Origin of the sequence: Streptococcus sp. 2020WUSS084, from assembly GCF_044427445.1 — a bacterium.
GTDB classification, from domain to species: domain Bacteria; phylum Bacillota; class Bacilli; order Lactobacillales; family Streptococcaceae; genus Streptococcus; species Streptococcus suis.
The window spans coordinates 1-52,337 of sequence record NZ_JAOTGC010000015.1 but is presented as its reverse complement, the minus strand read 5'-3'; the positions used below and the strand labels follow the sequence as shown (position 1 = coordinate 52,337).

42 protein-coding genes are annotated in these 52,337 nt (G+C 41.1%); all 42 read right to left on the bottom strand.

The window, feature by feature from the left end; translation table 11 throughout:
• Positions 1 to 195: 195 nt before the first annotated feature.
• Complete coding sequence (gene galE / locus ODU50_RS08495) at positions 196 to 1,209, bottom strand: UDP-glucose 4-epimerase GalE (RefSeq protein ID WP_044755311.1); 1,014 nt, start codon at positions 1,207 to 1,209, stop codon at positions 196 to 198.
• A 103-nt stretch (positions 1,210 to 1,312) separates the two neighbouring features.
• Entirely contained in the window at positions 1,313 to 1,489 is a 177-nt protein-coding gene (gene rpsU, locus ODU50_RS08490) for a 30S ribosomal protein S21 (protein ID WP_000048054.1), read from the bottom strand.
• Between the two features lie 387 nt (positions 1,490 to 1,876).
• Positions 1,877 to 3,220, bottom strand: coding sequence for an ISLre2 family transposase (locus ODU50_RS08485; protein WP_024418055.1), 1,344 nt, complete (start codon positions 3,218 to 3,220; stop codon positions 1,877 to 1,879).
• Positions 3,221 to 3,334: 114 nt separating this feature from the next.
• Complete coding sequence (locus tag ODU50_RS08480) at positions 3,335 to 3,571, bottom strand: hypothetical protein (protein WP_024418056.1); 237 nt, start codon at positions 3,569 to 3,571, stop codon at positions 3,335 to 3,337.
• 53 nt (positions 3,572 to 3,624) lie between these two features.
• On the bottom strand, positions 3,625 to 4,416 hold the full coding sequence (locus ODU50_RS08475) for a ParA family protein (RefSeq protein ID WP_105122051.1): 792 nt from the start codon (positions 4,414 to 4,416) through the stop codon (positions 3,625 to 3,627).
• 109 nt (positions 4,417 to 4,525) lie between these two features.
• The gene (locus tag ODU50_RS08470; protein WP_105122050.1) at positions 4,526 to 6,190 is read right to left on the bottom strand and encodes a helical hairpin domain-containing protein; all 1,665 of its coding nucleotides are present in this window, start codon (positions 6,188 to 6,190) and stop codon (positions 4,526 to 4,528) included.
• 4 nt (positions 6,191 to 6,194) lie between these two features.
• Positions 6,195 to 6,545, bottom strand: a complete 351-nt coding sequence (locus tag ODU50_RS08465) for a plasmid mobilization protein (RefSeq protein WP_024412555.1) — start codon at positions 6,543 to 6,545, stop codon at positions 6,195 to 6,197.
• Positions 6,546 to 6,770: 225 nt separating this feature from the next.
• Entirely contained in the window at positions 6,771 to 7,046 is a 276-nt protein-coding gene (locus tag ODU50_RS08460; protein WP_024412554.1) for a hypothetical protein, read from the bottom strand.
• 39 nt (positions 7,047 to 7,085) lie between these two features.
• On the bottom strand, positions 7,086 to 12,881 hold the full coding sequence (locus ODU50_RS08455; RefSeq protein ID WP_238600019.1) for a PBECR4 domain-containing protein: 5,796 nt from the start codon (positions 12,879 to 12,881) through the stop codon (positions 7,086 to 7,088).
• A gap of 10 nt (positions 12,882 to 12,891) precedes the next feature.
• Positions 12,892 to 14,199: a hypothetical protein gene (locus ODU50_RS08450; RefSeq protein WP_105153418.1), complete on the bottom strand. Its 1,308-nt coding sequence runs from the start codon at positions 14,197 to 14,199 to the stop codon at positions 12,892 to 12,894.
• A 63-nt stretch (positions 14,200 to 14,262) separates the two neighbouring features.
• Positions 14,263 to 16,068: a VirD4-like conjugal transfer protein, CD1115 family gene (locus ODU50_RS08445; protein ID WP_105122048.1), complete on the bottom strand. Its 1,806-nt coding sequence runs from the start codon at positions 16,066 to 16,068 to the stop codon at positions 14,263 to 14,265.
• On the bottom strand, positions 16,065 to 16,592 hold the full coding sequence (locus ODU50_RS08440; RefSeq protein WP_024418062.1) for a DUF3801 domain-containing protein: 528 nt from the start codon (positions 16,590 to 16,592) through the stop codon (positions 16,065 to 16,067). Before ODU50_RS08440 ends, ODU50_RS08445 begins: the two co-directional genes overlap by 4 nt.
• 33 nt (positions 16,593 to 16,625) lie before the next feature.
• A complete protein-coding gene (locus tag ODU50_RS08435) occupies positions 16,626 to 17,420 on the bottom strand; it encodes a hypothetical protein (RefSeq protein ID WP_024418063.1) in 795 nt (264 codons plus the stop codon).
• Complete coding sequence (locus ODU50_RS08430; RefSeq protein WP_398581394.1) at positions 17,408 to 17,665, bottom strand: hypothetical protein; 258 nt, start codon at positions 17,663 to 17,665, stop codon at positions 17,408 to 17,410. Before ODU50_RS08430 ends, ODU50_RS08435 begins: the two co-directional genes overlap by 13 nt.
• Positions 17,662 to 18,351, bottom strand: a complete 690-nt coding sequence (locus tag ODU50_RS08425) for a hypothetical protein (protein WP_105153419.1) — start codon at positions 18,349 to 18,351, stop codon at positions 17,662 to 17,664. The genes ODU50_RS08430 and ODU50_RS08425 overlap by 4 nt, the downstream gene beginning before the upstream one ends.
• 16 nt (positions 18,352 to 18,367) lie before the next feature.
• Positions 18,368 to 21,136, bottom strand: coding sequence for a phage tail tip lysozyme (locus ODU50_RS08420; RefSeq protein ID WP_105153420.1), 2,769 nt, complete (start codon positions 21,134 to 21,136; stop codon positions 18,368 to 18,370).
• 10 nt (positions 21,137 to 21,146) lie between these two features.
• Positions 21,147 to 23,513 (bottom strand): VirB4-like conjugal transfer ATPase, CD1110 family, encoded by a 2,367-nt coding sequence (locus ODU50_RS08415; protein ID WP_024418067.1) that lies wholly within the window; start codon positions 23,511 to 23,513, stop codon positions 21,147 to 21,149.
• Complete coding sequence (locus ODU50_RS08410; protein ID WP_153046206.1) at positions 23,467 to 23,826, bottom strand: PrgI family protein; 360 nt, start codon at positions 23,824 to 23,826, stop codon at positions 23,467 to 23,469. The genes ODU50_RS08415 and ODU50_RS08410 overlap by 47 nt, the downstream gene beginning before the upstream one ends.
• Positions 23,823 to 24,572, bottom strand: coding sequence for a hypothetical protein (locus tag ODU50_RS08405; protein ID WP_024418069.1), 750 nt, complete (start codon positions 24,570 to 24,572; stop codon positions 23,823 to 23,825). The genes ODU50_RS08410 and ODU50_RS08405 overlap by 4 nt, the downstream gene beginning before the upstream one ends.
• A gap of 14 nt (positions 24,573 to 24,586) precedes the next feature.
• Entirely contained in the window at positions 24,587 to 24,814 is a 228-nt protein-coding gene (locus ODU50_RS08400) for a hypothetical protein (RefSeq protein ID WP_024418070.1), read from the bottom strand.
• A gap of 104 nt (positions 24,815 to 24,918) precedes the next feature.
• Positions 24,919 to 25,404 carry a hypothetical protein gene (locus ODU50_RS08395; protein ID WP_024418071.1) on the bottom strand — a complete coding sequence of 162 codons (486 nt, stop codon included), beginning with the start codon at positions 25,402 to 25,404 and terminating at the stop codon, positions 24,919 to 24,921.
• Positions 25,405 to 25,570: 166 nt separating this feature from the next.
• On the bottom strand, positions 25,571 to 29,020 hold the full coding sequence (locus tag ODU50_RS08390) for a GbpC/Spa domain-containing protein (protein ID WP_105095660.1): 3,450 nt from the start codon (positions 29,018 to 29,020) through the stop codon (positions 25,571 to 25,573).
• Positions 29,021 to 29,131: 111 nt separating this feature from the next.
• Positions 29,132 to 31,603: an SEC10/PgrA surface exclusion domain-containing protein gene (locus ODU50_RS08385; RefSeq protein WP_105153442.1), complete on the bottom strand. Its 2,472-nt coding sequence runs from the start codon at positions 31,601 to 31,603 to the stop codon at positions 29,132 to 29,134.
• 35 nt (positions 31,604 to 31,638) lie between these two features.
• Positions 31,639 to 31,959 (bottom strand): hypothetical protein, encoded by a 321-nt coding sequence (locus tag ODU50_RS08380; RefSeq protein WP_024418074.1) that lies wholly within the window; start codon positions 31,957 to 31,959, stop codon positions 31,639 to 31,641.
• A gap of 464 nt (positions 31,960 to 32,423) precedes the next feature.
• Positions 32,424 to 33,299: a replication initiator protein A gene (locus ODU50_RS08375; RefSeq protein ID WP_029681471.1), complete on the bottom strand. Its 876-nt coding sequence runs from the start codon at positions 33,297 to 33,299 to the stop codon at positions 32,424 to 32,426.
• A 2-nt stretch (positions 33,300 to 33,301) separates the two neighbouring features.
• Positions 33,302 to 33,472, bottom strand: a complete 171-nt coding sequence (locus tag ODU50_RS08370; RefSeq protein ID WP_153309119.1) for a hypothetical protein — start codon at positions 33,470 to 33,472, stop codon at positions 33,302 to 33,304.
• A gap of 10 nt (positions 33,473 to 33,482) precedes the next feature.
• Positions 33,483 to 33,944, bottom strand: a complete 462-nt coding sequence (locus tag ODU50_RS08365) for a hypothetical protein (protein WP_105095658.1) — start codon at positions 33,942 to 33,944, stop codon at positions 33,483 to 33,485.
• Between the two features lie 488 nt (positions 33,945 to 34,432).
• Positions 34,433 to 35,062 carry a TIGR01906 family membrane protein gene (locus ODU50_RS08360; RefSeq protein WP_105153422.1) on the bottom strand — a complete coding sequence of 210 codons (630 nt, stop codon included), beginning with the start codon at positions 35,060 to 35,062 and terminating at the stop codon, positions 34,433 to 34,435.
• Positions 35,052 to 35,825 carry a TIGR01457 family HAD-type hydrolase gene (locus tag ODU50_RS08355; protein ID WP_015647053.1) on the bottom strand — a complete coding sequence of 258 codons (774 nt, stop codon included), beginning with the start codon at positions 35,823 to 35,825 and terminating at the stop codon, positions 35,052 to 35,054. Before ODU50_RS08355 ends, ODU50_RS08360 begins: the two co-directional genes overlap by 11 nt.
• Positions 35,826 to 35,834: 9 nt before the next feature.
• Positions 35,835 to 36,452 carry an NUDIX hydrolase gene (locus ODU50_RS08350; protein WP_105153423.1) on the bottom strand — a complete coding sequence of 206 codons (618 nt, stop codon included), beginning with the start codon at positions 36,450 to 36,452 and terminating at the stop codon, positions 35,835 to 35,837.
• The gene (locus ODU50_RS08345; RefSeq protein ID WP_044755317.1) at positions 36,439 to 37,179 is read right to left on the bottom strand and encodes an acyl-ACP thioesterase domain-containing protein; all 741 of its coding nucleotides are present in this window, start codon (positions 37,177 to 37,179) and stop codon (positions 36,439 to 36,441) included. Before ODU50_RS08345 ends, ODU50_RS08350 begins: the two co-directional genes overlap by 14 nt.
• 12 nt (positions 37,180 to 37,191) lie before the next feature.
• Positions 37,192 to 38,328: a radical SAM family heme chaperone HemW gene (hemW, locus tag ODU50_RS08340; protein ID WP_044755319.1), complete on the bottom strand. Its 1,137-nt coding sequence runs from the start codon at positions 38,326 to 38,328 to the stop codon at positions 37,192 to 37,194.
• 825 nt (positions 38,329 to 39,153) lie between these two features.
• Positions 39,154 to 41,421: a glycogen/starch/alpha-glucan family phosphorylase gene (gene glgP, locus ODU50_RS08335; RefSeq protein WP_024396081.1), complete on the bottom strand. Its 2,268-nt coding sequence runs from the start codon at positions 41,419 to 41,421 to the stop codon at positions 39,154 to 39,156.
• A gap of 175 nt (positions 41,422 to 41,596) precedes the next feature.
• Entirely contained in the window at positions 41,597 to 42,310 is a 714-nt protein-coding gene (gene deoD, locus ODU50_RS08330) for a purine-nucleoside phosphorylase (protein WP_014638302.1), read from the bottom strand.
• Positions 42,311 to 42,342: 32 nt separating this feature from the next.
• Positions 42,343 to 43,152, bottom strand: a complete 810-nt coding sequence (locus ODU50_RS08325) for a purine-nucleoside phosphorylase (RefSeq protein ID WP_024385982.1) — start codon at positions 43,150 to 43,152, stop codon at positions 42,343 to 42,345.
• Positions 43,153 to 43,163: 11 nt separating this feature from the next.
• A complete protein-coding gene (locus ODU50_RS08320; RefSeq protein ID WP_105105912.1) occupies positions 43,164 to 43,520 on the bottom strand; it encodes an ArsC/Spx/MgsR family protein in 357 nt (118 codons plus the stop codon).
• Complete coding sequence (locus ODU50_RS08315) at positions 43,520 to 44,731, bottom strand: phosphopentomutase (RefSeq protein ID WP_105105911.1); 1,212 nt, start codon at positions 44,729 to 44,731, stop codon at positions 43,520 to 43,522. The genes ODU50_RS08320 and ODU50_RS08315 overlap by 1 nt, the downstream gene beginning before the upstream one ends.
• 328 nt (positions 44,732 to 45,059) lie before the next feature.
• Positions 45,060 to 45,734: a ribose-5-phosphate isomerase RpiA gene (gene rpiA, locus ODU50_RS08310; protein WP_053866981.1), complete on the bottom strand. Its 675-nt coding sequence runs from the start codon at positions 45,732 to 45,734 to the stop codon at positions 45,060 to 45,062.
• 119 nt (positions 45,735 to 45,853) lie between these two features.
• The gene (locus ODU50_RS08305; RefSeq protein ID WP_053866982.1) at positions 45,854 to 47,176 is read right to left on the bottom strand and encodes a nucleotidyltransferase; all 1,323 of its coding nucleotides are present in this window, start codon (positions 47,174 to 47,176) and stop codon (positions 45,854 to 45,856) included.
• A gap of 1 nt (position 47,177) precedes the next feature.
• Positions 47,178 to 47,741: an SLATT domain-containing protein gene (locus tag ODU50_RS08300; RefSeq protein WP_029172178.1), complete on the bottom strand. Its 564-nt coding sequence runs from the start codon at positions 47,739 to 47,741 to the stop codon at positions 47,178 to 47,180.
• Between the two features lie 5 nt (positions 47,742 to 47,746).
• Positions 47,747 to 50,383, bottom strand: a complete 2,637-nt coding sequence (locus ODU50_RS08295) for a DEAD/DEAH box helicase family protein (RefSeq protein ID WP_029172179.1) — start codon at positions 50,381 to 50,383, stop codon at positions 47,747 to 47,749.
• A gap of 3 nt (positions 50,384 to 50,386) precedes the next feature.
• A complete protein-coding gene (locus ODU50_RS08290) occupies positions 50,387 to 52,126 on the bottom strand; it encodes a site-specific DNA-methyltransferase (protein ID WP_029744527.1) in 1,740 nt (579 codons plus the stop codon).
• Between the last annotated feature and the right edge of the window lie 211 nt (positions 52,127 to 52,337).

Sequence of the window (52,337 nt, the reverse complement as noted above, 5' to 3'; positions counted from 1 at the left end):
AGAGTAGAACAATTTCTAGTTTCTCAGAGACAGACTTTGGACTTCTTTTGGACATAATAAAACTCCCTTTATAGTTTCTAGTGAAAATTTTTGTTTTTTCACTGTCCACTATAAGGGGAGTATATCAGTCTCCATACCTGTTTTTCTTTTCCATAATTACAAAAATAAGATGTGAGCCTCCACTCACATCTTTTATTATCCTTCGTATCCATTTGGATTTTTCGATTGCCAGTTCCACGTATCTTGACACATGTCTTCAATTGTTTTTTCTGTTTTCCAATTTAACTCTTTCCAAGCCTTGTCTGCGTTGGCGTAACAGGTTGCCACATCACCTGGACGACGGTCAACAAGTTTATAGTGTACTGGAACGCCATTTACCTTTTCAAAGGCTTTGACCAACTCCAATACACTTGTTCCTTGACCTGAACCAAGATTGTAAGTATGTACACCTGTAGTAGTTGAAATTTTTTCAAGCGCCTTAATATGACCAAGTGCCAAATCAATCACATGGATATAATCACGCACTCCAGTACCATCAACTGTATCATAATCGTTACCAAAAACGCTGAGCTCCTCACGTTTACCAACGGCTACCTGTGCAATAAACGGCATCAAATTATTAGGAATACCAGCCGGATCTTCCCCAATCAAGCCAGATTCATGGGCACCAATTGGATTGAAATAACGGAGCAATGCAATACTCCACTCCTTATCTGCTACTTCCACATCACGCAAGATTTGTTCCAACATAACTTTGGTATAGCCGTACGGATTCGTTGCGCTAGTTGGCATAGTTTCAACCAAAGGTGATGGATTATTGAGACCATAAACAGTTGCACTTGAGGAGAAGACAATTTTCTTAACACCAAATTCTGCCATGACTTCTACCAAAGCTAGGGTTGACATGATATTGTTTTCATAGTACATAATTGGCTTAGCTACGGACTCACCGACTGCCTTGTAGCCAGCAAAGTGAATGGCTGCCTCAATGTTTTCATTTTCAAAAACTTGGCGCAAGGCTTCCTTATCTGCCACATCCAACTCATAGAAAGTTGGGCGCTTGCCAGTGATGGTTTCAATGCGGTCTAAAACCAAAATACTTGAGTTTGAAAGATTATCCACGATAACCACTTCTTTACCTAAATTTAACAATTCGACAACCGTATGACTACCAATATAACCTGCACCACCAGTAACTAAGATACTCATCTCTTTACTCCTTTTCACCTGGACAAAATTCTATATCCCTATTATATGTCACCTGTTGTAAAAAGTAAACAAAAAACAGCCTTTCGGCCATTTTCAAATTCAATTAGAATTTTTTACGCTTGCGAGCTGCTTCTGATTTACGTTTACGTTTTACAGATGGTTTTTCGTAGAATTCGCGTTTGCGTGTTTCTTGAAGAGTACCAGCTTTAGTAACCGCACGTTTGAAACGACGAAGAGCATCATCAAGTGATTCGTTCTTGCGTACTACTGTTTTTGACATTTTTTTCACTCCCCTCAATTTCAAAGTCTTTATCATTTTACTATGATTCAACTCATTTGTCAATATTTTTTCATTCTAAGTATGTGTCTAAATTTTTGAGATTTGCCAATACCTCTTATAATACAAGCGTTGACAGAGATTTCTCACTACCAATTTTTTTCAAAAAAAGCCGATACAAGTGTTTTTTCCTTGTATCAGCCTTGACGATATTGTTTTCTTTATGCTACAATAAGCTATGGCTGATTAAGCAAGGCCCACTTGTCTTAATCGGTGGTGTAGGAATTCCCGTTCCTACACCTTTTTTGATTTTTGATACAATCATTATAGCACATTATTAATGATAATGCAATCGAGAATATGCCAAAAAACACTAAAAATGCTCTACTTTTAGCGTGTTCGGTTTAACTTCATAAGCCCTCGTAGTTGACCTTTTTTCGGTTGCTTAAAAATTTTTAATAAACTATGATCTGTTTCATTAGGCAGTAATTTTTTTACCTCTCCACCCGACATCCCTCTACCATAACTATAGTTCTGCCACTCTCCAAAAAATAAGTCACGTAAATCCTCTAGTCGATCTAGTAGTATCATTCGAGCCATAGTACAAGCTCCGTTTTCTGACCAGTACATCCCCCTCTTCTTCATCCGGTAGGTTAGTTTCCTATGCTGTGATTCCATAATACCTAAAGAATGTGTTGGTAGTCCTCTTAATGCAGCAGACTTAGTCTGACTAAATCTCTTCAAAAACTTATACTTAAAATGCAGAAGTTTAGCCACTTCCTCCTCATTCTCAGCCATAGCTTCACACGTATCAAATACAACTTCTGCATCTGACTTGTTATGAGAGTATTTGGCAGCCAGTAGCCTATCCGTCAATTCTTCAGGATAATTTTTAAGGATAGTCCTAATTTTCTCGTCCACATGGTAAGCATCCCAAAAGTGTTCATGCCTTTTTATTCCAAGAGCCTTGGCTATCTCAAGGAAGATGCGTCTTGTATAGCCTTTACCATTATCCGAGTTTGTAATTAGAACAGTTTCTGGTGTTATTTCAAAATGATTATAGAGATAGTCCAACAAGTCATCCTTAGCTTGATTGTAATTGATATGGACAATCTCTTTTTTGTTTTCGAGCATATACCTGTTGGGACTAATCTGCTTTCGACCTGTATGGACTACAAAATGGGATAATTCCCGATTCCTACGCTCGTCTGCCTTTTCTGTGCATTTAACCATAACCCCGTCACCCTCAACATAGATGAACTTACTCTTTATCTTTTGAAGTTCGTTACTTGGCTTATTTATATGACATTCTTCTCTTTGTTTGAGCAATTCTCCTGCTTCCTTGATAGCCTTAAGTACAGTGTCTTTAGTCACGTGGAATCCAAGGCAGGTTTCAATCACTATTCCTACTTGTCGATAGGATAACATAGTTGACAACTTTGAAACATAATAAAGCAACTCTTTGGAAAATCGGATATGCTTTTTTAAACCCAGTTTCTCATCAAGTGGTATTCGAGTACGTTTGCCATTGGTCCAACGGCTTCTGGAGAAGGTAACCTCCCCAAAGGTGAATAAGACTGTCCGTTCTGCTTGGTTAATCCGCCGATAGCCGTTAGCCCTCATGATTGGTGCTATATAAGCTTCGTACTGCTCAATATATTTCAGGAATTGCTCCTGGGTATTCACCCGAAATTCTGCTACTAATTCTCGTTCATCAATCACAAAAGTATTCATCATACTATTTTATTCGTTTTTGAAAAAAAGAAAAAGCCCTAGGAAGCCTTCGTAGCTTCCTAGGACATAGTCTTTTATAATATGTTTTAAATATATTATAAATATATCTATAATTTATTCTTTAACGCTTGCGATCCAATCATTTAGAAATGCAGATGTTGATTTCCCATACCCTTGACGTTCAGCCATACGTATCAGTTTCTCTTTATTTTCTCTATCAATCGAGGCATTCAATGAAACTTTTTCGTGTTCCGTACGTGTAGGTAATTGTACATCTGGAAAAGTCCCTTGTTGATTGCCAAAGTCCAAAGCCTTGTAGATATTTTCTCGATTTCCTTCATCAAATGCCATGATATTCTCCCTTGACTTAATATTGTTATGTTTTTGTTATCATCTTAACATGATTATATTATATCAGAAATATTTTGGAATGTCATTTCAATATCTTCAAAAAATTTCTTGTGTGCTTGGAAAATATCTGGAACTTGTTTCATATCTGAGATAGGTTTCTTCTCCAGTGTTGACTTATTGAAGAGTTCTTTGTTGGGAACGCTGGCAATCCAGCGACTATCTCCCTCTAGTTTCTCAAGTAAATCCCTAGATGAGTTTTTATTATGTGCTATCATATTGGCCACGAAATAGAGTTTGGCCGTAATGTAGCTCTCTCTGGTTGTATAGTCAAACACTTCATCACGGAATGCTTCTAAACGTTCCTCAATGTTGAACTTTGCATTGTAGCCGTGCTCGCTTGGAGTTAATGGACTGATAATTGAGTGACTGACAGCTACCGCATTCCTTGTAGCCGTTGCAAAGTCAGGGTGACAATCAATAATGACATAATCAAACGTGTTCAGCGACAAGGTTGTGTAGTTATCACTGAACCACATATACAGCAACATATCCTTATTGGCCTTGTTTTCCAAATCCCGTTCAACCACATCCAATTGCATATAGCCTGGAATAATACTGATGCCTGGTTTCACGTTGATAATCTGGGCAGCCCCTGTTCTTCTGAAAATATCAGCCACTGTCCCACGTGTTTCAAATATATTGTAAGTCTGAGTTAGGTTACATTGGTGATCCAAGTCAATAAACAGGATATTTTTCCCCTGTCTTGCTAGCCATTCCCCGTAATTAAATGCTAAGGTTGTCTTTCCAACACCGCCCTTTATCGCTGAAAAACTAATAATTCTCATTACATCCTCCTTTGTTATATAAAACATGACAATAATTTATTTTTATCACAATATAATTATAACATTATTTTATTACGCTGTAAAGAAATATATTATTTTTTTGTTATTTTTATAATATCTTTTTTGGGTTGCTTTCACGTATTTTAATATTATCCTGTATCTTCTCAAGTTGCTGGCTGTTAGAGACGATTGAGTCAAAACGTTCACGCAAGCCTGTACGTTCGATTGTCACTTCTTTGATCAGCTTATCAATCTCTGACTTCTTAGTAGTCGGATCTAGCTTCAAATCTTTTAGAATTTGATGTGCTAGTTCGTGGTAGTGCAGCTGACCTCCCTCCAGGGCAAGCAATGCCCCCTGGAGCTTGTTCAAATCTGCCAACCGTGTATCTAACTTGTCTAGCTCTGATTGAGTAGCTTGGACTTGTTCACGGAATGAGTTGGATAGATTTTCAAACTGCGTACCGTCTGTAACACCATGAGCAGACAGAAAATTAAACTCTCTGACCAGCTGGTCAATTCTGCTGATGTACGGATTTTTGTTGACGACAATTTCACCATTATCATAAGACAGTTGCTTGGCAATTATCTCCCCTCGCATCGCCTTGTTCTTAGTCGCATCGTTGGCATTGGTAAAATAAAACCAGTCATTCTTTCGGATAAAGATTTCATAGTCACCGTTCTCCAGCTTATCGACATAACGTGACGGAATAAGGACGGTGCCTTTATTAGCTAGACCATGTTCTAACTCTAGATAAATCCCTTTGGAAGTTTCTTCCATGACCTGCCAATTATGGACCTGAATTCTCATTTCAAAATCAGCTTCCTGACTTTTCTTATACTCTTGATAAGCTGTGTTGATTTTATCTATGCTGTAAGTTGGCTGATTGCCTTCGAGTGAGTGAGCAATTCCTTCCAAAGAGTAATTTCCTCGCTTGGATAAGGTACGATCACGAACAGCACGTTGCTGGTCTTTGTCTAGCAATTTGTACCGCACTTCCTTCCCTGAAGTATCCAGCATCAAGTCCAGCTCCTTTGCTTTTAACTTAAAATCATCAAGCGATGTTGAGTGCTTGAGCAAAAAGTCCAGGCGATCTTTAATTTCGTAACGAAAGACATTTTTCTTGCGATAAGCGATGTACTCACGACGACTGTTTTTCATCTTCTCATCTATGATTTTGGCTCCAGCAATGCTAGCGTGTTTGTCTGAAATATTTTGAAGGCTCCTTCTTGTCCCTTTTTGCCAACGAAATTTTTTCATGGTCACTGAGTTAGTATTATTAAAAATGATATGGTTATGGATATGGTTCTTATCGATGTGGGTTGCGATGACAAATTCATGTTGTCCACCTGTCAACTCTAAGACCGTTTTACGACCAATCTCATGGATCTCTTGTGGGGTCAAATCATCTTCAGGGCTAAACGATTGAATGATGTGATGAGCGAGTACATCCACACCATTACCACGTTTACCGAATCGAGTTTCGGCATTCATCCTTGTCAAATCAAATTCATCTGCCGCTGATACCACGTCGGTCACACCGTAACTAGATACCAACTGCAATTCCTGTTTCCCGTTAACCGTTACCAGCGGAAAATCTCGTAGTTCATTATCCGATTGCAGAATCGTTTTGGCATCATTCTGAATATACTTCATGGCACGGGCTACATCTTGGAGTTTGCTCTCTTCAATTGTCTTAGCCTCGTCTTTGATATACTTCACGCTACGCCCGAGAGATTGACTAGATTTTATCTGGACAATTTTCAAAACCACCATTTAGTTACACCCCCCTTTTCAGTTGGTCTTTAATCAGACGATTTGTCTGTTCTTTCAATTCTTGCAAGAGTGCCAAACATTCTGCAACGTCTCCACTATCGGCATCTCCATTTTCGTTCACTCGCTTCGCAATCTGGTTGACATTGACACCAACCCGATTTATCTCTAATCTCAGTTGTTTGAGTTTGTCAAAGTCAATCTTTTTCACCTCTCCAAATATCAACATCTCACGTGCAAACTGAGAAAAATTTACAATACCAACTTCCTCCATTTTCTGTTTTATAAAGCGATTCTCTTGCTCATCCACAAAAAATTCCTTCTTTATTGGCCTGCTTCGCTTCGCTTCTTGTTCCATGATTTTTCCTCCTAGCATCTCTGCATTTTCACATAGGGCTCCACCCTACCTTTTCTTCTGGCAAGCGTAGCATTTGTCCTGACAAATGCTCAAAATTAAAAAGTCAGTCAAGGTCAACCTATGCAGGTCAACCTCCGACTTCTTTTTAAGATTTTGGGGAGTTCCCCAATCCCCCAGTAAAAAATGTTGACACATTTTTTACCCTCTCTTCGAGAGAGTTTTTTATCACGAGGAGAGTTCTAGTGAGAGAATTTCCAGTCGCAGAACTTCAAAGTCTGCATCTGTCATCTCTTCAATTTCCATGTAGGCTTCGTGGTAATCATGAGCTAACTCCAGGGTAATTTTCTTGACTTGTTCACCCTCTGCTCGCAATCTTGCGAGGCAATATTTTCGAGTCAATTCCTGATTTTCACGACGGATAATTGGTTGACCTGTTTCAAGGTTCATCCAAAAAATATCCGTCAAGGCATTGACTGTTTCTTGACTAATCTTCTCTATCATGTGTTTGTTCTCCTTTCGGTTTGCGAGTAAAAAGTTGGCTTACAATTCCTTCGCTGCTGGTTGCTTTTTTGTATGTTCCTGTCTGACCTCGCTTGCCTTCTGCTCTTTTTGTTGCTCTGATTTTTCCTTTGCTTGAGCAATTTTTGATTGCAGTTTATTGGTAGTCAGTGTTTTATTTTTGACTAATTCAAGTGATGCATCAATGCGATTGATAAGACTTTTTGATTCTGCTTGGACCACCTTCAACTGATTCTCTAAGTCTTCGTAGCCTTGCTTATCTTGCGACCAGTTATGGAGGTAGCCAAATGAGTAGTCACTTGTATCTATTCCATAATGATTTGCGACTACGTAAGCTATACTCTCTGCCTGCAACTCTCGCTCGCTCCGACTATAGCCGTCGTTATGATGATGCAATTCCGAGTGAGCCATTTCATGAAAGAGGGTCTTGAGAATTTGTGCTTCAGACATTTTTTTATCCGCAATGACTATCTCATTATTCTCAATGTGATAGTAGCCATTGGCTCCAGAATCAATCGGATGAAAGGAAATTTTGACACCATTTTCTTGCGATACGTGACGTGCCGCACGGTAGATATTTTGATAATCTGGAACAGCACTTTCCAAGTTATAAACTGGCTTTGGTATCTCCTTTCCAGCTGTCTGTGATACATCGAATACTGTACCTAACTTAAAGCGAGTAATGGTCTTTTCTTGACCATCTGCATCTAAGACTGGTTGTCCATTTTTGTCTTTTTCCTTGAAGGTCATTGGCACCCAAATCTTAATTCCTTTCTCACCCTTTTGGACCTGTCTATCAAAATCAGTCTTCCATTTTCGATAGGAAGCTACAAGGCTAATATCTGGTTTTTGACTAAGCATCATATGAACATTGTAGATAGAATAGTCATGGAATTTACTTATAGCTTGCAGGAATTGCTTGTACTTGTCGGAGTTAACATATTCCTTCATCCCCTCTTTCAAATGATTGAAAAGGGCTTGGCTGTCATTGGAATCAAGAAGTGACTGAAGGGCTACATCTGTTGTTGGAGTTGGCTGAATATCGGTCGAAGCAGCTATGGTTTTTGCTTCCAATTTTTCCTCTTTGACCACTGCCTTTATCGGTTCAAGTTGACGATTTTGAAGAATAGTCAGAAACTCTTTCCCTCCGTCCTTGACGTATTCTTTGTTGATAGAAAGTTGATCAATTATCCCAGAACGCTCACGATAAATGCCGAGTATAACTTTCTCATCTACAGCTGCGACTTTGGTTTTCAAGTCACCCTTTATCTTCATAAGCGAGGCTGGTATCCTCTCTTCCCCAGCATCCTTAAAGAGTAAAAGAAAGTCTTCATCTTTAGATTTTAGAGCCTCACTCATGTCTAACTTATGTAACTTTTCAACGCTAGTCAGATTATCAAGAATAAATGATTTGGGATCTAAAATATCGGATAGCATTGGCAAAGCCTGGAGCTTATGTTTGAGTGAATTACTCACAAGTATTGAATCATAGTGCCCTCTGCCACTTACAAAATCATCTAAGAAGTCCGCAGCTCCTTTTCCCTCCTCAAATGGACGAATACCCGTCAGATGGACGAAATTCTCTTTGCGAAAATTCACCGATAATACTTCTTGTTGCCCTTGGCTCGCATAAACAAAGTAGACAAAACTGCCTGCCAATTCATTGGAATACCATTGAGCAGTATTCTGAATGGAGGGAGCATACTGATTCAGTCGTTTGATATCTGCTTCAGTAACAGGATGATAATTCCCTACTCTTCTTTGAATTTCTGAAAAATTTGTGCTAAAATGGAGTAAAGGATAGGATGATGTCGGGTGACTGGTAACAGTTTGCTCAAAGGTATCATTTGATACAGGTTTGACACTGCCTTCAGCTTCGAGCTGTAAAGAATCCGTGCCAATACTGGTCCTATCTATCAAGTGCTTCTGAGCTTGCTCAGGGGCTTTTTCTTTTTCCATATGGTCTTTTTGATTAACTAGCTTACCATCTCGAAGATCCATCAGAATTCTAGGAAATTCTTTCTTCCAAATCCCATTATCCTGCTTATGTGTTAATGTAAATCCTTTTGTTTGAATTAGCGCTTCTCTAAATTCAGCATCTTGCAAGAAACGTTCCGTCAAAAGTTTTTCCATTAAAGTGATGCTTGTTAACTTATTTGTAGGGCCTAACTGGTATGCCGACTGAACTTTTCTTCCTTGCTTAAATGCTTGTCTGTTTGACTCTGCCCATGTAAGAGCTTCGGATGTAAAACCGTTTGATTTGAGCGTCTGGTATGCATGTTCAACACTTTCAAATCTAAAGTTTCTTATCCAAATTGGACTAACTGCCAAATTGGATAAAATAGCATTCTCATTTGTAGAGGACCAGATATTTAATTTCGGTAAATCCTCGCTTGTACTCTCAGCGCTTTTTTCATATCCTTGACTCTGCTCGAGGGCTTTTTCTTTTTCCATATGATCTTTTTGATTAACTAGCTTACCATTTACATCTAACAAGCCTTTTTCATGAGAGAGATCTGCTAAATCTTGGAAAGAAAGACTAGCCAGCGGACTATCCTCAAATCCATGGCTCAAATAGAGACTAGGGTCAATATACCTTTCGACGAAATCTTTAAGCGGTTGTAAAGATATATCTCTAAGGTCCGAATTAAGGGCTTCTAAGCGAGCTTCATCTCCACCAGACCATATATCAATACCCTCCATGACTTCCTGAAGAGAATACTTTTGTACCAGTTCTAGTGATTTGGCAAACATCGTCTTATCAAAAGTAGAACGGAAGGCTTCTTCTTCCTTCTCAGCAATTCGATCCATATTCTGAGCGCTATCACGATAAACAGCCAACGGCAATTTGGGGTTATAACCAAATTTTTCTTGCAGTAGTTCAATCCCCATCACAGTTTGATCGCTTGGCAACGGGAATGGTTTCCCATAGTGTTTATCAAAAAACTTAAGTAGAGACTGATACTGTTCCTCAGGGGATAACTCTCGTAATTCTGGGTGGCTGGAAGCAAACTCCATATTCCTAATCCGATAAGAAAGATACTCTACTCCTTCTTCAGTAAATTCATAGCTCGTCGTTACATTGGGTATTAGGGTTTTAAAAAATTCGCTAATATGGGTTCTTTCGTTTTCTGTTAAAGCACGAAAAATATCTGGACGAGTAGACTGACTAAGGCTTGTTAGTTGCTCTGTCAGGAATTGTTTTAATTCATCTTTTTCTTTACCAAGTTCAATAATCTGATCCAGCAATGCAGTAAGCTGGGACTGATTTAAGCGTTTATCTAGAATTTCAATAGTAAATTCTTCCGGATAGGACGAGAGCGAGGTGTGACCTAGTTCATTGGCCATTTCTTCAATGTTAGGGTGATTAATCAAGTCATTAAAATCTAGCGTATCTATGTGCTCTTTATCTCTATAAAGCTTCACTTCGATACCAAGTTCTTTATTTTTATCTTCGACATAAGACGGAATATCAAAATTTGTATCAATCTGTCTTATCTGCTCTAAATGTGCTGGTGAAAGGATTCTGTTAAGTCGATCAGATATAGACTCCCCTTCCAATCCTACATCATAACGGAAACGCTCAACTAACATCTGCCCATCTGCAGTTCTAAGTCCGAACCAAGTACCTCCATCGTTCGAAAGGGAAACAGTTGGTCCTGTGCGAGGGTTCTCATTAAAGAGTTTGGCATTTTTAGGATAAAGAATGCTAACAAACTCTGTGTATGGGATAATTTCTCCTGAGGAGTATCGGGATAGTAGTGGTTCGTCAGAACTATGGAAAATAACTTCTATCTGCTCCTGAGACTGCTTAGGGGCTTGCAAATGAATATATCCATTATCAACCAGATAATCACGAATATGCTCTCGTCTTGGGTTGAAATCACTTTGGCCGTGGCCTACATCAAAGCGGATTTGCGAAGCGACCTCCTGCCCTTGCTCGTCCAATGAATAGACCTGTAAATAGGTCTTGAAATAGCCTTCTCCAACAAAAACTGAGTTGAATTGCTGCAACATCCACGTTTGCAATTCATCAAAGTTAGTGAGTGGCTGCTCAAGTCTTCCCAATTCTGAGAACTCCAGCTCAAACCTAGGTTCATGTTCTAATTCCATGCTTTGCTCCTTTTCATTGTTTATAGTAGTTTGTTGTTCCAGGAGTTCATTAACTCTTGCAACTGCAGCTGTGTCTCTAGCAAGATACTTTTGGGTTGTCTGAAACTCCCCATTCTCTGTCAACTCCAGTGCTACCTTACGCAATCCTTTGACAAAATATAGAGTCGGTTGCTTTTGCCATTGAGTAACTAGCCCCTCATCAATTAGATGCTGAGCTCCTGGACTTATCCTTGTAGCCTCTAGTCGCTCCTTCATTGCTTCTAGCTTGACAAGTTCTTTACGATAACGGTTGATGGTAGCCCTCGTGAAACCAGGCTCCCCCTTCTCAAACGCTTCAATAGCATCTTTAATACGAGGTATATTATCAACACTCATTACCAAACCACTGCCTTGTTTATTGAATCCTCGTTCTTTTAAGTCCTGTTGGTAACGTAGTTTCTCAACTCGCTCTTCTTGTTTCTTAATCTCATCAAGTTTGGTAAATACTGCTCCCTCTAGTTGGTCTTGCTTACGGAAAAAGGATGCTCCACCACGCTTATCATTCATAGGCTGCCCATTGGCTTGTCTTGTATGAGCATATACTCTATCTGCTTTCTCGACTAATTCACCATTCAACCGCTCTAGCTTTCTTTCTGCTTGAGCCAAGCGACTATTGTCACGTGAGATGTTATCCTCTAATACCATATCTGCTTTTCGGCCTTTCAAATAGTCATTCCAATCCATTTTGGTAGCTCCTTCTGGAAGAGGTGGTATATCTGTCTGCACTGGGATACCTTTTTCTTGCAACCGCTCAATAAAGTCACGACCTGCCTTATCGTTATCGACGGCCAGAGTGATTAGGTCGCTATTCTTTCCATCCTGAAAGAAAGTAGTGACCTTAGCCAATTTCTCCAGAGCTTCTCCCACTTTGTTCAAGTCTGGTTTGTAGTCAGTCTTACCTTGAAGTTCGGCTAGGAGTTCCATGGTATAACGTGAAACCGTACCTGCTTTCAACCCGTCCATAGCAACCAGCCTCACATCACTCAGATTGTCCTTATTTGCCTCGTAATAGCTCATAAGATCAATAGGGGCCTCCGCCAAAACAAGCCGTTTAGGCGTACCAATATCAACTCTCATGCCACTTAAACCGTCTGAGTTATTGGCTATCTGTTTAAGGTAACCTTTCCCTTCGTATCGCTCTTTATTCGCCACTATCCCTTGGAGACTTGCCCCTATGACCTTTCTTTGTTTGTCTAGGCTCTTAAACACAATAACAGGCTCCAGATAGTCATCTACAGCCTTTTTGTTAGCTTGTGCCAAAACTCCTGCTTGTTCAAAGAAATTGATTGTGTCATCAGATAGCCCTCTGACTTCCTTCAGATAATCACGTGCTTCTATGAAGGGTTGCTCAAAATGCCCTAAGACATAGCGAAACGGCTCTTTGACTGACTGGGTCATTTCTGCTTTCGGAAATTCACCTGTACGGAGATAATGCATAGCTTGTTTGTAATCAACCTCTTTGATAGTCTCAACCAGCTTGATTGCATCACCACCCAAGCCTTTTGCATTCCAGAAAAATATATTTTTTCTTGTGTCAATAACAAAAGAATCATGCTCCACCCAGTACCATTGTTGAGTGCTCCTTTGTTTCAATTCCATGCCTAGAGATTGAGCTACATCAAGTATAGACATAGCTTTGGCATCTTCTTTTGTAAACTTAGCCATAGTCTCCTCCTTACATCATCCGCCCTGGGCTTTCCTTGGTTGCTTCCTTGTCTAGTTCTTGTTGCTTCTGGGCAACTTCAGGGGAGACAAACCGCTGCAACTCTGGATAACGGGCTTGGGTCCGCTTTAGTTTATCCTGATATAGCTCGTCTGCATCAATACGATAGACTGCCTCTTGCTGCCCATTAAAGCCTTTTTCTATGTCAATATTCTCAAACTTGATGACTGCTAATTCAGACAGGCTACCACGATAATAGGCTCCTACGGTATGTTCCAAATAATCAAATACCTGGGGGAGTGTTTCCTTGTCCTTCTCGCGAATATAGGCCAAGCCATAGCTTTCTCCCTGCGAGTAGCCTATTGCAGTATGGAGGACCAACTCCTTGCCCTCCTGGGAGAGTAGGTTGTTGAAATCATCAATACGACTTTGGAGAATGGACTGGCTATAGAAGTCCAGGCCAAAATTCGTTGGATAGTCACGCTCGTAGGTCAGGTCAACATATTCAGCATAGCTGTTCCCATACTCTTCCCTGAAGGAGGCGAACTGCTTAGCATACTGATAGAATTGTCTGTGTGTTCGGAAGTCAGGAATGGTCGCTGGAGCTACTTCTGTAATCACATCCTTATCCACCTGGACAAAACCGTCAATAGCATCTCGATTCAGCACGTCGCTTCGGATAAGGGTCTTAAATTCTTGATTGTCTAGCCCTACCAAGTAGTTTAGGGTCTGTGTTTCAGATGATTGTGTACTACGATAGTCTGTAATCAAACCTTCTGTTATGACTTCCCAATCATCAATGTGGGCCGTGTCTGGTGCTCTCAGCAACAAGACTTCTTCCTGTTGCATATCCAAGCCAATCACCAGGTCGCCATTTGGCAGACGGTCCGTTTCAAGCTCTTCAATTTTCTTGTCAATCGATTGATTCAATCTCTCCACATCCTGCTTAATCGCAAATAGCTCTTCCGCATTGGTCTTTAATTCCTCGAAGTAAGCTCTTGATACTTCCACTGGAGCCACCAACAAATCCAAATCACGCTGCTCACGTGGGTAGGAGAATAGGTAAGGTGCTACATCCTTGAAGTCCTGATAATTCAAATTCTTAATAGATTCTGTAACCAGTATATTTTGTAAGGTACTATCTTCTGTATTAACGGTCAGCCAACCATCCAGAGCGATTGTGCGAATCGCGTCCATTAGAGCATAGTCTGGCAGTGCCTGCATAATACCATGAAAATAGCCGACATTCACAGCCGACTCTTCCACCACTTCCTTTTTAAGATTTTTCCAGTCACGTTGACTGAGTTGTTTTTGATTCATAGGTCATCCTTTCTTGTAAATTAAAAGCACCTGTCCTATTTCTGACAAGTGCTATGCAATAGATTATATATCGTCTTCTGTCACTTCAATTTGGTTACTTGGCCTAACACCGTCCAAAAACTCATCGATATCGCTCATGTGGCGCACATAACGGTACCAGTTTTTATCCTTGGGAGATTCAGCCAACTCAGTCGCACGTCGATGCTTGAGCAAGTCGAATTTCTTATCTCTGTAGACATTATGCTTGGCAATAAAGACCAAGGCTTCATCAGGAGCAATCGTCGCAACTTCGTGTGGGGTCAACAATTCACGTCCAAGCTTGGCATTTTGAAGGGTGCTGGATCCATTCCTTCCTCTATTCTCACTCACATTCCAATCATTGATTGTCATTTTTCCTGAGCGTTCGGACAACCACTTCAAAGTATCGGAATCATTTGAGCCCAAATAGACAACTGTACCGCAGTTATTGAGTATGGTCTTAGTATTTTTTTCTCCATACAATTCCTGAAGTTGACTGAGTGATTGTATCATGAGCTTCAGAGATATTTCTCTGGAGCGAATAACGGATATGACTGGAGGGAGGTTAGGGATTTTACCAACCTGGGCAATCTCGTCTCCTTCGATTTGTAAATGCAGGGGATAAGAAACATCGTTGCGACGACCTAATAGGATATCATCCGCTGTCTTAAAGGTCACTTCAAAGATAGTCGAAAATAGTAACGACGTTAGGAACTGATAAGCTGGATTGACTTCAGGTATATTGATAAATACAGCTGTCTTCTTTATATTCCAGGTTTCAATCTCCATATTATCATCTTCCACTAACCGTCGAACATCGTCATGGTCGAATACAGATACAATGGCTGCCACCATTGCATAGACACTATTTCGAGTCTCACCATTAAATAGCTCATTAAAAAGACTCCACTGCTTACAAGCATAGTTATCTGGTAATTCATTCTCCAACTCTTGAAACAGAATAGTAACAACACTCTCCGCACCATCTTTTTCCTTCAAATTACGAACTAGGTCGGCCATCATTGGCAAGCTAGCAACATACCCTGATAGGGAACTGTCAAAGTACAGATAACCTATTAAAGCTCTCATCAATAAGGTTTGAGCTTGAATCCAGAAATCTTCACCGCTATGGTCGCTCTTCTTGGTAGCTGTCACAATCGCTTCAGATACACGGTCTATATCTAATTCTGTGCGCATATAATGAAAGACATTGAAACGATTGGAATTCATAAAGGTAATGACATCAAACACCTTAATCTGATAATTGTCACTTTCAAAAGAACTGCCTAACTCGTGTATTAACACCCCTTTTGTATCGGTAAAGATATAACTGGAGTTACGCTGGAGAGCGTTCGGTTTCACGAACGAACGAGTCTTCCAGTCCCCTGTCCCCCCAATTACTAGGACATTTTTATTTATCTGCTTATCAAACGGAAGCCGCTTATTAAAGAGTCCCATGCCTGATCGCTGGGAGAACAACATATTGTTGTCCTCTTTTTCATCTTTTAGAGAATCTATCTCCTCCTGGGTTGCGTAGCGAGCAGACCCGTGTTCCTCACCGTAGCGATAAACACCTGGGGTCTGTCTGCGCATATAAACCAATATAACTGCAAGAAAACCAAAGAATCCTGCTAACATTGAATTTTCACTAAAGTCCAGATTGACCCAGGGGAATGAAGACCAATTTTGTCCCACCCAATCTAGGCGTGTCAGACCAAATGGATCGGTCACCGAATCGGCAACTGGGGAATGCTCATACACTCTAAAAAACCAATGACAAGCATAGGCAACGATGACACTAATAAGGGCATAGGGCCAAAACTTCCTGCGCTCAACTTTTGTAATACTCATTTGCTCCTTCCTTTCCCTTGTGTGAGTTGCTGTGATGCCACAATTTCACGACTTCGTTCCATGTGACGTTGCATCTTATCGCCATAGTATTTGATTTTCTCATCGGGAGTCATCTGCTTCACCGTTTTCTTCAGTCGCTGGGCTGTCGCTTCAGGCTGCTGCATGATGCGATTGACTACTTTAGATAGAGCTGACTCAACAATTTGCTTATTCTTAAATTCATATAATAGTTGGACTGTTCCATCAGGATTTTTCCGAGTCGCAAAGCCAACTCCAGTATGCTTCAATTCTTCCTTGAAAGCCTTCAAATTGACTTCATTGTCAAACAGTTCCTGGATTTCCTTTCGACCTCTAGTAGCCATAAGTTTGTTCCAGTCAGTGTGACCTGTAAATTGTCGTAAGCTAACTTTATCAGTATGTATCTCATAGGCTCGACAAGTGGCTAAGTACAGTAATTTCAATAAAAATTCTCCTGTCACCATACTAGCTCGCCCTACCAGACAAACGACACGTTCTTGTTCCATAATACCTCCTTGGATACAAAGAAAGCACCTGTCCTAATCGACAAGTGCTTGATAAGGGTTAAAGTTCTCAATATGCTCTAATAAGGCAAGGTGACCCTGTTTTTGTTTCTGAAGGCGGTCAATCAACTCGTCCATACGATCAACTTCTCCTTGGAGCTGCGCAACGTACTGTTGTTGTAAGAAGGTAGGCGAAAGTGTTTCGACGTCGGAAACACTGGTTACCTTTAATATTGGCTCGGATTGTAGAATTTGAGTTGGAAGTACTTCTTCATCCTGCTCCTCTTCGATAACCTGGCTTTCAACTTCTTGCGAGCCCTTATCTACCTCAGGAAGGTGCTCATCTGCGACGTGGTCCGTGATATCCTCATGCTCCTCTTCCTCTTCGATAACCTGCTTTTCTTCAGGAGAGAGGGAAGTGGACTCAAGGATCTGATCCAGAGTAGCAGTGCTTGTTTCATCTGGAGTAGCCTCAACAGCTTCAGATGAAACAGGGATTTTTTCATCCATTTCTTCAATAAGGACTTCCGAGGGTTTCTCCGACTCTTTCTTCTTGGAGCCAAACAGACCTTTGAAAAATTGTAAGGGATCCGCCTTCGACTTTTCATAGCCGAAACCCATCAGCTGCTCGTCAATCGTCCCATTGAAAGGGACTTTAAGGACAGTCGAAGCAAGAGCTACGCCCTCTGCAGAATAATGAGTGATTTCAAGGTCATCAACAGGGTCTAATGCCTGTTTCCGAGCTTTTAATACTTCCAATTCTGAGAGCAATTCATCGCGAGTATCTACCTGCCACTCTCTAAAGGTTAGTAAATTTCTTACCTTATACATTCTGACCTCCATCTGACTGACCATGCGGACGTGCGTGCCTTCATAATGATCTGCTTCAGTTCCTCAAAGTCCTTCAAGCCGCTTTCAACCTGTAAAGCCATAAGCAGCTCACTATGGGCTAAGGCTACCTTGTAATCAGCCTGTTGTAGCCTTTCTTGGAGTTCATCCACTTTCTTCTTCAGCTCATCACGACTATGTACTTCTTTTTTATACCTGGCTTCTGCAGCCTCTAGTTTTCTCGTCATCTTTTCCTCCTTTCTTCACCACTAATCGCACTGACATCGCTTGACGATGTTTCGGTGCTCGTTGATGCAGTAGCATCCGAACTCGTTGAAACAGTTGTGTCACTATAGGTTGTCACTGGAACTCCTGTCCCATCGGACAGCACAATATTGTCAATAGTATTGACTAACAACTTACCTTTTTCCTGGATATAATTCAGCTGCAATGTCGCTGTCCCCTGTTGGGAGATTGACTGGCCGGAACGGTTATCTTTCTCTTGCAAGAGTTTGTTGGAATACTGCACTTGTACGATTGCAATATTTTTTTCTTGGTTTAGATAGATTTGAGCCGATTCAAAAACCTGGTCTACCACATAGCCCTTATAGGCTTGGTTGATTGGCAATTCCTCTTCAGACACAGTTGCAGTATAGAGACCTTCCGTCATAAAAGGTTTGTATCGGCTTTGATTTTCGCCCAAGTCCTTTCGGGTATAATAGGCAATCAAGAATTCTTTCACCTGTTCTTCTGTCAGATTTGCTTGCGTATATTGACTGTTTTTTTGCTCCTCTTGGCTTTCTTGAATCGTAGCCGTTTGAGGTCCGAGTTTTTGTTGCACCAGGGCGGCACCATAACCAACCGCAACAAATGTAGCAGCCAATACTAGCGCCAGCCCTATTTTTGTCATTTTTATTAAACGTTGATTAAACATTATTTTCCTTTCTTTCTTATTTAGGATTGATAAAGTATATCCCCTGTTGAGGCGATAGAACACGCCAGGTCATACTGTATTCTCCCTTCATATTCATTTCAGATACCAGGAAGGTACCATCCGCATTGACATACTCACAGAAAGCCACATGTCCGTATGTGGTATGCGAGCCAGCTACGCCTGGGGCAAAGACTACCGCTGTTCCTACTTGTGGTTTACTTGACACCGTATAGCCTTGTCCTGGAGCTGTATAGACCCAGTTAGCTGCATCGCCCAGATACGGATAGATAGAAACACCAATTTGTGCGAAACGGTTGTAAACATACCAGGTACAATTTCCCAGAGCATAAGCATTTCCAGGATATCCCTGTCCTTTTAGTACCGCTTGGTCGCTAGGAAGCCCATAAGGAAGCTTATCTTTATATTCTGCTGGAACTGTTGCGCTAGAGGCCCCTGTTGAACCGCTCCCTGATTTTATGAAAGTCAACCATTGCTTGGCAGCGTTTTGTCGTTCCAGTAACTTGTTTCCAGGAACGCCCAACCAGGCGACAAGGAAGCGCTCAGTCAATGTTTCGACCTTATCGTTACTCGTGACAATTTGTCGAAAGATTGTCCGATAATACGGGCTATCTCCGTCCAACAAGAAGCCTATCTGAGCTTCGGCAGACCAAATGTCGAGATTTTGAGCCTTAGCATACTCATACAAAGCTAAGGACCTTCCGCCAGTCCACTGGCCAATACCGATACCGATGTAGTGTAGGCCATTCACAAGATAGCCTGATTCTAAAAGAGGCAGGTTTGGATAGAGGGCTTGAAAAGTAGGCCAGGAACCTACCAGGTTTTCTGCAGTAGGATTTTGAGCAACTTTATCGAATTGGTTTCCTGTTAGATAGTCTGTCTCATATCGCTTGTAAGTGATAGAGCTTTCTATATCCCAGGCACCAAGTATCGATGCAAGTCCGTTTTCTGTCGCCTTTGGCTCTCGCTTCTTAATCTCGTTAATCAGCGCCCTTGCTCGACTCTGCTTTTCTCCCGATAACTCAATATCCGAAACAACAGAAGTCGCTTGAGTATACTCTACCGCTGGCAAGTAAAACCCTGGGTTGACTGCTACCCACTCCTTCTTAGGCTTTGGAAACAAGTCTAGTGCACTTGAGCGAGGTTGGTATTGTAAGTATTTCTCATAGTCGACATCCTGATTTCCTTCAGATTTGGTCTTCCCAATTAACTCCTCAGCCTTTACCATATCACCTGTCTTATATCGTTTTCCCTGGACATCGTAGTAGGTAAAACGGCTGTCTTCCGTCTCGATGATGAACTGATTTCCTTCCAACCGAACAGTGCCAGCCATAACAGCGTATACATCGTGGTTGCCTGGGATTTGTAAAGTTATTTTTTCAGAAATTTCATCCCTGGTACTATAGCCAAAACGGCTGCTGATTTTCAGCGGCACATTGGTTGCTGCGTCAGCTACTGGATAGAATGGATTTTCCAATTCCTGAAGGCTCGGAAACTTCCCAATTTCTGAGCTAGACTCAAGCAATTCCTGGTATTCTTCTTGCTCCTCTTTCGGGAGATAATAAAGCGACTTTTTATCAGTATAGAGTGCCTGTATGGACTTCAGATTGTTTCGGTCCTGGTTGTGTGCATTCCAAAAGTGAGATAGATAGGTAACCCCAATATCCTGATCTGGAAGAGCCAAATCAGCTTGAAATCTCCACTTATCATAAGTATGATTCAGATAGAGCAGACTATCTTCCCAGTTGGTCCAATAATCCACCTTTTCATTCGACCGCTCTCTATCAAGCTTAGTCAGATGGAGCCAGGTCTGATTCAAGTCGTATTCATCCTGAATATTAACCCCGCTACCAAAGCCCAGGAGGGCTAAAAACAGGAACAAGAGAAAGGCCAAAATATAGGCCTTCCATGAAAATGGGTTACGAACAATAGCCCTTAGGTACTTGTAAGTCCATTTTCCTACATTTTTTGCCCCTCTGGCGGTCTGAACAAGCCGATTTTGATTGACCTTGTGTTTCCATTTGCGATACCGAGCACCTAGTCTGCCATGCCAGGAGAGGTCTTTAGGTGTTTTGATAAAACCGTTCCCCTTGGCAAAGTTGTAGGTCCGATTTCCAATATTGTAAGTTCTTCTGATGACAAACTTAGAAATCTCCTTAGCATAATGAGCAGAGCGTTTTCCACGTTGGATATTAAAATCTGCCTGTTGGAATCGGTAGCTTGCAGTAGAAATCTCACCCAGGTCATCATCTTCCTGAAAGGTTTCAGAGGCTTGTCGGCTCATGGCATAGCTTGCTTTGAATCGTCCGGATCTCAATACCTTGCTGGTTGTTGTTCCTCCATTTTGCTTGATTGCCTGCTTCTTCGTCCATTTCGCTTGTTTCACTGCCTTCCGTGCTTGCTTAACACCCTCTTTACCAGTAGACAAGAGGGCTTTTTTACGATGTTTTAAGTCATTGACGGTCGCAAGAGCTTCTGTAACATCGCCACCCTCTCGCTTCACCCGTTGCAGCACAGCAGTAGCCTCTCGCAGTTCAGCGTTGATGGCTTGCAGTTCTGGCGATTGACGAACATGATAGCGAAACTGTCGCTTTTCCTGCCGCAATTCATACTTGCTAGCTCTCACTTCTTTTTTGGCCTGCTTTAGAACAAACTTGGCTTTCCCGTGGTCTTCATTCAGTTGGGCCAAGCGCTCTCTGGCACTGCTTCGGATTTCAACTCGCTCTTGAACAAAGCGCTCAAACCTGCTTTTAGAGGAATCTGCCATAACTTACCTCCTAAGCATAAGAATCAGTTTGAATGAGCTGATAAAGTTTCGTATGACTAGGAATTGAGTTTTCAAACGGTACAACAGTTCCTTCCGCATAGATTAACCCCGTTCCTTTATCTGCGTTCTCTAGCGTCCTCGCTTGCTCGTCGGTCAATCTGATGATTTTCCTCAGAGCCTTAATATCTTCTTGCTTCATCCTCAACAAGATAAAGAATTCTGAGTTAGAGAGCAATTTTCGACCTTCTTCGCTCGCTGTTAAGGTTTCTGGATTCTGTGTGATACCTGTTGCGATAGCCCCATACTTCCGAATCCGAGACCATAATTCTGTAAAGAAAATCGCTTGTTCTTGGTAGCGGAATTGGAGCTGCATTTCATCCCAATAAAGCCGTATGGTTAATTTGCCTTGGCTATTCACCACCTGATTCCAGATGTAGTCCTGGAGGACCAATAAGGCAAATGGCTTGAGTTTTCCTGTCAATTTTTTCAAGTTAAAAGTGATAAAGTTGCTGTCCAAATTAACATTGGTTTGGTGGGCAAAGATATTTTGTGAGCCTATGGCATAAATTTCTAATTTTAATGCTAAGTTATCAGCTTCTGCTTCAGGCTGTTCTTTCATGATACGATGCCATTCCTTTAAGGTTGGCTTCTCATATTGGGAATATACTGCTTTGGTTACTCGGTCAATGAGGCCAAATTGTTCGTCAGTCACCTCTCCCAGAATCGTCTCAAAAATACCCATCAAGAGATTGGACTTATGGCCAATCAAATCTTCCTGGTCTTCCGAATTGAGTTTAGATTTATCAGGCAAATCAAGCAAGTTAATGTATGTATTAGATCCGATTGAAATATCAATCACCTGTCCGTCAAACTCTTCACAAATTCCAGAGTATTCATCTTCTGGATCAACAACTAGGACACGTTCGTTGGGATTCTTTAATCTACTAGGAATAACCTCCATTCCTTTGACAGACATCCCCTTCCCTGACCCCGGTGATCCTAAAACCATACCAGAACCTGTGTTGAGGTCACGTTTTCGGTCAAGCGTGATAATATTCTTTGACAATTTATTTTGCCCGTAATAGAGGGCGTTGGGGCTTTTGGAATGCAGGTCCACATTCATAAATGGGACCTGGGTCGCAAGATTTGCGGTTGTCATGTCACGCTTAAAGCGTTGCCGAATGTCCAAGAAGGTAATACCAATCGGCAAAATGGTATTGAGACCTTCTTCCTGATAAGCATAGACATCCGAAAATTCTGTCTGGAGCTTACGGACAGAAGCTTGTATCTTATGCTCGTATTGGTCTAGCTGCTCTTTCGAGTCAGCTTTGAAAAAGACAGCAATCAGTCCAGAAAATGCCTTCTGGTCATTGTCCGTAATCTCTTCACGCCATTGATCCGTTGCTTGCTCTGTTGCATTGGTTGACAAGGAAGTTAGAAGTTGTCCGTCTACACCCTGATTGGCTGCCAATCGCTGACTCTTCAGTTTGTCCTTACGCACAGCTGCACTGGTATTGTTAATACGTTGAAGGGCTTCTGTGTCTTCGTAAGGACTGCCTTGGACAGTAATGGCCATTTCAATCCCTAGAGTCGTTAGACTACGAATGAGACGGTCTGACATAAAAGTAGGGTATTGGTCTGGTCGAATATACATCACCTTAGCAAACTCTTCGTCAATCTGCATATAGTTTTCAAAAATCTTGATGCGATTGGGAGCGATGAAGGATTTAGAAGTCAGACCAGAATTGACAATATCCTGGTAATTGTAAGTCAAGACGGACTGATTCCGCAGCAGCATCGCAAAAATCTTCAAGCGCTCAAGACCGTCTAACTCCTGACAAGTGACATTGATATTTTGAAATTCATTGGTAATAGTGGTCCCTAGGTCCTGAAGCTGAATATAGGCCTGTTCACGATCAATGGCTGGTTGGCAAATGGTCAGGTACTTCAGGGCCTCAAAGTTATGCGTTGAAGCTTGAAAGCGCTCGTTAAAAATCGCATTCAGTTCCTGACGGTAAATATCATGCTTGTCCCCTTCTGGCTTATATAAAATATTCTCCAGAACATGATCCTGAATCTTCCGATTGAGGACCAAGAGCTGAATAGTGGTATCAGCTCCAACAGTGTTAAAAACGTTAGCATAGGTTTCAACTATATCCAACCGTTCCTCATGTTGTGCTGTGACATAGGACACATCGCCCAGCTGGTAGGTCATTGAATAACGATCACCTGTGACGTGCATGAGTCCTTTTTCATAGAGGCTAGTGTAGTTAATCGTATTTTGAGTCGTTGCACTCATCTGACGATGTAGCCTTGCCCCTCTTTCTTTCTCAGAAGCTGTCAATTTCTGAGATGGTTTTCGACTGAATAAATTCATTTTTCGAGTATTCCCTCCATTTCTTATCTTCTACCTGGTAAACCCTCTCTGTTATGAGAAAGTAAAACCGAATTTTATCAATTAGTTTCTCCTCTTTCTTCAACCCAAAAATAACAGATGGAGGTAATAAGATACCTCCCACTATGTAAATGAAGAATTTAGGCAACTCAAAATAGACAATCGCTGTTCCTAAAAGGGCAGTAATCAATACTCCGACAAGCAAGACTGTCTGGCGAAGCGTAAACTTCCAGAAGAAGTTGCTTTCATATCCACTGAATTCCTTCAAAAATTCTGAACCAATCTTATGCATCACGACACCCCCATTAAACTCTTACTATATCGACCGCTACCTACTACCAACATGATGAAAATAATCCCACGTGCAATAGATGAGAAAGCATGTGCGAATGAATCCCACGCCCCCATATCATTTAGCTGCAAGATACTGTCTGTCACAATGTAAGGGTATAGACGGACAATGACTAAAATGACTAACCCCTGAAGAGCATAGGCTCCGATGAGCTTGAGGAAATTAACCGCAATACTTCTCAAACTACGATTGACAAAGAAGGCTACAATGATGGGGCCTAGCACTCCTGCCATATAGATCTGATAGTAGCGTAACATCATAATAATATTGACCACAATACCTGATAAAAAGTGAGTAAAGCCTCCAACTATATTCATAAGATGTTTCATGATATGACCTTTAACTCCATCAAGGTTTATCGCCAAATCAACTTCTTTTGCGGGAACAACCTTATCCGCAAGCTTTTGAAGGGTAGTACCTAGTTCGAGTGTTGCATCCAACACAGTGTTAAACTGCCATACAAGAAGGAAGGCAATTAAATAGTAAAATGCGATTTCCCCGAAAAGGCGAGGGGTCGTTGTACCGCCTTCCAACTTCAGCTCACTGGTTCGTTCTATAAGTTCGATTAGAAAGAAGATACCAATCAGAATCATTCCTGTGGGGCGTAAAGCGCCTGCCATAGCTTCCATAACCTGATTGGTCTGAGGAGAATACTGACTGAGTGAGTTCATCAAATCAGTTAAATTCATTTTATTCCCCCTGGTTACAATGTGATACTATCCAGGGCAGCGTTGATTGAGGCGGCGATTGTTGGTGCAGTAGCAGTCAAAGCGGCACCTAGAATCATACCCCAGACAGCTGCATCTTGACGAGAGCCTTCATTATTCTTTTTGGCTGAAGAAAAATCAATGTAGGACATTAAAATCCAAATTAGGCCTCCAACACGACCTATGACTCCAAGTAACGTAACAATACCTTTTACTGTTTCCATGTATAATAAACTCCTTCATAAAATCAAAAACACCAGCAAGTTAGTTACTGGTGTTAGGCAAATTAAAAGCACTGATAGATATTTCAGTGCTTAAACAACATCTTTTAGTATCGAGAAGAACGTGGTATAGTGGCAACGGTTGCCAGGATAAGCGAGAGAATAAGGATAAGCCATATTTCAATATCAATGTATGGAAACATAGGAAAGCCTGTTGAATTTTCAGGAAGCGGGAAACCTAGAATATGTATAGAACACCATTCTATTAAATTAGAAGCAGTTTCGCCATTCAACCATGTCAAATTCGCTCCTAATGCGATTATTCCTGTAAATATTAAAAAAAATGCCATCTTCCCCACAATCCAGAAAATAAACATACCCAATATGGTTCTTATAAAATTGATACACCACATAACGAGGAATACAGGTGTCGCAATCAGGAAGACCACTGCGGTCCAAATCCAACCTAAGAAAGTCATTAGATACTCTTTGGCCAAATCCCAACCTGTGTAGTGATAGTGTGTTTCCTGGCTAGTTTCTTCTTGTTGCCAAGACCGGCTAAATTCCACTGTTTGAGACTGCTGTTGTTCCATGACTAAATCCTCTTTTTCTCACAATTTTCCTATCAATATTATACCATTTTCCTTCTGATAATACTAGCAATAATAGGCTTTTTCGACTAGAAAAACCACCTGATGTGTGAGTAAACTCAGAAAGTGATAGTGAGTTTTCAGGCGGCTCTCTGTCTATTTTACCATACTATTTCTTAAATACTTTTTTTAGCTTTTCAACCAATTTGAATTTCCAAGCCAAGATAAGTGCTAACAGAGCAGCACCTAGACCAACGAGACCAATAGTTGCCTGTTCACCTGTCAACGGAAGGTTTTTCTTCGGTTGTACTGGTTGCTCAACAATACGCTTGAAGATATGTTTGATACCTGTCGGCGTATCTTCAGTACGGACGTACTCATATCGCTCAATCGTCCCGTGTTCCTTGGTCTCAGTATCTTCGACTTTCTCTTTCAAGGCGTTGCCTTGTTCGTCCACCCATTCGGTAGTGTAGAGTTTTTCAAAGATATGCTTGATACCTGTTTCTGTTTCCTGAGTCTCGACAAATCTGTAATGGTCAAAACTACCTGCTTCTTCCGTCTGATCACCTGTCACTTTATCCTTGAGGACTGTCCCAGGCTTATCTTCCCATTCCGTCGTCACTTGTACCTTGTTGGTAACGGTATTGGTGATATAGCCATTTCCAAAATCCACCTGACCTGCGGTATTTTCAATCACCTGGCCTGCTGCTTCACGTTTTGGCGTTGCTACAAACTTCAGATTGAGCGAAATACCTTTCTTCACGTAGTTTTCTTCAAAGGCAGCCATGTCTTTCGGCAAGTAAAGCAGGATTGATTTATTCCCTACAACTTCTTTCAGATTCGCATTTTCAAAGGCTGTCTGAAGTTCTTTTGGCAGGTCCGCAAAGCTAGCGTAGTTTGTGACTTCAATATCTGATGACACTTGAGAATTTTCATCAACAACTTCCTTGCTAGCTTCCAGGTCTACTGTGACTTTTGAAGCATCATACAGGTCAAAATAGAAATAGATATCTTTGGCACTGTCTCCGTCTTTAATGGTATTGTATTGATCCATGTCCCAGAAAAGAGGGTAGTTTAATGTATCTTTGAGACCAACCGCTTGTCCGTCAATATCCTTCCCTTCAGCATCCACTACTTGTTTTGTTGGTTGGATCAAGTTGTTGTCGGGATTGTCAGGGTCATTTGGTTTCCCTGGAGTTGTTACCTTAACAGTGTTGGAATAGATTGTGTAGCTATTGTCTAACGAAACCTTGAAGGTATTCTTATAGACTGTTCCATCATTGGTAACAATACCTGTAAAAGCCTGTTTTGCGAATGTGAATTCTTTTGTTCTGTCCTTATTGATTGCTGCGACAAGCTCTTCCTTGGACACAAGTTTGAACAAACGCGTCTTTTCATCGTAGGTCACGTCGAATTCAGGGAATGCAGTTTTTGCAGCCTCAACATTCAAGTCATAGCCTTCAGGGATATTATCTTCAACCGTCAATACTTTGTATTCAGGACGACCTGCTGTCAACGTTGGCAACTGTAGAGGGAACTTGACTGTTGAGCCTTTTGGCACAAGGGCGTTGGAGAGGTCTTCTCCTGCATCATTCGTGACTTCCTTCTGGATAGTTGGATGACTTGAGTAGGTATTTGGATGTACCTTCACCTCAAGTTGAGCTGGCACAGTTGGGATAGGGACTTCATCAACTGTTCCTGGTTTTGGAACTTCTGTCGGCTTCGTTGGCTCTGTCGGTTTCACAGGCTCTACAATAATCGGTTTTGTTGGCTCAACTGGTGGAGTCGGAGCTGTTGTATCCTCATATGTAGGCTCTGTTGGTTTCACAGGCTCTTCTGGATTGTTACCTGTGACTTTGTATTTTGGAGGCGTTGGGGCTGTTGGAGCGATTGGGGGTTTAGGTAAAATAGAAGTTTTTAGATTGGTATTGAATGCAAACCATTGTGATGTTAACGATTCCCCTTTAACACCAAAACTGAACTTAATGTCCTCTGTTGCCACTACTACGCCCGCTCCATAATACGCGTTTGGACTTGTAGCATAATCCCAATCATCTGTATGTACTCCCGTTCCAGAACCATAATCAATATCGCTTGCAGAATAAATTTCTCCTCCATGATTTGATACATACGAACCATTTATTCCCACAAACCGACTCCCTGCACCCAGATTAGATACATACTCAATATGATCTAATCCATTTGAATTAAGTGAGGCGACAGAATATACAAATGGTTTGTCTTTTTGAGGTAATACTTTGGTTCCATCTTCAAAAAATAATTCCACCGTTGTATCAATTTTCGAATCTTTTTTCAGAGGATTCGGAGAACCTACATTTATTGTTTCTGAAGGGTCATCAAGTACCAACATATTCATAACGCCGTTATCAGAGTCGAGTTTAAAGGTAAATACTGCCTTTGTAACAAGTTTATCATTATAAGAGGCTGTCAAATTTGTATAGGTTGCTACAAGCTGCTCTCCTGGTTTAAGTTGCACCATTTTCGACGGGGTACTTGTTGTGAATTTCGATAACTCCGCAGAACGCAATAACTTTGGAATATCCCCATTGAAATTAAGTTCTTTTTTAGCCTGTACTTCGTCTATATAGGTATTTGCAACAACACTAACTTGCGCTGATTTTGTCCAGTCATTTTCAAAAATCAGGTATTTATTTAACAGTTCGGGAATATACCCCTTCATTCCCGCTCGTCGATTGGCTTCAGCAACTTGCTTATCATATGCCGCTTTCGCAGTATCATACTCTGCTTTTTTCTTATCGTACTCCGCCTTGGCAGCATCATAAGCAGCTTTTAGGCGAGCATTTTCTGTACTCGCTGCAGTGTAGGTAGCAAGTGCTGCTTGATAATTGGCATAATCTTGATTGTATTTAGTAAGAGCTGCTTCATAGTCTGCTTTTTTCTTAGCATTTACAGCGGTGACATCTGTATGTTTTTTAAGCGCTTCTTGATATAGAGTGTAAGCCTTATCGTAGGCTTGTTTATCTTTTTCATACTGAGCAACGAGCTTAACATTTTCAGCCAGTGCAGCCTCATAGACTTTATAAGCCTCCTGATAAGAAGCAAATGCTTTGTCGTATTCCGCTTTTGCAGTTAAATAGGCTTGGTAAGCAGTGTTGTCTTTTTCATACTGAGCCTCAGCTACAAGATAAGCCTGGTACTTCTTCTCAGCTTCTTCATAAGTCTTCTGAGCCACTACTTGCTTATCAATGATGGCTTTTACAGCCGTCACTTGATTAGTATAGTCCGCCTGACCTGCTTCTAAGCTATCAAAGTTTACACCCTTATCAACCGTTACTTTCACACCAGCATTTTTTGCTTCTGAAATAGCAGCAGTCAGTTCCGTACTTGTAATCTGGTTGATGATCTCACCCTGACTTGTGTTGGCTAATTTTTCTGAGGCTAGAAATTCTTCGCTTGGGTCTGCCTGTGCCGTAGTGTAGTTTGTTGCATTCCCTAGTTGTTGTTGGGTTGGGTTCTCTGCATCTTGAGCCAATACCGTTGTTTGTAAAGCAATAGGTGCGAGTAAAAGGCTAAGAAGCAAGGCGCTCCCTACCCCATTTTTGAATTTACGAATTGAAAATCGTTGTTTCTGTTCCATTTGTTCTCCTTTTTGAAAATAATAGTATCTAGTAATTGATAAGGCTTCTTCACATAGGCATCACCCTTTCTAAATAGAAAAAACCCAGAATAATTTCTGAGTTTTCATAGTTTATTTATGCTTTCGCTTGAAGCCAATAGTCGATAAGAGGCTGGTTAGTCCTAGCATCAACAAAGCGCTAGATGACTGGCTATTGGTTTTTGGTAAAACAGTCTTCTTACCATAGTGACCTGGCTTGACTTGAATTTCTCCGTAGCTATATCCTGATAGACTAAGGGAAGTCGGCTGGGGAATAGCTTCTGGGGAAGTTTCTGGTTGCACTGTACCTGTTTCCTGAAGCGCTAAATCTGTCTGGTAAAGTTGGACGAGCCTTGCTTTCTCTGCTTGGGCACGTTCGTTAGCCACTTTAGCAGAATGATAATGTTCTAAGGCTACTTCTAGCTCAGACTCTTTCTGGATAAGAAGGTCTTGTGCTTGCTTTAGAGTAGACTGAGCTACTTTCAACTGCTCAGGAGCAGCTTTCAGATTATTTAAGTAAGTTTCTCTAGATACCAGGCTTTCTTGAGCCAGCTCCAGTGCGACCTTTGCATCTACCAATGACTGCTTCGCTTCAGCGAGCTTATCTTCTAACTGGCCTAGTTTTGCCAACTGAGAAGCCAGATAGGCTTTGGATTGTTCTAGAATAAACTGTTTGGCTGTCAACTTCTCTTTCGCAGAGTCAAGGGCAGCTTGTTTCACTTTAGTATCTGCGCTAAGGTTTTGTAAGGCTGTTTGTGCCTGGACATTCCGCTCTTGAGCAAGAGCATAATTTTCCTGCGCAGTTGCTAGAGCTTTCTGGGCTGTAGGAACTTGAAGCGGTTTTGCTTGAGCCTGCTGGAGAACTTCCTGAGCCAGCAAGAGACTCTCGTTCGCTTGTGATAATTCAGACTGTGCTGCTGTAGCCGATACCTGGGCAGTAGACAAAGCATCCTTAGCACTGTTTGCTTGCTTCAGTGCAGTTTGATAGGCTGTTATGATATCTTGGGGCGTTGTAGCTGGGGCAATCGTTGCACCAGTATTAAACTTGCTTGTATCAGTAATAAAGCGATCAGCAACCCCAATCAGATGCACAGAAAAGGCATCTGAGCGGTTGGAAATGGCAAGCCCAATATACTTTTGAGGTGTATTAAAGCCTGGTATTGCGGTCACAGACATGGCATGGAAATACTCCTGACCGTTAAACAAGAAATTGATAAAGGCATCATAGACTTTCTCTTTTAGCTCAGAGATTGTCAAGTAGTTGTGCGGTGTATATTCTGTTCCGTAGGTATGAATGTTTTCGTAGCTTGTTGTAGTTGTAGATAACCCACTAGCTACTGCCGCTTTCTTAATAGCTTCGATATCGTGTGGATTGATAAGACTTGAAGTCATATCGTAGTTATCTGCTTCATAGTTATTCGCAATCGCATTCGCAAAATCAATAGCAGATAGATTAGCTACCGCTACTTCTGTCCCCATCTGGCGACGAATTTGATTAAGTAAATCCACTGCGAAGAGTGTCAATTCTTGTCGAACTTCCTGAGATAGATTGCTCGTATCTAACTGTACGGTAGAATCATTCCCATTAGCCTTAAAACGATTCAAAGCTAAGAGTTGCTCATTCATAGCTTTCAGATTTGCTTCAGCTGCCTTGGCAGAATCTGAAACATAACCTCCATCAGCATAGGCCTTAAGATTAGCGATGTACTCGGGCGTCAGTGTTATCGTGTTGATTGCCTGATAATCATTTTCAGCCTTAATGAGAGCCTGGTCTGCGAGATTTTTTGTAGCAGCCAGTACGGCTATCGCTTCATTTGCACTGTCTAGGGTTGCTTGTGCCTCTGAAACGATATCTTGTTTCTGAGCCACCTCCAGACTGGCTTGATTAATTGTAGCTTCTCGGGCTTGGTCTGCAAGTAGGGCAGTCTTCAAGTTCTCTTCAGCAACTGATTGAGCTTCTTCAGCAGCTAACAATTCTTTCTCAGCTTGGTCTGCTTCAGCTACTATCTGATGAGCATTGGTACCATCCAAAGTCGCTTGAGCCAGATCAACTCCATTTTGGGCTACTGTGACCTCTGCTTCAGCAGCATTCACCGCTTGGTCTGCTTGCGCTACGATTGCCTTCTGGTTTTCAACTGCTTCAGTAGCTGTTGAAGTATGAGTTTCTGATATCGAAACAACCGTTGAGGCAGTTTCAATATCTTGACGAGCTTCTACGATACTACTTTCAGCTTGAGAAAGAGCAGATGGGGTAGCTTGAGCCACAAGTTTCTCGGCATCTGATACATTCTGCTCAGCCTCGGAGACAGCTTGGTCTGCTAGCCTAACATTCTCTTGAGCCTCTGAAAGTGCCTGCTCAGCTACAGATAGCTCTGCTTCAGTCTTAGCCGCAAGTTGAGTAGCTTGTTCCACATCAGTTGAAGTTACAACTGTAGTAGCCGTTGAGGCAGTTGAAGTTGCTGAGTTACTTGTACTCACTTCTTCTGCTTGGACATGCGTTTGAGTTACCCCTGTAGCTGCGATAACAGCTGCACCAAGCCCCATTGTTTTTACAATCTTATTCATATTTTCCTTCTCACTTTCTTGATTTTGCTCAATATTTATTTTGAATTTACTGGACGTCGGTAACCCCTACCCGTCAGCAATAATGCTGTTCTGCCAGTGACTTTCCCACGCCTAGCAATCAAAATGTTATTTTGCTTAATCGTGCGAATTTGTGAGTAAATTTTACTGTACTCAACAATCACATCCACATCTCTTAATTCACCTGCGACATAGCCTTGTTGGCGTATGGTGCCATAGCGGTGATGTAGTTGAATTGTCCGTCCGTCTTCTAAGCGAGCAGTTGCTCCACCTAGATAGCCTAGTCTGTTTAGATCACTAAGAGTGACCTCGTTTTCTAAAGGTTTTATTTGACTCATATTTACCTCCTGATGAATCAAAGGCGGTTTACGCCGTGCTGTAAGATGACGTATCATCTTATCGGTTTTTTCTAAACACGATTTATAGTCTAGTAATCGCAAACTCCTTCAGCTTATAGCTTTCGCTATGCTTTTTCGTTATGGACCAGCACTAGATATATTTTCTAGTTACGACACCGCCCCTATTCTTCTTTTTATGCCTAGGTCCGCTAATCAGGACGGTGGTTGATATTAAATTGTCAAAGGTCAGTAGTTTAACGACATTGCGGTCAGAATGTTAAGTAGAGACCGTATCTATCAAGCGGCTATATAACTCTATTCGCTCGCCTGTTTTTAGTTTATATCGTCTCTTAAATGTTTCAGCAATCGGCAAAGCGGGAAATATATGTTCCTTAAACTTAAAATTTCGTCAACTATCATACCAGGAAATACGAATAATAAATTCTTTCTTGGTATCATTCTTTTTATCCTGCATAATATTCCTGCGCCTGCCTATGTGCATTCATCTTCTCTTCTAGCCTGCGTTCTTCCTTGAGGTTTTCAAGTGACTTCAAGAGATAGGCAAGTGGGCTTTGGCAACCATGAGGAATCTGGTCTATCAGCTCCAGCACCTCATTACTTAAGACATAGCCGCTTGCTAGGTACTGTCCTATCTGCATCTTTTGGGAATGCGTAAGAGCATATCCCTCTGGATAAAGATAGCGGTCATTATACTTGTTAGCAATCACCTGAAGCAAGGAGTAGTATTCTGGTTTGATATATTTCCCACCAGATGTATCGGATGGAGTGGCATCAGCCCCAGCCTTCCTAGAACTCTGATCACTAATATCAGGATCGTTAAGATTAGTATCATTAGAGTTCGGTCCCGAAACTTCTTGAAGTTTATTTTTCGAACTTCTGGAGGGTTGATTTTGAAACTTCTGGAAGTTTGATTTTGGAACTTCCGCTTCTGGCAAGGGTTTAGCCTGTGGAAAATCCGAATTTACATTTTCAAGGTCGCTAGTTACATTACCCAAATACAGTAGGTTTGGCTTGTTCAAGCCTTGCCGAACTTCCTCAAGCAGACCGTATTCTGCTAGCTCTTTCTTAATTTTGATAACTTTGTTTTTCCCATAACCAAGAATAGATTGCAGCTCCTCAACAGTGAAGATGAGATAGACATCACCATTTTCATCTACCCAGTTATTCTTCAGAGACAATTCAAAACGATCCTTTAGGATAGCGTAGGTGAATTTTGACTCGGTACTCATTTGGCGATAATAGACTGACTCTACCAACACCTTTGGGATGCGATAGAAACGCTCGCTAGTCTGTACCTGCTCAACAGATATTCTTCTCATGCCTATGCTCCTAATTCTCTAAATGCCAATTTCCCGTCGGGAGTAAACTTGAGCAAACCATGCATTTCAAGCTCTGCAATAACTTTTTGAGCTTTCTTCTTGGATAGCCCCATACGCTTCATCGTATCTTTGACAAGGATCTGTCTAATCCTCTGTTCTTGTAGTGTCATCATTTTCTATCTCCTAAATAAAATCTGTCAGTTCAGGTCGCATTTCTAATGTCAACCACATCGCTTCTTCTTGGGTAAGTTGAACAACATTTCCCCAGTTATGATTTACATCCACTTTGCTATATGGAAAAGTTCCAAATCTATTTTGTGGACTTAGTGTATGTACTACATTGTCCTTGGTAACTATCCATAAGATACTGGACGGTTTATACCAAAAATGACCATCTTCCATGAGCCTACGCCCTAATTTATCGTAAGGTGGATGATGAAGAATTTGGTAATGACAGTGGCTACACAGAGTCTCTTCATCATCAATCCACCAACACGAGCCATCATGCACTGCATAGCAGGGATTATCCCAGGTACAACCACAGGTGACACATTGACTATCTTTTGGAATAAGTTGTTGAAGTTCTTTAGGAAGACCATTCTCTACCCAATCTTCAATCATGCTATCTATATCAGATTGTTTCATGACTATCTCCTCTATTGTCAATTTCATTCTGTGAATAAATTTTATCAATCAAATACTTAACTTCATCCAAAGAAATAGTTAGACTATCCGAACACGAATTCCAACCAGGAGAAGCTTTTCTTTTCAGATATTTTATAGCATCGTGTTTATACTCATTTAAAATCAAAAATAGCCACCTACCACTCCAAGTGGATATGGAGCGTTTCGATTTTGTTATTTTTTTAGAAGAAAACAGCTACTTGAAATCCACAATCCTCAACTCAAACTTATAAATTAAGGTTTCACATGTTATAAGTAGCTTAGACTTGCTATTTTTGATTTTTATTGAGTATTAGATACACTTGTCAACTTTTATACTCCTTACATTCAAAATTTTGATACTAAAAAAGAGCAAACAGATTTCTCTGTTTACTCTTGTAAATTAGGTATTATTTCAAATTCTCAAAACTCTAGACACTTACTCATTCTAAAATATGAATTTTACGCTCTTATCCTATCCTATTCTTTTTTCCTATCCACGCCAGTATTGTCCCAAAGAAGAATTCGTAAAGGACAAAAAATAATACAAAGCAATGCAAGAAAAACTCTTGTGGCAAAATATATATGACAGGATCCTTTGCAGGGTCAAATAGCCATGTAGAATCTCCTGGAAATAGCACCGTATGAAACAATACAAAAAACTGATCAAAGCCAACAAGAACACCTAATAAACCGATTATCATTGGCGTAAGCATGGTCCAGAAAATGACCTTTTTAACCAAGTCTCCATAACCTTTTAGCAGAATGTTTTTTACAAAAAGCACAAAGGCAGGGAGGGTGAGGATAAAAATCCCCTGAGTTAGATGGAATAAATGTTTCACATCCGCAAAATGTTTCAGACCATCAGCTGAGGATGAAAAATTTGGCATGTCTAAAACACTTGCAAATGGATTGGTCAGATAGTTCATCAAGATATTGAAATTATAGGAAATATCTGCCGCTTTCATGTAGACCACTTTTTCCAACCCCAAAAAAGAAATCTCAAACGGATAAACTAGCCAAGCTAGGTAGATGGTTCCTAGAACTGCTGCCGACAAGACAAATAAAATCGTTCCGATAATCTGTAACTTAGTTCTCATCAAAACTCCATTCATCTAGGCTGTTGAGGACATGGGTTGGAGCCAGGGGTAAGTCTGCTACTTCTTCTGGCTTGGTAAATCCAGTCAGGACTAAAAGAGTTGGAAATCCATTGTCAATCCCTGCACGAATATCCGTCAGGTAGTTATCTCCCACCATAACCGTTTGGCTGCGTTCTGTGCCTAAAATCTCCAGAGCCTTGTCCATGATAATGGCTTCAGGCTTACCGATAAAGGTCGGCTCTACTCGGGTAGCAGCTTTCAAAAGTGCAATAAGTGAGCCTGCTCCTGGCAAATGACCTCTTTCAGTCGGAATGTTCAAATCAGGATTGGTACCGATAAAGGTCGCTCCCTTTTGAATAGCCAAGGTGGCAATGGTTAGTTTTTCATAAGTTAACTGAGTATCCAAACCGACAACAACATAGGCTGGATTTTCCGTGTCTTCGACATAACCTGCCTCAAAAATGGCAGACTTGAGCCCGTCTTCTCCAATGACATAGACTGTCTTTTCCTTGCCCAAATCATTCATATAATCTACCGTCGCCAGACTGGCTGTATAGATTGTTTCAAGCGGTGTCTCAATGTTAAAGTTTTCAGCCAACATAGCCTGTACCATCTCAGGACGGCGGGTTGTATTGTTGGTCACGAATAAATAGGGAATCTGGCGTTCTTGCAAGCGATGAATAAAACGTTCACCAGCAGGAATCCGCTTTTTCCCTTCATAAATCGTACCATCCAAATCAATCAAATAACCTGTATATGTCATTTTTCCTCCTTAATCAAATCGTGTTTCCCAATGCTCAGACCGACTAGCTTCCAAGCAAAGTGCTAACTGCTCAGCTGTATTTTTCCCAAGTGAGAGCGGTGGTAAGTCATCTAGACTGAAAAAGCCACTGGCAACTGTCTCCGAATTGGGCTGAAACTCCCCGCCAAGGAGACGACATAGAATGAAGACCTTGGTCACGCGGTGGGCTGTCTTGGCAGGATTGTTCTTGTGCTTGTCCAAAATCGCAACGACTCGCAGAGCCTCCACATCCAGCCCCGGTTCTTCCTTTACTTCCTTAACAACATTTTCCTTGACGGACTGGTCCACATCGCACCAACCACCTGGCAAGGACCAGAGCCCATCGTTTTCCTGAACCAGTAGGATTTTATCCTCTTGGAAAATAGCTGCGCGGGTATCCAGCTTGGGTGTCTGATAGCCTGTTTCATTGCAAAACAAGTCTTTCACCACCTCCAAGGGCTGTCCAGATGGCTCTACCAACATTTCCGCCGCAATCTGTCTGATTTCTTCGAAACGCTCCATGTCATAAATATCTTTTCCATAGGCCAAGCCTGTCTGAGCCAAGGCTTGTAGGCGAATAGCCCATTCCAACCACTTATCCTGCGACATGACTTTCCCTCCATTCTATGACAGCTTGCGCATGAATATGCCCATCTACCACAATCTCATGCTGGCTGACACCAGCTTTTGCCACCATACGTGAACTTACCAAGCTAGTCGCCTCTACTTCCTTAAGATACTTGAGTTGGATTTTTTTAGGGATATGGCAGAGCAGAAAATCATAGCCCAGTGCTTCATACATCCATTCCAGATACTTGCCATTATTGACATGCCCATTCATATCCAAGTCAAAATAGCGAACAGAAAATTCTTGAACAGATGGATTTTCCAAGAGCTGATACTTGGGAGCCCGAGGTAATTTCTTGACCTGCTCAGACTGATAAGGGGCAATCAAATCTTCTGGCACAGGTGCCACCTTGCGAGTCTCAAAATCAATCAGGACAAAATAGCAGAGAATGTCCAGCAAAAGATTGCCCGCCTCATCGTAAATATAGAACATCCGATGACAGAAAAACTTGTTGTAGGCAACCGCTTCTGTTTTTATCGTGATGGTTTCATTGTACTTAGGCAAGCTTTGAATAGTTAGTTCATAATCAGTCACCACCCAAATCAAGCCAAATTCCTGAAAAACATAGAGGTCACTGCGCCCCAGTTCTTCCGACTGCCGACCTGACACACCAAGACAGTAGGAAATAAAGTCAGGCAGTTTGATTTCTTGTTTAACATCCACCATATCAAAAGGAATGGTGAACTCTTCTTGGTAGCTTAGTCCCATTGTGTCCTCTTTCTAATCTTCTATAATGAAACGCTCGGCAACTGTATCGCCCAGAAACAATCCCTTTTTCGTCATCCGAAGCCAACGGTCTTCTTCTTGCAAAAGACCTTCATTTTTCAAGTCCCTGACCACCTGACCGTAGCGGTCTTCAAAGGAAATGCCAAACTTTTCCTCGAATCGCTCAATGGACACGCCAGTTTTTTTCCGTAGGCCCAGAAACATCTCTTCTTCCATCTGCTCGGTCTGGCTGAGGAATTCTTCGTGTAAGCGGGAATGGCCTTTTTCGCGGATGGATTTGAGGTAGTGCTGGATGGGGCCACGGTTGCGGTAGCGCATGCCGTCGATGTAGCCAGATGCTCCAGCTCCTAGACCATAGTACTCCGAGTTGTCCCAGTACATGAGGTTGTGGCGACTCTCAAAACCAGGTTTGGTGAAGTTGGAGATTTCGTAGTGCTCGAAGCCGTTTTTCTCCAGCTCTTGTAGGATGTAGTCGAACATATCCGACTCCACATCTTCGTTGGGCAGATGCAGGTTGCCACGGCGTTGGCGGTTCATGAAGACCGTGTGGTTCTCCAAAATCAAGCTATAGAGGCTCATGTGGGGAATGTCCAGCTCCAAGGCCTTGGCGACATTGTCCACCACCTGCTCCATGGTCTGACCAGGCAGGGCATAAATCAGGTCAATGGAAATATTGTGAAAACCCGCTTCCTTGAGGGCTGCAATGGTTTCATAAATCTGGGCCTGGTTGTGGCTACGACCGATTTTTTTCAACATACGGTCGTCAAAGGTCTGGACCCCCAGCGATACCCGATTGCACTTGGACTTTTTCAGAACCGCAATCTTATCCGCCCTCAAGTCACCTGGATTGGCCTCAATGGTAAATTCTTCCAGTTGCGACAAGTCCAACAAATCCTCCAGATTGGTCAGGAGATAATCTAGCTGTTCTGCTGAGAGAGCCGACGGTGTTCCGCCTCCGATGTAGAGGGTCTTGAGGGCTGGAAGGTCGTAAAACTTGACCTCTTCCATTAGGGCTGTCAAATACTCGTCAACAGGCTGGTTCTTAATAAAGACCTTGGAAAAATCACAGTAGTAACAAATCTGGGTGCAAAATGGAATGTGGATATAGGCAGATGTCGGTCGTTTTTTCATACCAACTATTATAGCACACTGTCTATAAAAATATTTTTTACAGCCATCACTTCCCCCTCAAAACAATGATATAATATAGTAAACTTACAAAATCTACAAAAGGGATTAAATCATGAACAAAGAACGATTCTATGATGTCATCAACGCTATCTTATCATTCTTATTCTGCCGTTGGCTCTTTATGACCTTTCTTTTTTACCAGTTCACGGCCATATTCATGACGGTTGATTTTTGGCCGACACTTGCCGCAATCCTGTTAATGACCGGATTTTGCTTTACCCTATTTCGACTTGTCTATAAGCCCCATATTTCGCGACTGACACTTTGGTTTTTCTACGCTTGCTACGGGCTTCTGCTAGTCTATCTTCTCTTTTTCAAAAGCATGGGCGTCAGAGGTGTCAACTGGGATCTCCTTAGCACTTTTTCACAAGACCTATTTCTCAATCCTACTATATTGGTTTTTAACCTCTTACTCTTTTTACCACTTGGGTTGCTTTTTTCATTTTCTTAGAAAAAACTTTCTCTCTTTGTAGGTGCTATTTTACTGGTTGAAGCTTGTCAATTCTTCTTTTCACTGGGCTTCTTTGACCTTGGCGACATCTTGCTTAACACTTCTGGCTTTGCCCTTGGAAACTTCTTGGGACAATCCGAAATGGCTCAATCTTTTAAAAATAGAATACAGAAAAAATGACCCCGCAAGGTCATTTTTAGTTTATTTATACTCAATGAAAATCAAAAGTAGCCTAGGAAACGAAGCCGACGATAGAACTGAAGTTCATCTAGGCTCTTGACAACGGATAATTTTGATTTTCGAAGAGTATTAGCTTACTTAACTTCCAAATGCCAGATGTCTTCGTTGTACTGTTGAATAGTACGGTCTGACGAGAAGAAACCTGCTTTAGCGATGTTGACGATGACTTTTTCCAACCAGCTGTCGCGATCTTCGTAGTCTGCTAACATCTGCTCTTTAGTCGAGATATAATCTTCCAAATCAAGCAAGGTCATGAAGTGGTCATTGTGCTTAAGGTTGTCCTGCAAACGCCAGAGACGCTCATCGATTCCACCAGCATGACGAATGGTATCAGATGTGATGAAATCAATCAATGGACGGATAGCGTCACGTTCGTAGAAGGAATATGGATGGTAGGTCCCATTTGCATAGTGTTCGATAACTGTTTGGCTATCTTGACCAAAGATATAAATATTTTCATCACCTACCAACTCATGAATTTCCACATTGGCCCCATCATCTGTACCGATGGTCAAGGCTCCGTTGAGCATGAATTTCATGTTACCTGTACCAGAAGCTTCTTTGGATGCAAGGGAAATTTGCTCTGAAATATCTGCCGCTGGAATAATATAACTCGCCTCGGTTACGTTATAGTTTTCAATCATAACGAGTTGCAAGTGTGGCGCCACATCAGGATCATTTTTAATCACCTGTGACAATACCAAAATCAAATGAATGATGTCCTGTGCGGTTGTGTAAGCAGGAGCAGCCTTTCCACCAAAGAAAACTGTTAATGGGCGGGTAGGGATGTTGCCTGCTTTAATATCCAGATACTTATGGATAACATAAAGAACATTCATCTGCTGACGCTTGTACTCGTGCATTCGCTTGATTTGTACATCAAAGATGGATTCTGGATTAACATGAACACCTTGTGTCTTGGCAATATGGCGCTGCAATTTGCGTTTATTATGCTGCTTTGTCTTTTCCAGCCAAGATTTCAATTCCTTATCATTTTTGTAATCCAACAGCTTTTCGAGTTCACTTGCATCGTGATGGTAACCATGTCCAAGTAGGCCGTCCAGGTAGCTTGCCAAACTTGGATTAGCATGCATGAGCCAGCGACGGAAGGTAATCCCATTTGTCTTATTATTGAATTTTTCAGGATATAGCTCATAGAAAGCTTTCAACTCTGAAGTTTTCAAAATCTCTGTATGAAGTGCCGCCACCCCGTTGATGGAATAACCATAATGAATATCCATGTGTGCCATGTGAACACGGCCATGTTCATCGATGATATTGACAGCAGGATCATCCTTCACTTCTTTGGCACGACGATCCAATTCTACGATGAACGGTACCAAGTGCGGAACCACATAGTTCAGAAAATCAAGCGGCCATTTTTCCAGCGCCTCTGACAAGATGGTATGGTTGGTATAAGCAGTCATTTTCTTAACAATTTCAACTGCCTCATCAAACGAAATACCACGAAGCTCCAAAAGGCGAATTAATTCTGGAATAACAAGTGATGGGTGAGTATCATTGATTTGAACAACGGCATAATCAGGTAGGTCATGTAAGTTTGACCCCTTAGCAACCGCTTCGTCAATCAATAGTTGCGCAGCGTTAGAGACCATGAAATACTGCTGGAAGATGCGGAGAACTTTTCCTTCATCGGTCGAATCATCTGGATAGAGGAAGAGGGTCAAGTTTCGGAAAATATCTTCCTTATCAAATTCTATTCCATCATAAATGATATTGTCATCAACTGAACCAAGGTCAAACAAGCGAAGTCGATTCTTGCGTTCCATTTTATAACCAGGTACATCGATGTCGTACAACTTAGATGTCAAGGTAAAGTTAGCAAATGGCACCTGATAAGAAATCGGTGACTCTGTTAACCATGAACGTGGTGTAATCCACTCGTTTGGCACAGCAGACTGCTGATGGTATTCGAATAATTGTCTAAACAGTCCAAAGTGATAATTCAAGCCGACCCCATCACCGTTAAGACCTAGACTAGCAATTGAATCAAGGAAGCAGGCAGCCAAGCGCCCCAAACCTCCATTACCAAGAGACGGTTCAAGCTCCATGTCTTCAATAGCAATCAAATCCTTACCAGCCGCCACCAACTGGCTTTTAACCTCATCATAAAGACCAAGGTTGATTAAATTATTAGACAAGAGCTTACCAATTAAGAACTCTGCTGAAATATAGTAGACCTTTTTCTTTTGGTCATTTGTATACTTAGCTTCACTCTGCTGTTTTGTAAAAGCAAGCAAGGCGTAATAGAGTTCTTGGTCTGTACAATCTTCAATGCGTTTGGCATACATAGACTGAACAAAATTTTGTAAATTAATCATGAGGGCTCTCCTAAATATATTAATGTAATCATTCAGAAAGGTTTCGCTTTACCTTTGTAAACGTTTTCTTAATTATACCCTATTTATAAAAAAAAGACAAGCCAACTTCCGTACAAATAGAAATTAGTTCGTCTTTTAAACGATTGCAGGTTACTACAATCAGAATTATTCTTAATTATTCTGCAATCAGAGTTTCCAAACCAACTTTCATCATATCCGTGAAAGTATTTTGACGCTCTTCTGCTGTGGTGTCTTCCTCTGGATTAACCAAGCTATCTGAAATCGTCATAATGGCAAGCGTTTGAACGCCAAACTTAGCACCTAGGTAATAAAGTGCAGCTGCTTCCATTTCTACAGCCTTGACACCTAGTTGACCTAATTCTAAGTTGCGACTAAACAATTTTGGAGAATAGAAACTATCTGATGATAAAACATTGCCAACATGCGTTGTCATGTTGAGTTCTTTGGCGATATGATAAGCCTTATCTAAAAGATCAAAATCAGCGATTTGTGGCAAATCGTACTCTGGCCAGTCAATATTAATCATACGAGAGTTGGTCGCAGCTGCCTGAGCCAAGACCAATTCGCGGACATGGACATCCTCGTTCAAAGAACCTGCTGTTCCCACACGAATTAGTTTTTTCACACCATATTCGTTAATCAATTCATGGGCGTAGATAGAGATGGATGGCATTCCCATACCTGTTCCCATGACAGAGACACGATGACCCTTGTAGGTACCTGTGTAGCCGAACATATTACGAACTTCGTTGAAGCAAACTGCATCTTCAAGGAAGTTTTCAGCGATAAATTTAGCACGAAGCGGATCACCAGGAAGCAAAATCTTATCAGCGATTTCGCCTGGTTTTGCGGAAATATGGATAGACATGTAATGTACCTCTTTGTTCTATTTTCGAATGCTTACAACTCAGCCAAGATAGCTTTCACCAAGCCCTTGAAGTTGCCCTTGATTTGCTCGGTTACTTCTACAACTTCTTCGTGATTGAGTTCAGATTGGAAGCCAGCCGCAAAGTTTGTGATAGCAGAAATACCCAAGACTTTCATACCTGAGTGAGCTGCCACGATAACTTCTGGTACTGTTGACATACCGACTGCGTGGGCCCCCATGGTCTTGAAGGCCAAGATTTCAGCAGGTGTTTCATAGGTAGGGCCTGTCACACCGAGATAGACACCATCATCCAACTTGATACCCAATTTTTCCGCAACGGCATGGGCTTTTTCACGGTATTCTTTAGTGTAGGCATTGGACATATCTGGGAAACGTGGACCAAATTCTTCCAAGTTTTCGCCAATCAATGGATTTTGGCCAGTCATGTTGATGTGGTCTGTAATGGCCATAAGGGTACCTGGACCGTAGCCAATACCACCTGCGGCATTAGTAACAATCACGCCTTCACAACCAAGAGCTTTCATGACACGGACTGGGAAAGTCACGACCTCCATAGGATTGCCTTCGTAGAAGTGGAATCGACCTTGAAGAGCCAAAACCTTGCGACCTGCCAAATCACCGTAAACCAACTTACCAGCATGACCAACAACTGTTGATTTACCCCAGTTTGGAATATCTGCATAGTCGATGACAATGGCATTTTCAACTTCTTGGGCCAATTCGCCCAATCCTGATCCCAAAATCAAACCGAATTCAGGTTTTACCAAACCTTTTTCTTCCAAGAACGTTTTTGTTTCAATGATTTTTGCAAGTAAACTCATATTTTCTCCTTTTATAAATAATCCGACCAGTCATATTCTGGCATTTTTTCTTTAATGATTTCAAGCGGACGACAGAGGAAGGCTGTCTGCTCTCGCTCGATAATGGGGCGATTGAGCAAGGCAGGCTCTTTAACTAAACGCTCAAAGATTTCTTCTTCTGACAAGGCTAGTCGTTCTTCTTCCTTCAATCGAGTAACTGCTGAAGGTTGACTGCCCATTTTTTCCAAGAGAGCTGCCAATTCAGCTCCCCTTAATGGCGTTTCCAAATAATTAACCCACTTAACTTCCATATCCTGGCTGGACAGCAATATTCTTAATTTTTTACACTTACTACAGTCAGGATTGTAATAGACCGTTAGCTTATCCATTAAACCAATTGTGACAAGAAGCTCGCGCCAATCATGGCTGTATCCACTCCGAAGTTTTCCGCAACGGTTGCTGAAATGTCCGCAAAATGACCTACTGGCAAGACACCGCTACCTTTGAAAGCTTTGCTGTATGCCAAGAGTGGCACATATTCACGTGTGTGGTCTGTTCCAGCATAGGATGGATCATTGCCGTGGTCTGCAGTAATCAAGAGTAGATCATCTTCACGCATATTGTCAATAATCTCTGGAATACGTGCATCAAACTCTTGTAAACAATCGCGGTAGCCTTCAATATTGCGACGGTGACCATACACAGCATCAAAGTCAACTAAGTTTGTGAAGGAGAAACCTTCCTCGAAGTCTGATAACTTCAGAGTATCAATCAACACATCGACACCGTGCTTGTTGGACTTGGTGTGCCCCATATCATTTGTAATACCTGAACCATTGAAAATATCACTGATTTTACCAACTGAGTAAGTTGGTACACCCGCATCTGCCAGTTTGTTGAGTACTGTTGCTTCAAACGGTGATACTGCATAGTCGTGACGGTTGGCAGTTCGTGAGAAATTGCCTGGCTCACCAACGTATGGACGGGCGATGATACGGCCTAGAAGAGCTGGGCGTTCAAGGGTAATGGAACGAGCGTATTCACAGATACGATACAACTCATCAAGTGGAATAATGTCTTCATGGGCTGCAATCTGAAGCACAGGGTCTGCGGAGGTATAGACGATCAACTCTCCTGTTTCCATTTGGCGAGGGGCAAAGTCATCAATGACAGCTGTACCTGAATACGGCTTGTTTGCTTCGCGGATGATTTTACGACCTGAGAATTCTTCGATTTTTGTCAAAATCTCTTCAGGGAAACCATCCCAGAATGTATCAAATGGCTCAGTAATATTGAGACCCATAATTTCCCAGTGTCCAGTCATGGTATCCTTACCAAGCGATACTTCTTCCAACTTGGTCACGTAACCAGTTGGATGGCTTTCAGCAGGAACTGTCGCAAGTGCTGTATCTCGAGGGATATTTCCAAGACCAATCTTGGTCATATTAGGTACCTCAAGCCCAGCTTTTTCAGAAATGTGACCGAGAGTATCAGATTCTGCATCTGCTACACCCGCATTGAAAAATTTATCTGAGTCTGGTGCTGCGCCGATTCCGACAGAGTCCATAACTACCAAGTGAACACGTTTAAATTTAGGCATAATTGTCTCCTTTATTTGATATAGTTAGATTCAACCAAAATCAGCGTCCAACCAAGTTGCTAGACTGGAAATTATCGTTACCACATCTAAACATTTTAATGGGGTGCAATACTTATACAGTCACAGCTCTCGGTATCAAACTTCCTAACCATCAAAACTAGATACTGTTACTCGCTTCACTGCCTGCTGTTCAGCTATCGCTTTTTCAGTACCTATCGTCTGACTGCTACGAGGTAAGGGGATAGATTTTTGAAGAGTCTAAACGTTCGTGTTTTCATTATACCATAAAAAAGCCTCTCATTGTACCAAAATGAGAAGCGTTTTCAATTTATTTCTTTTCGATGATGTTCGGTCCTTCTGGTGTACCAACAATTACCTTGGAAATCAATCCAATAAAGAGACCGTGTTCTACAACACCGACGGTCCGATCCAATTCTTCCGCCAATGCATATGTATCTTCTATTCTGCGCAAATCAAGGTCAATGATAAAGTTCTGCATATCCGTGATATGTTTTTCTCCATTACGCATACGAAAACTTGGACGATACCCTTTTTTCTCAAATAATCGGAAAAGATTTTCCGCACCGTACTGCACGACTTCCACTGGCAACTTAAAGGCACCTAGGGTATCTACCACCTTAGACTCATCGACAATCCAGATGCAGTCCTTACTATTGACTGCAACTACCTTCTCCATGAGCAGTGCAGCACCGCCACCCTTTATACCATTGAAGGCACCATCCACCTCGTCAGCCCCATCTACCGTCAGGTCCACATACTCGACTTCGTCGATATTTTTTAGGGGAATCCCAAGGGACGCAGCGTGCTCAGCCGTGGCATGAGAGGTCGTTACGCCTGTGATCTGTAGCCCTTCTTCTGCAACCCGGCGGCCAATCTCCTGCACGAAATAGTATGCCGTCGAACCAGTTCCTAGCCCAACAATCATCCCGTCCGTCACAAATTCCGCCGCCTTAATCCCAACCTGCTCTTTAAGTTTTGTCATCTTGTCCTCCTTTGAAGTCATTCATGAAATAATTATACCACAGCTCAAACAACTGTCCAATTTTTAAAGTTGTTCGCTTTCTTTAACTCTTCTAGGATAAAGTTTAGCTCAATTCTAAGTTAAATACTATGTATTTTAGAATATGGATCAATCGGAACTTCAATCCTTCCTCTCGCAATAACTACTCCTTCATGAATAGCATAACACTCAACATAATGCATTCCTTTGAATTCTGTGTTTTCGTGCTTTTTGGTACCACCTTTAATTATTTGCCCTCGTTCACGACCTCGTTTAATCGCCTCGACCCCAACATTCCTTACTTTCCAGAAAAATTCAACGCCACTTAAGGTGCTCGGAATATTCGTGTTTAGTATATAAAAATCTAAACTCTTTTTATCTTTCAGCTTAAAACCTCTACTAAGAATATTTCGCAAAGTATATTTTCGAAACCCTTTTTGTGTGACGTCGCAATCCAATTCCAGATTATATCGAATATGAATCGGGAACATATCTTCAATGAATTGCTCTTCGGGAGCTATCATATTAGATACAAAAGAATCCGATTTGGCAAATTGATTTCCGAATATCGCTCTATAATCTTTAATTAGACTGGTTGAGTCTTTCAATAGATTATATGTCTTTTTAGCCTTAGTGATAAACTTACCGTTATCACTATTTTCTATCTGTTGATTACTACCTAATGCGAACCAGTAACTTCGCTCCTTATCTTGCTCAGACAAAAACTTAAATAATTCTGGTATTAACTCCTCGTAGTCAGAGTATCTAATCAAGTTTATATTTTCATCTTCGAGATATTTTGAAACCATTGTATCAATGAGTAAACCTTTAAATACAAAGCCGTTTTTATTTTTCCATTTTCGTAATAGTCTACAAAAATTAATAAAATGCCCCTCAGTTTCATCCTTCAAGCGATTACATTCAGATATTTCAGGCGTTGGTTTTGTTAGCTTCCACGAACCGCCATCATGCGTGTCTGGATGCTTAAAATCCCCATTATCTTGCTCAAAAGCTGGCACTAGCTCAATTGTCCCAGCAGGAGAAGACGTAAAAGTAATAGAAACTACCTGTCCATCTCCTTTTATTTTAGTCGAAGGATAGCTCAGAGCTATCTCATTTTTAACTTCTTGTAACAGCTTAGATTGCCCATTGCCAGAATGATTATTAAATTTATCGTAAACTTCTTGAGGTAGTTTAAAAATACAGTCGAAATCACTCGTCTTTGCAATAGCAGTTCCACGACCAACACTACCAACAATGTAACAGTTCTCACTCTCAATATCCTCAAAATCATCTTCAGGATAGTATTTTTTGTTAAGTTTTTTTGTAATTTTCTTTAATCGACCACACCACTTATCGAACTCCGATTCTTCAATAGGAAGCTCTTCTTCACAAAAATCTTTAAAATGTTCAGCTAAACTCAAACTACTCCTCCTCTAAAATATCTTTAAGCTTGTTAGGAATTAAGTACTTATAATCTTCCTCAAAATCATCGTCTCTTCTTGATTTCAAGAATTTTCCAGCTTTATCAACAACTTTTTGTGGAGCATTAGCGAGCTCAGGCATTTTCATATTTCTAGTTTCAACTAATTTGTTGAATTCTTCTGCGACAGAATCTGAACTATCCGTGTTGTAGGTTAAAACATACAATAAATGCGTAGCTTTTTCTCTAAGTTCCCAGAGTATATTTGCGTCCCGTTTCATTCTTTCGCTAGCTCCTTCAAAATCAAACTCTTTTTTTAGGGCAGTTAGAACAGTGACGCATATAGAAACAAATGCTGTCACAACTTTTGCCCAGTATTCATCACTCAATAAAATATAAATTAAACCCGATGAAACAATAGCAGAAAGAAGTAAATTTACCACACGAACCCATTTTGCATAACTTGCTAATATATCCGAATATATAATTTGAATTTTATGAGTCCAAGAAACATTAACAATAAATTTCTTTACTTCCTCATGGAGTTGTCTCTGAAGTTTCGACATACTAATTACAACCTCCGTAATTCTTCCCTAACCTCATCCTTGCTTACCACCTCATTAAAGAACGGCAATCCGACAATACGATAGCGGTCATCATCAACCAGTGTTCTCGCCTCGTCTCGCTCGGAAATCTGATGCAAGAACTCTTGTTTCCAGCCTTCCTTGCTATTTTTGAAAGTATTATCAGAATCCAAGAACTGGCTCCCTTTCGGTTCAATGAAAATCTGCCACGAAACATTTCCTGTATTTTTGTCGTTGGCAAACATGAGAAAGTCTGGTTCAAAGGCTTGCCCCCTATCAAAACTATAAATCTTTACAGCTTTTTCATTTCGAAGCAGGTAAATATCCGTCCATTTTTCTTCAAGTTCAACCATTAAATCTTTAATCAGGCGAACGAGAAGTTTTTCCTCACTTGTGCCGAAGTTGTCATCATAAGCGTACCAGTCTAGATTATCCAAGTCTTCAAAATATTGCGTTTCGGCTGGATTTTTCTGTGATAAACCAAACTCTGCCTGACTTTGATGATTGATGGTGTATTTTCGCAAGATATTATCTTCAAACAAGTCCTTTATTTTGTATTGTTCGAATTTTTCTGAACCGAAGAAGCGCTCCTCGGTCGCAATCAAATCTTTTTCAATATGATGGAGCAGTTTTTCCGTGATATAAAGTTTATCATCTGGCGTCAAATCAGACATCATTTGATATTGAGATTCAACCCGAATATCAATATCTGCGAGCATACCAATAAAAGCTGATACACTTCCAAGTGCTACAAAGGCTTTTTGGAGATTATCAAACGAAAATTTCTTATTACGGTTAATAGCCGTTCTGGCGATATTGTCGCCAATAACTCTGCTGAATTTGAACGTAAGAGCTTCTAAACTATCTGAAACGTAAGTCGCTTCGTCAAAAGCTTCAATGTCTCGAACGCCTTGAGTTGGCAATTTAACTTCAAAAGACTTTGGAATAAAGGACGTGTCGAATAGACTTTCTTGTCGCTCTCCAAGAATTTGCTCATATGAAAGCCGCCTATTCATCCAAACAACACCATCAGTATAAGTCCGCGTCTTCTTGAAAGATTCCTTGAGTTTAAGTTCTCGTTCCTCAAGATTTTGGTCATCGAAAATCCCAGATTCACGCAAAACCTGCTTTAGTTCTGAAATATAACGAGGGTTATTCGCAGAGTGATAATGCAGTTGCTCAATGACACGAAGCTCATTATTTTCATTATCATCAAACTTCCGAATATACTTCTCTTCCAGATTATCACCAATCACAAATGGAAAATAACGAGCACCGCGACCAATCAGCTGTTTCTCTGTGTTGGTCGTTTTTCCAGGAACAAATCCATTTTTCATTGTTTTCCCATCACGGGTATCGTAGAGGCGTACAATATCGAAAAGATTAAGAACGTCCCAGCCTTCATTTAGCATATCGACGGCAAAAATCGCTCGGATTTCATTACTTGGCTGCTCCAAGGTGTTGAGGAGGTTCAGGCTATCCTTGTTCTTGTTTTTCCCATCCACCAATAGCAAGCGTTCTTTGCGGAAATCCTCCTGAAGTTCCGCCACCAAGTCAGTATCTGAAATCCCAACTGTCTCGAAATAAGAAAATGCCTTTTTCAAAATACTGAACTTTTCATCCATTTCTAAGACCAGCTCTCGCTGTGCTTGAATATCTTCTAAAGAAAGGTTGTCTAGCAACCCCAAAAACGCATCCAAATTTTCTTGACTTTCTGCAATTTTCTGCGACTTAAACATGACCAATGGTTTTAAGTTAATTCCGTTTTTCAAAGCGATTTTCTTGCGGTACTGACTGATGATGATTGCCTGAAGCATGCGATGATTGACATCACCATCCACCAAATGAAAGAGGACGTCTTTCGAATACTTGTCCAGTCGAAACTCTTTCAGGTCATACTTAAAAAGTAAAGACTTTTCGTACTTTTGTGCTAAGATTGGATTGGTCAGGTCAATCGTTGCAGTAAACTCAAAGATACTGGACTTTTTAGCAGTCTTTTGAATCATTTCAATCGTACTAGTCCAACTGGTATTGTCATCTTTCTCCGACTTACTCAAACCAGCGTTCAAGTGGTGAGCTTCATCCGCCAGCATGACAACCGAAATATCCTTAAACTGCTCATAGGAGAGGCGATTTTCTCTCGGAGTATTAAGGTCTTGGTGAAGCTTTTGGATAGTAGTAAAGACGATGTTAATACTATCATCACGGCTATCTGAAAAATCCGTCACTTCACGCACTGTCACGATTCGTCCGTCCATGACAATCTTTTCCGCAAAAAGATACTTACCAGAAGCACTTTCTAAGAAGTTATCCCTTGTTTTCGTCAGGATATTATCGTTGTTCACAAAGAAAATGAAATTTCGCTCACCTTGCTGGTACTTCTCCAAGATAATCGCCGCCATCAAGAGCGTTTTACCGGAACCAGTTGCCATATTGTAGAGAACTTGCTCTGGAATCACTCGATTATTATCCGTTTTGTAGTGAAGATAACGTCCGATAGCCTCCTGCTGATAAGGTCGTAAGGGGTACTTCAAATTTTTCGTGAGGTAATCTGGCAAATCTGTCCGAAAATCCTTAAAGCCAGACCGACTGACTGTATCATAGGTTTCGTAAATAAATATCATGGCTTACTTTTCCTTTCCGTAGAAAGCGTGATTGAGCTTCTTATCCTCAGCAGAAATCTGATAATCACTATCATCAATATCAGAATAATTCACATAGAGGTTATTGTTATCAATGATTTCAGACAAGATTTGCTTTTGTTCTGCCAAAGAAAGTTGACAAAACTCATTCTTTTTCAACTTTTTAGGGTCGATGCGGTAGGATAAGAAGGAAGATTTTTTCGCAAGCTCAAACAGTTCTAATAATTCTTCCGTTGTTGTCGCCTCAAAAATCGCATTTTTGAAATCTTGAGCGTCGTTTTTCAGTTCAGCGTAGACAAAGCTACCACCGCCAGACCAGTTCAACTCATAACTTATACCAGATACTTTTCCTCTTATTGCAGCATTTAATCTATTTTTCGTAATTTCTATCTGACTTTCCATCTGCTCAACGCCTATAAATTGCCTGTTGGTTTTTAATGCGGTTGCTAATGTAGTCCCAGTTCCCATAAAGAAATCAAGAATTATATCTCCATCAGACGAGCACATCTCTAAAATACGTTTCAGAAGTTTCTCAGGTTTTTGACCTGAATTATCAAAATCAAATTCAATTTCTGACGTAGCACGATTCGACTCCTTATATGCTTGGGGATTTGCATATATTTGAGGAATATCCTTCCACACAGTAGTCAATGGCACTCCCTTCGATGAGTCTAAATATTGTTTCTCCCAAATTGCTTCACCATTCTCATCAACTCCTCTATGACGACGACGATAAATTCTACCATCACCATCATCGAATTTAAACCAGTCTTTTATGTATTTTTCATCATATTCCGTATAAACCTTATACTGCTTACGATTATTGTAGGATTTTGCGTAATGTAAAATATAATCGTGAATATTTACAGGCTTAGCTCCTTTTGCTCTACCCCCAGATGCTGAGCCGTATGACCAAATTATTTCCTCTACAAAATTTTCTTTTTTAAAAATTTCATCACAGAGAACTTTTAAATAATGAGATTCATTGATATCTATATGAATGAAAATATTTCCTGTCGGCGAAAGCAACTCCCTTGCAATATTTAAGCGATTCTTCATAAAGGTTAGCCAAGTAGAATGGTTAAAGCTATCATTATACTTGAAGCTATCTCCACCTGTGTTGAAGGGGGGATCTATATAAATAACATCAATTTTCCCTGCAAAGCGTTTCTTGAGGCTGTGAAGGGCAATGAGGTTATTACCTTTGATGATGAGATTATCGGTATCACTGAGTTCTTCTACTTCATGCTCACCAGTTTCATCATAGCGTTTGAAATTGGTTAAAACCTTATCATCCAAAAGACGATTGATTTCAGTCGGTGCGAGTGTCTCGTTAAAGAAAATCTCCTGACGTTTGGCATCATCCTTAGTCTGTCCACCCTCTAGCACACAATCTTTGTATGGAAAATTCAGGACAACTTTCTGATTTTCTGATAGGTACTTGTCACCGGTCGCCAAACCGATTTTAGTCTTGTAGGCGGTAAAGCTATCAGGGAGAAACTCCTTATTATTCAAAAACTGCAAAAAGACGTCTTTCTTGAAGACAAGAACGCCAGTATCTAGAGTAGAAAAGAAATACTTGGAAATTTTATTATTGCTCATCAATATATTAAGGAGTTCAGGATTGTATTGCCTCGCCAGCTCTGCCAGTTTATTTTTATTGAGCACACCTTCCACCATAAAAGTGTCATTTTGTGCCAAAAGTTGCTCCAGTTCTTGCTTCATTATTAGATCTACCTTTCAGCTGAAAATTTGTGAAGGGCTGATGGTATTCCTTTATTATGAATATAATAAAGGAAGGGTATACCCCAATGTCATTAAGTTAACTAACCTATCACATTTTGTGGTAGGTTAGTTTTTTATGTTACACTAAAAATAAAAGGAACCAAATCATGCTTGACCAGATCAAATCTCACTTATTTGATAGTATTAACGC

Bases quoted from the DNA above. Each gene is read 5' to 3' on its own strand.
- ODU50_RS08430 (WP_398581394.1), bottom strand. From the start codon at position 17,665: ATGACGAGAAAACTAGAGGCTGCAGAAGCCAGGTATAAAAAAGAAGTA.
- ODU50_RS08370 (WP_153309119.1), bottom strand. From the start codon at position 33,472: ATGATGACACTACAAGAACAGAGGATTAGACAGATCCTTGTCAAAGAT.
- ODU50_RS08415 (WP_024418067.1), bottom strand. From the start codon at position 23,513: ATGAATTTATTCAGTCGAAAACCATCTCAGAAATTGACAGCTTCTGAG.
- ODU50_RS08475 (WP_105122051.1), bottom strand. From the start codon at position 4,416: ATGAGAATTATTAGTTTTTCAGCGATAAAGGGCGGTGTTGGAAAGACA.
- ODU50_RS08375 (WP_029681471.1), bottom strand. From the start codon at position 33,299: ATGAGAAGAATATCTGTTGAGCAGGTACAGACTAGCGAGCGTTTCTAT.
- ODU50_RS08385 (WP_105153442.1), bottom strand. From the start codon at position 31,603: ATGAATAAGATTGTAAAAACAATGGGGCTTGGTGCAGCTGTTATCGCA.
- ODU50_RS08480 (WP_024418056.1), bottom strand. From the start codon at position 3,571: ATGGCATTTGATGAAGGAAATCGAGAAAATATCTACAAGGCTTTGGAC.
- ODU50_RS08350 (WP_105153423.1), bottom strand. From the start codon at position 36,452: ATGTCGCAGGATAAGTGGTTGGAATGGGCTATTCGCCTACAAGCCTTG.
- ODU50_RS08355 (WP_015647053.1), bottom strand. From the start codon at position 35,825: ATGACATATACAGGTTATTTGATTGATTTGGATGGTACGATTTATGAA.
- ODU50_RS08300 (WP_029172178.1), bottom strand. From the start codon at position 47,741: ATGTCGAAACTTCAGAGACAACTCCATGAGGAAGTAAAGAAATTTATT.
- ODU50_RS08390 (WP_105095660.1), bottom strand. From the start codon at position 29,020: ATGGAACAGAAACAACGATTTTCAATTCGTAAATTCAAAAATGGGGTA.
- ODU50_RS08440 (WP_024418062.1), bottom strand. From the start codon at position 16,592: ATGGAACAAGAACGTGTCGTTTGTCTGGTAGGGCGAGCTAGTATGGTG.
- ODU50_RS08365 (WP_105095658.1), bottom strand. From the start codon at position 33,944: ATGAAACAATCTGATATAGATAGCATGATTGAAGATTGGGTAGAGAAT.
- ODU50_RS08360 (WP_105153422.1), bottom strand. From the start codon at position 35,062: ATGAGAACTAAGTTACAGATTATCGGAACGATTTTATTTGTCTTGTCG.
- ODU50_RS08290 (WP_029744527.1), bottom strand. From the start codon at position 52,126: ATGAAGCAAGAACTGGAGCAACTTTTGGCACAAAATGACACTTTTATG.
- ODU50_RS08405 (WP_024418069.1), bottom strand. From the start codon at position 24,572: ATGAATTTAACTGATTTGATGAACTCACTCAGTCAGTATTCTCCTCAG.
- ODU50_RS08435 (WP_024418063.1), bottom strand. From the start codon at position 17,420: ATGTATAAGGTAAGAAATTTACTAACCTTTAGAGAGTGGCAGGTAGAT.
- ODU50_RS08445 (WP_105122048.1), bottom strand. From the start codon at position 16,068: ATGAGTATTACAAAAGTTGAGCGCAGGAAGTTTTGGCCCTATGCCCTT.
- glgP (WP_024396081.1), bottom strand. From the start codon at position 41,421: ATGATTAATTTACAAAATTTTGTTCAGTCTATGTATGCCAAACGCATT.
- ODU50_RS08325 (WP_024385982.1), bottom strand. From the start codon at position 43,152: ATGAGTTTACTTGCAAAAATCATTGAAACAAAAACGTTCTTGGAAGAA.
- galE (WP_044755311.1), bottom strand. From the start codon at position 1,209: ATGAGTATCTTAGTTACTGGTGGTGCAGGTTATATTGGTAGTCATACG.
- deoD (WP_014638302.1), bottom strand. From the start codon at position 42,310: ATGTCTATCCATATTTCCGCAAAACCAGGCGAAATCGCTGATAAGATT.
- ODU50_RS08450 (WP_105153418.1), bottom strand. From the start codon at position 14,199: ATGAATCAAAAACAACTCAGTCAACGTGACTGGAAAAATCTTAAAAAG.
- ODU50_RS08380 (WP_024418074.1), bottom strand. From the start codon at position 31,959: ATGAGTCAAATAAAACCTTTAGAAAACGAGGTCACTCTTAGTGATCTA.
- ODU50_RS08400 (WP_024418070.1), bottom strand. From the start codon at position 24,814: ATGGAAACAGTAAAAGGTATTGTTACGTTACTTGGAGTCATAGGTCGT.
- ODU50_RS08420 (WP_105153420.1), bottom strand. From the start codon at position 21,136: ATGGCAGATTCCTCTAAAAGCAGGTTTGAGCGCTTTGTTCAAGAGCGA.
- ODU50_RS08465 (WP_024412555.1), bottom strand. From the start codon at position 6,545: ATGGAACAAGAAGCGAAGCGAAGCAGGCCAATAAAGAAGGAATTTTTT.
- ODU50_RS08425 (WP_105153419.1), bottom strand. From the start codon at position 18,351: ATGTTTAATCAACGTTTAATAAAAATGACAAAAATAGGGCTGGCGCTA.
- ODU50_RS08320 (WP_105105912.1), bottom strand. From the start codon at position 43,520: ATGGATAAGCTAACGGTCTATTACAATCCTGACTGTAGTAAGTGTAAA.
- ODU50_RS08395 (WP_024418071.1), bottom strand. From the start codon at position 25,404: ATGGAACAACAGCAGTCTCAAACAGTGGAATTTAGCCGGTCTTGGCAA.
- ODU50_RS08295 (WP_029172179.1), bottom strand. From the start codon at position 50,383: ATGATATTTATTTACGAAACCTATGATACAGTCAGTCGGTCTGGCTTT.
- ODU50_RS08315 (WP_105105911.1), bottom strand. From the start codon at position 44,731: ATGCCTAAATTTAAACGTGTTCACTTGGTAGTTATGGACTCTGTCGGA.
- ODU50_RS08470 (WP_105122050.1), bottom strand. From the start codon at position 6,190: ATGGTGGTTTTGAAAATTGTCCAGATAAAATCTAGTCAATCTCTCGGG.
- rpsU (WP_000048054.1), bottom strand. From the start codon at position 1,489: ATGTCAAAAACAGTAGTACGCAAGAACGAATCACTTGATGATGCTCTT.
- hemW (WP_044755319.1), bottom strand. From the start codon at position 38,328: ATGAAAAAACGACCGACATCTGCCTATATCCACATTCCATTTTGCACC.
- ODU50_RS08345 (WP_044755317.1), bottom strand. From the start codon at position 37,179: ATGGGACTAAGCTACCAAGAAGAGTTCACCATTCCTTTTGATATGGTG.
- ODU50_RS08460 (WP_024412554.1), bottom strand. From the start codon at position 7,046: ATGATAGAGAAGATTAGTCAAGAAACAGTCAATGCCTTGACGGATATT.
- rpiA (WP_053866981.1), bottom strand. From the start codon at position 45,734: ATGACAAAACTTAAAGAGCAGGTTGGGATTAAGGCGGCGGAATTTGTG.
- ODU50_RS08455 (WP_238600019.1), bottom strand. From the start codon at position 12,881: ATGGCTAAGTTTACAAAAGAAGATGCCAAAGCTATGTCTATACTTGAT.
- ODU50_RS08485 (WP_024418055.1), bottom strand. From the start codon at position 3,220: ATGAATACTTTTGTGATTGATGAACGAGAATTAGTAGCAGAATTTCGG.